The organism is Asanoa hainanensis (genome assembly GCF_900188485.1).
GTDB classification, from domain to species: Bacteria; Actinomycetota; Actinomycetes; order Mycobacteriales; family Micromonosporaceae; genus Asanoa; species Asanoa hainanensis.
Window position 1 is genome coordinate 1 of sequence record NZ_FZPH01000012.1, and the last position, 56,609, is coordinate 56,609.

At 72.9% G+C, this 56,609-nt stretch carries 53 protein-coding genes and 2 rRNA genes (1 of these 55 running past the window's edge); 37 read left to right on the plus strand and 18 right to left on the minus strand.

Annotation, left to right across the window (positions count from 1 at the left end):
- Positions 1–122: ribosomal RNA gene (locus CHC05_RS25980) — 23S ribosomal RNA — on the plus strand; the annotation flags it as partial.
- 86 nt (positions 123–208) lie between these two features.
- A 5S ribosomal RNA gene (rrf, locus tag CHC05_RS25985) occupies positions 209–325 on the plus strand.
- A 66-nt stretch (positions 326–391) separates the two neighbouring features.
- Here the strand turns inward: rrf and CHC05_RS40905 are convergent.
- Complete coding sequence (locus CHC05_RS40905; protein WP_144022774.1) at positions 392–1,939, minus strand: hypothetical protein; 1,548 nt, start codon at positions 1,937–1,939, stop codon at positions 392–394.
- On the opposite strand from CHC05_RS40905, the gene CHC05_RS25990 reads away from it, so the two are divergent.
- Together CHC05_RS25990 and CHC05_RS25995 are read left to right on the plus strand one after the other, a co-directional pair.
- The gene (locus CHC05_RS25990; protein ID WP_245871246.1) at positions 1,928–2,983 is read left to right on the plus strand and encodes a hypothetical protein; all 1,056 of its coding nucleotides are present in this window, start codon (positions 1,928–1,930) and stop codon (positions 2,981–2,983) included. The two genes, CHC05_RS40905 and CHC05_RS25990, sit on opposite strands and share 12 nt — an antisense overlap.
- Positions 2,980–3,981: an HAD-IIA family hydrolase gene (locus tag CHC05_RS25995; protein ID WP_089253201.1), complete on the plus strand. Its 1,002-nt coding sequence runs from the start codon at positions 2,980–2,982 to the stop codon at positions 3,979–3,981. The genes CHC05_RS25990 and CHC05_RS25995 overlap by 4 nt, the downstream gene beginning before the upstream one ends.
- Here the strand turns inward: CHC05_RS25995 and CHC05_RS26000 are convergent.
- Positions 3,978–4,313 (minus strand): alkyl sulfatase C-terminal domain-containing protein, encoded by a 336-nt coding sequence (locus CHC05_RS26000; RefSeq protein WP_089253202.1) that lies wholly within the window; start codon positions 4,311–4,313, stop codon positions 3,978–3,980. The genes CHC05_RS25995 and CHC05_RS26000 overlap by 4 nt on opposite strands.
- 136 nt (positions 4,314–4,449) lie before the next feature.
- Here CHC05_RS26000 and CHC05_RS26005 point away from each other — a divergent pair, with 136 nt between their 5' ends.
- From CHC05_RS26005 to CHC05_RS26020, 4 genes are read left to right on the plus strand one after another with little or no spacing between them, the layout of a single operon-like run.
- Complete coding sequence (locus CHC05_RS26005) at positions 4,450–5,106, plus strand: phasin family protein (RefSeq protein WP_144022775.1); 657 nt, start codon at positions 4,450–4,452, stop codon at positions 5,104–5,106.
- Positions 5,103–5,333, plus strand: coding sequence for a hypothetical protein (locus CHC05_RS26010; RefSeq protein WP_245871225.1), 231 nt, complete (start codon positions 5,103–5,105; stop codon positions 5,331–5,333). The genes CHC05_RS26005 and CHC05_RS26010 overlap by 4 nt, the downstream gene beginning before the upstream one ends.
- Before the next feature lie 12 nt (positions 5,334–5,345).
- Positions 5,346–6,167: a TlyA family RNA methyltransferase gene (locus tag CHC05_RS26015; protein ID WP_089253203.1), complete on the plus strand. Its 822-nt coding sequence runs from the start codon at positions 5,346–5,348 to the stop codon at positions 6,165–6,167.
- Positions 6,164–7,051 carry an NAD kinase gene (locus tag CHC05_RS26020; RefSeq protein WP_089253204.1) on the plus strand — a complete coding sequence of 296 codons (888 nt, stop codon included), beginning with the start codon at positions 6,164–6,166 and terminating at the stop codon, positions 7,049–7,051. Before CHC05_RS26015 ends, CHC05_RS26020 begins: the two co-directional genes overlap by 4 nt.
- On the opposite strand, the gene CHC05_RS26025 is transcribed toward CHC05_RS26020, so the two are convergent.
- Positions 7,048–8,478, minus strand: coding sequence for a hypothetical protein (locus CHC05_RS26025; protein WP_089253205.1), 1,431 nt, complete (start codon positions 8,476–8,478; stop codon positions 7,048–7,050). The two genes, CHC05_RS26020 and CHC05_RS26025, sit on opposite strands and share 4 nt — an antisense overlap.
- The gene (locus tag CHC05_RS26030; RefSeq protein ID WP_089253206.1) at positions 8,475–9,521 is read right to left on the minus strand and encodes a glycosyltransferase family 2 protein; all 1,047 of its coding nucleotides are present in this window, start codon (positions 9,519–9,521) and stop codon (positions 8,475–8,477) included. Before CHC05_RS26030 ends, CHC05_RS26025 begins: the two co-directional genes overlap by 4 nt.
- Before the next feature lie 165 nt (positions 9,522–9,686).
- Between CHC05_RS26030 and recN the strand changes: the two genes are divergently transcribed.
- The 22 genes from recN (at position 9,687) to CHC05_RS26140 (ending at position 35,617) form a co-directional block, all read left to right on the plus strand.
- Positions 9,687–11,393 carry a DNA repair protein RecN gene (gene recN, locus CHC05_RS26035; protein ID WP_089253207.1) on the plus strand — a complete coding sequence of 569 codons (1,707 nt, stop codon included), beginning with the start codon at positions 9,687–9,689 and terminating at the stop codon, positions 11,391–11,393.
- A 195-nt stretch (positions 11,394–11,588) separates the two neighbouring features.
- Positions 11,589–12,770, plus strand: coding sequence for a putative cytokinetic ring protein SteA (gene steA, locus CHC05_RS26040; protein WP_089253417.1), 1,182 nt, complete (start codon positions 11,589–11,591; stop codon positions 12,768–12,770).
- 38 nt (positions 12,771–12,808) lie between these two features.
- Entirely contained in the window at positions 12,809–13,756 is a 948-nt protein-coding gene (locus tag CHC05_RS26045; protein WP_089253208.1) for a copper transporter, read from the plus strand.
- The gene (locus tag CHC05_RS26050; protein ID WP_089253209.1) at positions 13,753–14,586 is read left to right on the plus strand and encodes a hypothetical protein; all 834 of its coding nucleotides are present in this window, start codon (positions 13,753–13,755) and stop codon (positions 14,584–14,586) included. Before CHC05_RS26045 ends, CHC05_RS26050 begins: the two co-directional genes overlap by 4 nt.
- Positions 14,587–14,590: 4 nt before the next feature.
- Positions 14,591–16,207, plus strand: a complete 1,617-nt coding sequence (gene murJ, locus CHC05_RS26055) for a murein biosynthesis integral membrane protein MurJ (protein ID WP_089253210.1) — start codon at positions 14,591–14,593, stop codon at positions 16,205–16,207.
- 278 nt (positions 16,208–16,485) lie between these two features.
- The gene (locus CHC05_RS26060) at positions 16,486–17,598 is read left to right on the plus strand and encodes a glycosyltransferase family 4 protein (protein WP_089253211.1); all 1,113 of its coding nucleotides are present in this window, start codon (positions 16,486–16,488) and stop codon (positions 17,596–17,598) included.
- On the plus strand, positions 17,595–19,739 hold the full coding sequence (locus CHC05_RS26065; RefSeq protein WP_089253212.1) for a hypothetical protein: 2,145 nt from the start codon (positions 17,595–17,597) through the stop codon (positions 19,737–19,739). The genes CHC05_RS26060 and CHC05_RS26065 overlap by 4 nt, the downstream gene beginning before the upstream one ends.
- Before the next feature lie 75 nt (positions 19,740–19,814).
- Positions 19,815–21,554, plus strand: a complete 1,740-nt coding sequence (locus CHC05_RS26070; RefSeq protein WP_089253213.1) for a CTP synthase — start codon at positions 19,815–19,817, stop codon at positions 21,552–21,554.
- The gene (locus tag CHC05_RS26075) at positions 21,551–22,153 is read left to right on the plus strand and encodes an NUDIX domain-containing protein (protein WP_089253214.1); all 603 of its coding nucleotides are present in this window, start codon (positions 21,551–21,553) and stop codon (positions 22,151–22,153) included. Before CHC05_RS26070 ends, CHC05_RS26075 begins: the two co-directional genes overlap by 4 nt.
- Before the next feature lie 201 nt (positions 22,154–22,354).
- Positions 22,355–23,470, plus strand: coding sequence for an alanine dehydrogenase (gene ald / locus CHC05_RS26080; protein ID WP_089253215.1), 1,116 nt, complete (start codon positions 22,355–22,357; stop codon positions 23,468–23,470).
- Entirely contained in the window at positions 23,467–24,459 is a 993-nt protein-coding gene (locus CHC05_RS26085; protein ID WP_089253418.1) for a site-specific tyrosine recombinase XerD, read from the plus strand. The genes ald and CHC05_RS26085 overlap by 4 nt, the downstream gene beginning before the upstream one ends.
- 115 nt (positions 24,460–24,574) lie before the next feature.
- Complete coding sequence (locus tag CHC05_RS26090) at positions 24,575–25,504, plus strand: ParA family protein (RefSeq protein WP_089253216.1); 930 nt, start codon at positions 24,575–24,577, stop codon at positions 25,502–25,504.
- 73 nt (positions 25,505–25,577) lie between these two features.
- On the plus strand, positions 25,578–26,498 hold the full coding sequence (locus CHC05_RS26095; RefSeq protein WP_089253217.1) for a segregation and condensation protein A: 921 nt from the start codon (positions 25,578–25,580) through the stop codon (positions 26,496–26,498).
- Positions 26,495–27,442, plus strand: a complete 948-nt coding sequence (gene scpB / locus CHC05_RS26100) for an SMC-Scp complex subunit ScpB (RefSeq protein WP_089253218.1) — start codon at positions 26,495–26,497, stop codon at positions 27,440–27,442. Before CHC05_RS26095 ends, scpB begins: the two co-directional genes overlap by 4 nt.
- Positions 27,429–28,154 (plus strand): pseudouridine synthase, encoded by a 726-nt coding sequence (locus tag CHC05_RS26105; protein WP_245871226.1) that lies wholly within the window; start codon positions 27,429–27,431, stop codon positions 28,152–28,154. Before scpB ends, CHC05_RS26105 begins: the two co-directional genes overlap by 14 nt.
- A gap of 45 nt (positions 28,155–28,199) precedes the next feature.
- Positions 28,200–28,868 (plus strand): (d)CMP kinase, encoded by a 669-nt coding sequence (cmk, locus tag CHC05_RS26110; protein WP_089253220.1) that lies wholly within the window; start codon positions 28,200–28,202, stop codon positions 28,866–28,868.
- A complete protein-coding gene (der, locus tag CHC05_RS26115; RefSeq protein WP_089253221.1) occupies positions 28,865–30,262 on the plus strand; it encodes a ribosome biogenesis GTPase Der in 1,398 nt (465 codons plus the stop codon). The genes cmk and der overlap by 4 nt, the downstream gene beginning before the upstream one ends.
- Positions 30,263–30,294: 32 nt before the next feature.
- A complete protein-coding gene (locus tag CHC05_RS26120) occupies positions 30,295–30,708 on the plus strand; it encodes an OsmC family protein (protein ID WP_089253222.1) in 414 nt (137 codons plus the stop codon).
- 25 nt (positions 30,709–30,733) lie between these two features.
- Positions 30,734–31,261, plus strand: coding sequence for an FUSC family protein (locus CHC05_RS26125; protein WP_089253223.1), 528 nt, complete (start codon positions 30,734–30,736; stop codon positions 31,259–31,261).
- Positions 31,262–31,331: 70 nt separating this feature from the next.
- Positions 31,332–32,912, plus strand: a complete 1,581-nt coding sequence (locus CHC05_RS26130) for a Na+/H+ antiporter (protein WP_245871227.1) — start codon at positions 31,332–31,334, stop codon at positions 32,910–32,912.
- A 25-nt stretch (positions 32,913–32,937) separates the two neighbouring features.
- Positions 32,938–34,290: an FAD-binding oxidoreductase gene (locus CHC05_RS26135; RefSeq protein ID WP_089253224.1), complete on the plus strand. Its 1,353-nt coding sequence runs from the start codon at positions 32,938–32,940 to the stop codon at positions 34,288–34,290.
- Between the two features lie 115 nt (positions 34,291–34,405).
- A complete protein-coding gene (locus CHC05_RS26140) occupies positions 34,406–35,617 on the plus strand; it encodes an alcohol dehydrogenase catalytic domain-containing protein (RefSeq protein ID WP_089253225.1) in 1,212 nt (403 codons plus the stop codon).
- Positions 35,618–35,678: 61 nt separating this feature from the next.
- On the opposite strand, the gene CHC05_RS26145 is transcribed toward CHC05_RS26140, so the two are convergent.
- Both CHC05_RS26145 and CHC05_RS41655 read right to left on the minus strand, forming a co-directional pair.
- A complete protein-coding gene (locus CHC05_RS26145; RefSeq protein ID WP_144022776.1) occupies positions 35,679–37,535 on the minus strand; it encodes a hypothetical protein in 1,857 nt (618 codons plus the stop codon).
- A 487-nt stretch (positions 37,536–38,022) separates the two neighbouring features.
- On the minus strand, positions 38,023–39,285 hold the full coding sequence (locus CHC05_RS41655; protein WP_179266380.1) for a DMT family transporter: 1,263 nt from the start codon (positions 39,283–39,285) through the stop codon (positions 38,023–38,025).
- Positions 39,286–39,399: 114 nt separating this feature from the next.
- Between CHC05_RS41655 and CHC05_RS26160 the strand changes: the two genes are divergently transcribed.
- Positions 39,400–39,972, plus strand: coding sequence for a hypothetical protein (locus CHC05_RS26160; RefSeq protein WP_144022777.1), 573 nt, complete (start codon positions 39,400–39,402; stop codon positions 39,970–39,972).
- Positions 39,973–39,974: 2 nt separating this feature from the next.
- On the opposite strand, the gene CHC05_RS26165 is transcribed toward CHC05_RS26160, so the two are convergent.
- Both CHC05_RS26165 and CHC05_RS26170 read right to left on the minus strand, forming a co-directional pair.
- Positions 39,975–40,346: a hypothetical protein gene (locus CHC05_RS26165; RefSeq protein ID WP_245871228.1), complete on the minus strand. Its 372-nt coding sequence runs from the start codon at positions 40,344–40,346 to the stop codon at positions 39,975–39,977.
- A 113-nt stretch (positions 40,347–40,459) separates the two neighbouring features.
- Positions 40,460–40,645 carry a hypothetical protein gene (locus CHC05_RS26170; RefSeq protein WP_089253229.1) on the minus strand — a complete coding sequence of 62 codons (186 nt, stop codon included), beginning with the start codon at positions 40,643–40,645 and terminating at the stop codon, positions 40,460–40,462.
- A 130-nt stretch (positions 40,646–40,775) separates the two neighbouring features.
- On the opposite strand from CHC05_RS26170, the gene CHC05_RS26175 reads away from it, so the two are divergent.
- From CHC05_RS26175 to CHC05_RS26185, 3 genes are read left to right on the plus strand one after another with little or no spacing between them, the layout of a single operon-like run.
- Positions 40,776–42,446, plus strand: coding sequence for an ABC transporter ATP-binding protein (locus CHC05_RS26175; protein WP_089253230.1), 1,671 nt, complete (start codon positions 40,776–40,778; stop codon positions 42,444–42,446).
- A complete protein-coding gene (locus CHC05_RS26180) occupies positions 42,443–44,188 on the plus strand; it encodes an ABC transporter ATP-binding protein (protein ID WP_089253231.1) in 1,746 nt (581 codons plus the stop codon). Before CHC05_RS26175 ends, CHC05_RS26180 begins: the two co-directional genes overlap by 4 nt.
- The gene (locus CHC05_RS26185; RefSeq protein WP_089253232.1) at positions 44,176–44,529 is read left to right on the plus strand and encodes a hypothetical protein; all 354 of its coding nucleotides are present in this window, start codon (positions 44,176–44,178) and stop codon (positions 44,527–44,529) included. Before CHC05_RS26180 ends, CHC05_RS26185 begins: the two co-directional genes overlap by 13 nt.
- Here CHC05_RS26185 and CHC05_RS26190 read toward each other — a convergent pair.
- The 5 genes from CHC05_RS26190 to CHC05_RS26210 form a co-directional block, all read right to left on the minus strand.
- Positions 44,471–45,244: an ABC transporter ATP-binding protein gene (locus tag CHC05_RS26190; RefSeq protein WP_089253233.1), complete on the minus strand. Its 774-nt coding sequence runs from the start codon at positions 45,242–45,244 to the stop codon at positions 44,471–44,473. The genes CHC05_RS26185 and CHC05_RS26190 overlap by 59 nt on opposite strands.
- Complete coding sequence (locus CHC05_RS26195; protein WP_245871229.1) at positions 45,241–46,311, minus strand: FecCD family ABC transporter permease; 1,071 nt, start codon at positions 46,309–46,311, stop codon at positions 45,241–45,243. Before CHC05_RS26195 ends, CHC05_RS26190 begins: the two co-directional genes overlap by 4 nt.
- Positions 46,312–47,355: a FecCD family ABC transporter permease gene (locus CHC05_RS26200; protein ID WP_089253234.1), complete on the minus strand. Its 1,044-nt coding sequence runs from the start codon at positions 47,353–47,355 to the stop codon at positions 46,312–46,314.
- A complete protein-coding gene (locus tag CHC05_RS26205) occupies positions 47,342–48,352 on the minus strand; it encodes an ABC transporter substrate-binding protein (protein ID WP_089253235.1) in 1,011 nt (336 codons plus the stop codon). The genes CHC05_RS26200 and CHC05_RS26205 overlap by 14 nt, the downstream gene beginning before the upstream one ends.
- Positions 48,353–48,478: 126 nt before the next feature.
- The gene (locus CHC05_RS26210; protein WP_089253236.1) at positions 48,479–49,789 is read right to left on the minus strand and encodes an FAD-binding oxidoreductase; all 1,311 of its coding nucleotides are present in this window, start codon (positions 49,787–49,789) and stop codon (positions 48,479–48,481) included.
- 92 nt (positions 49,790–49,881) lie between these two features.
- On the opposite strand from CHC05_RS26210, the gene CHC05_RS26215 reads away from it, so the two are divergent.
- Positions 49,882–50,709, plus strand: coding sequence for an alpha/beta fold hydrolase (locus CHC05_RS26215; RefSeq protein WP_089253423.1), 828 nt, complete (start codon positions 49,882–49,884; stop codon positions 50,707–50,709).
- Here CHC05_RS26215 and CHC05_RS26220 read toward each other — a convergent pair.
- Together CHC05_RS26220 and CHC05_RS26225 are read right to left on the minus strand one after the other, a co-directional pair.
- Positions 50,697–50,990, minus strand: coding sequence for a hypothetical protein (locus CHC05_RS26220; protein ID WP_089253237.1), 294 nt, complete (start codon positions 50,988–50,990; stop codon positions 50,697–50,699). The genes CHC05_RS26215 and CHC05_RS26220 overlap by 13 nt on opposite strands.
- Before the next feature lie 52 nt (positions 50,991–51,042).
- Entirely contained in the window at positions 51,043–52,047 is a 1,005-nt protein-coding gene (locus tag CHC05_RS26225; RefSeq protein WP_089253238.1) for a sensor histidine kinase, read from the minus strand.
- A 128-nt stretch (positions 52,048–52,175) separates the two neighbouring features.
- Between CHC05_RS26225 and CHC05_RS26230 the strand changes: the two genes are divergently transcribed.
- Positions 52,176–53,822: a Na+/H+ antiporter gene (locus tag CHC05_RS26230; RefSeq protein WP_089253239.1), complete on the plus strand. Its 1,647-nt coding sequence runs from the start codon at positions 52,176–52,178 to the stop codon at positions 53,820–53,822.
- Here the strand turns inward: CHC05_RS26230 and CHC05_RS26235 are convergent.
- Complete coding sequence (locus CHC05_RS26235) at positions 53,819–54,469, minus strand: response regulator (RefSeq protein ID WP_089253240.1); 651 nt, start codon at positions 54,467–54,469, stop codon at positions 53,819–53,821. The genes CHC05_RS26230 and CHC05_RS26235 overlap by 4 nt on opposite strands.
- Before the next feature lie 105 nt (positions 54,470–54,574).
- Here CHC05_RS26235 and CHC05_RS26240 point away from each other — a divergent pair, with 105 nt between their 5' ends.
- Positions 54,575–55,150, plus strand: a complete 576-nt coding sequence (locus CHC05_RS26240) for a dihydrofolate reductase family protein (protein ID WP_089253424.1) — start codon at positions 54,575–54,577, stop codon at positions 55,148–55,150.
- On the opposite strand, the gene CHC05_RS26245 is transcribed toward CHC05_RS26240, so the two are convergent.
- Both CHC05_RS26245 and CHC05_RS26250 read right to left on the minus strand, forming a co-directional pair.
- Positions 55,135–55,842 carry a helix-turn-helix domain-containing protein gene (locus tag CHC05_RS26245; RefSeq protein WP_089253241.1) on the minus strand — a complete coding sequence of 236 codons (708 nt, stop codon included), beginning with the start codon at positions 55,840–55,842 and terminating at the stop codon, positions 55,135–55,137. The genes CHC05_RS26240 and CHC05_RS26245 overlap by 16 nt on opposite strands.
- A 17-nt stretch (positions 55,843–55,859) precedes the next feature.
- A protein-coding gene (locus CHC05_RS26250; RefSeq protein ID WP_089253242.1) for an SMP-30/gluconolactonase/LRE family protein crosses the window boundary here: on the minus strand, positions 55,860–56,609 show its 3' portion. 96 nt of this gene lie beyond the right edge of the window; only the last 750 of its 846 coding nucleotides appear in the window; its start codon lies off the right edge, out of view; it ends in the stop codon at positions 55,860–55,862.

Genomic DNA, 56,609 nt, shown 5'->3' on the forward strand with positions numbered 1-56,609 from the left:
GTATCCCACCCACACTTGTGTGGGGTAAGGCCCCCAGCTAGACCACTGGGTTGATAGGCAGGAAATGTAAGCCCGGTAACGGGTTCAGTTGACCTGTACTAATAGGCCGAGGACTTGACCTACAAAGCTGCTACGCGTCCACTGTGCAACTCCCGGCAAACAAACACCCGAGACCGTTTCGGTCGGTTGTTTGATATGTCGATAGAGTTACGGCGGTCATGGCGGAGGGGAAACGCCCGGTCACATTCCGAACCCGGAAGCTAAGCCCTCCAGCGCCGATGGTACTGCACCCGGGAGGGTGTGGGAGAGTAGGACACCGCCGGACAATCATTCCAGTCAAGGGCCGACCCATAGGGGCGGCCCTTGACTGCATGTGCCGGCCAATCCGGCATCAGGAAGGATGTACCCCGTGAGTGCAGACCAGGGCGGCGACGCCCCTCGCGACCGCCGCGACGACGACCGCGGCGGCGAGGGCCGTTCCCGAGACCAAGGCGACCGGGGTAACCGCGGCGACGACCGCGGCTCGCGTCCACGCCGTGACGGTGGCGACCGGCCGCAGGGTGACCGTGGCGGCTACCGCTCCGGAGGGTCCGGCGGCGCCGGCCGCGGTGGCTACGGCGACCGCGGTGGCTACGGTGGCGGCGGTCGCAGCTACGGCAACCGCGACGACCGCGGTGGTGACCGTGGCGGCTACCGGTCCGGCCCCCGCGAGGATCGGCCCTACCGGCCGAGCTCGGGCGACCGGCCGGGCTTCGGTGACCGCCGTGGCTCTGGCGACCGCCCGTACCGCGATGACCGTGGCGGTGACCGCGGCGGCTTCCGGCCCCGCGACGATCGCGGCGGTGACCGTGGTGGCTACCGCTCGGGTCCGCCGCGTGACGGTGACCGCGGTGGCTTCCGCCCGCGCGACGATCGCGGCAGCGACCGGGGTGGCTTCCGCCCGCGGGACGACCGTGGTGGCGACCGTCCGTCGTACCGCGACCGCGACGACCGTGGCGGTGACCGCGGCGGGTTCCGCTCCGGCCCTCCGCGTGACGGTGACCGCGGCGGCTTCCGCCCGCGCGACGACCGTGGTGGCTTCCGGCCCCGCGACGATCGCGGTGGCGACCGTGGCGGCTTCCGCTCCGGCCCGCGTGACGACCGCGGCGGCGACCGTGGTGGCTACCGCTCGGGTCCGCCGCGTGACGGTGACCGCGGTGGCTTCCGCCCGCGGGACGACCGTGGTGGCGACCGTCCGTCGTACCGCGACCGCGACGACCGTGGCGGTGACCGCGGCGGGTTCCGTTCCGGCCCGCGCGAGGGCGACCGGGGCGGCTTCCGCTCGGGCCCGCCGCGCGAGGGCGACCGCGGTGGCCGCTCCTACGGCGACCGCGACAACCGAGGCTTCCGCCCGCGGGACGACCGTGGTGGCGACCGCCCGTCCTACCGCGACCGCGACGACCGTGGCGGCGACCGTGGTGGGTTCCGCGGCCGTGACGAGGGCTTCCGGCCCGGCCAGCGGGGCGACCGTCCGTCGTACCGCGACCGGGACGACCGCGGTGGCTTCCGCTCCGGCCCCGGCCAGCGCGGCGGCGACCGGCCCTCCTACCGCGACCGGGACGACCGTGGCTCGCGTCCGGACGACCGCGGCGGCTTCCGCTCGGGTCCGCCGCGCGACGGCGACCGGGGCGGCTTCCGCCCCCGGGACGATCGGGGTGGCGACCGTCCGTCGTACCGCGACCGCGACGACCGTGGTGGCGACCGGGGTGGGTTCCGCGGCCGCGACGACCGTGGGCCCAGGGACGACCGTGGCCCCCGCGACGACGCTCGTGACGATCGCCCGACGACCAGCGGCGGTCCGCTGATCCCCGAGGACATCACCTCGAACGACCTGGACAAGGACGTTCGGGCCGAGCTGCTCGGGCTCAACCGGCCGGTGGCCGAGATCGTGGCGCGGCACCTGGTGGCGACCGGACGCATGATCGACGAGGACCCGGAGGAGGCGCTGGCGCACGCGCTGGCCGCCCGCAAGCTCGCCTCGCGGATCGCCGCGGTGCGGGAGGCGGTCGGACTGGCCGCGTACCACGCCGGTGAGTGGCAGACCGCGATCGGCGAGCTGCGCACGTACCACCGGATGACCGGGCGTCAGGACCACCTGGCCGTGCTCGCGGACTGCGAGCGTGCGCTCGGTCGGCCGGAGCGGGCGATCGACCTCTACCGGGGCGCCGATCGGGCCACGCTCGACAAGGCCGACGCCGTCGAGCTGCTCATCGTGGCCGCCGGCGCGCGTGGCGACCTCGGCCAGAAGGACGCCGCCGTCGCGATGCTCCAGGTCCGTGAGCTGACCAGCGGTCCCGAGGAGCCGTGGGCGGGGCGCCTGCGGTACGCCTACGCGGACGCGCTGCTGGCCGCCGACCGGCGGGACGAGGCACGCGAGTGGTTCGCCCGCGCGGCCGAGGCCGACGAGGACAACGAGACCGACGCGGCCGAGCGCCTGCTGGAGCTCGACGGCGTCACCATCGAGGGCGACGAGCAGGACGACGACGAGGCGGACGAGGCCGACGCCGCCCTAGCGGACGACGACGCCGCCGACGAGGACGCGATCCTCGACGACGGCGATGTCGATGAGGACGACGAGGACGAGGACGAGGACGAAGAACTCGAGCTCGACTCCGAAGGCCTCGCCGACGACGACGCCGCAGTGGACTCCGAGATCGACGAGGACGACGACGAGGACGAGGAAGACGACGATCTTCCCGCCGCGGTCGCCGGCGACCACTCGGTCGGCTCAGTGACCGACGGTCTGCCGCAGGAGACCGCGGACGACGACGTGGAGCTCGACCCGGCCGACGACGAGGACGAGAGCGTCGAGGTCGACGCCGAGGGCCAGCCGGACGAAGAGGTCCCGGTCGACGCGGAGATCGACGCCGACCCGGATGCCGACCTCGACGCCGACGACCGCAAGGTCCTCCCCGAGATCGACGAGGCCGACGACAAGAAATGAGCACCTCGCCACCGGCGTCGGGCCGGCTCGCGGACGCGTACGACCTCGTGATCTTTGATCTCGACGGGGTCATCTACCTGTCCGACAAGGCCGTGCCCGGCGCGGTGGACGCGGTCCAACGGCTGCACGAGCAGGGCCGGTCGATCGCGTACGCGACGAACAACGCGAGCCGGCGCGCGGCCGAGGTCGCCGACCTGCTCCGTGGGCTCGGCGTCCCGGCCGAGGCCGAGGAGGTGCTGACCTCCGCGGCGGCCGCCGCCCGGCGGCTGGCCGACCGGCTCGAGCCCGGCGCCCGGGTGCTGGTCGTCGGGGCCGAGGCGCTCCGCCAGGAGGTCTTCGACTGCGGCCTCACCCCGGTCAGCAGCGCGGACGACCAGCCGGTGGCGGTCGTGCAGGGCTACGGGCGGGACGTCGGCTGGGTGATCCTGGCCGAGGCCGCCCTGGCCGTACGCGCGGGTGCGCTCTGGATCGCCACCAACACCGACCGCACGCTGCCCAGCCCGCGCGGCGCCTTGCCCGGCAACGGCTCGCTGGTGGCCGTGCTGCGCACCGCGCTGGACCGCGAGCCCGACGAGGTGATCGGCAAGCCCGAGGCGGTGCTCTTCGAGGAGGCCGTCAAGCGGGAGGCCGCCGGCCGGCCGGTGGTGGTCGGCGACCGGCTGGACACCGACATCGAGGGCGCGGTCCGGGCCGGGCTGGACAGCCTGCTCGTGCTCACCGGGGTCAGCCAGCCCCGCGACCTGGTCGCGGCGGAGCCGCACCGGCGACCGACCTACGTCGCCAAGGACCTGGCCGGGCTGTTCGACGACGTGGAGACGCTGGCGATCAGCGCCGAGGGCACCGGCTGGCACGTCACCGACGGCCGGCTCGACGGCCACGGCGACGCGATGGCCGCTTTGCGCACCATCTGCGCCGCAGCCTGGGCCGGCACGGACGTCAGCGACATCCGAGGCGCCACCGACGAGGCCACCACCGCCCTGCGTGAGCTGGGAATCTAGAGCAGCTTGCGCAGTTTGAGCAGGTCGAACGGGTTGGCCTTGATGCGCATCTGACCGCTCGCGAGGGCGCGGGCGAAGTCGAGGTCGCCCCGGACCAGCGCGAGGAAGTCGTCGCTCTTCAGCGTCAGCGCGATCTTGGCTTTCGGGTCGTCGCCGTCGGTGATGTCGACCAGTTGCCCGTTGTGCAGCCGGCCGTGGAAGGCGGCGCCCAGGTCGGTCAGTCGACAGGCCACGGTGCGCTCGAGATCGAGGCGGCTCTGCGCGTCGGCATTGCCGGCGAGCCTTGCCGCGAGCTCGTGCATCGCGTCCCGACACTCGTCAACGGTGGCCAAACCCCTGCTCCCCTCGCGCCACGTGATCTCCGGGCACGGTACCGCACAAGGCCGACATAGGCGCCCGGTAGCGTGGAGCCGAGGCCCGTGGATTTCCCCCGTCGGGCGCGGAGCTGAGCCGGAGAGGACGCAGACGATGCAGGACGCGTGGCGGGCATACCTGGAGCTGGCCCTCGGCGCGACGGAGACGTCGCGGAAGAAGGCCGAGAAGGTCGCCCGCAAGCTCGTCGGCAAGGGCGGCGCCACCGCGGCACAGCTGACCGCGATCGCCGAGGAGATGGTCACCACCAGCGCGGCCAACCGCGAGGCGCTGGTCAAGCTGATCCGCTTCGAGATCGACAAGACGCTCGGCCGGGTGGGCCTGGCCACTGCGGAGGAGGTCGCCGACCTCAACACGCGGGTACGCGACCTCGAGGTCGAGCTCCGCGCCGAGCGCGCGCGGGCCGACGCCGCCGAGGCGATCGCCGACGCGCCGGCCACCAGCGCCGCGCCCGCGACGACCGCGCCGGCGAAGAAGACGGTCGCGAAGAAGACCGCGGCCAAGAAGGCCGCCGCGTCGATCGCCGACGACCTCGCCGCCGCCGAGCCGGTCGCCACCCCGGCGCCCGCCCCGGCGAAGAAGGTCGCGGCGAAGAAGACGGCCACCAAGGCCACGGCGGCGAAGTCCGCGCCCACCAAGGCGACCGCGACCAAGGCGACCGCGACCAAGGCCACCGCCACCAAGACCGTCGCGAAGAAGACCGCGGCCAAGAAGGCCGCCGGGCCGGCCAAGAAGGCGGGTGGTACCGCATGACAGCTCCCGTTCCGAACCCCGGGATGTTCGCCCGGGTCGCTCCGGCCGCACCGCAGCCGGTCGAGCTCACGCCGCCGGCCGACGGCATGTCGGGCCACCCGGCCGTCGACGCCGCGATCCGGTCGATGACCAACGCGGCCGAGCTGTCGCCGGCCGACCAGATCGCCGAGTACGAGGCGGCCTACCGCACCCTGCGGGAGACGCTCGCCACCATCGACCAGGCCTGAGCCGCACTGGTCATGGCTCGTCGAAACCGACTCGACACCGAGCTGGTCCGGCGCAAGCTGGCCCGCTCCCGGGAGCAGGCCGCCGAGCTGGTCGAGGCCGGTCGGGTCAAGGTCCGTGGGGTGGTCGCACACAAGGCCGCCGCGATGGTCGACCCGGCCGACGCGGTGCTGGTCACCGGCGACGACCCGACCTGGGTATCCCGCGGCGCGCACAAGCTGCTCGGCGCGCTGGCCGGCTTCGGGCCGCGCGGGCTGACCGTCAGCGGCCGGCGCTGCCTCGACGCGGGCGCGTCCACCGGCGGCTTCACCGAGGTGCTGTTGCGCAACGGCGCCAGCGAGGTGGTCGCGGTCGACGTCGGCTACGGCCAGCTCGCCTGGTCGCTGCGCACCGACGAGCGCGTGCGGGTCGTCGAGCGCACGAACGTGCGTACCCTCGAACCGGACCAGATCGGTGGTCTTGTGTCGTTGACCGTCGCGGACCTCTCGTTCATCTCGTTGCGGCTGGTGTTGCCGGCCCTGGCGGCCTGCACGGAGCCCGGCGGTGACCTGGCGCTGATGGTCAAGCCGCAGTTCGAGGTCGGCAAGGAGCGCGTCGGAGCCGGGGGAGTGGTCCGGGAGCCGGAGCTGCGCGCCGAGGCCGTGCTCGACGTCGCCGCCACCGCCGCCGAGCTCGGCCTGGGCGTGGCCGGCGTGGTGGCCAGCCCGCTGCCCGGCCCGAGCGGCAACGTCGAGTTCTTCGTCTGGTTCCGGCGCGACGCGCCACCCGCCGACCCGGACGAGGTGCGCGCGATCGTCGCCGCCGGTCCGGCGGCAGTTCGCGAGGAGACAACATGAGCAGGGTCGCCCTGCTGGTCACCCACACCGGGCGGCGGCGGAGCACCGAGCACGCCCGTACCGTGGCCAATGACCTGATCCGGGCCGGCTTCGAGGTGCGCGTGGTCGCCGACGAGGCCGACGACCTCGAGGTGCCCGGCGTGGTGCCGCGCAGCGACATCGACGCTGCAGACGGCGCGGAGATCGTGTTCGCGCTCGGTGGTGACGGCACCTTCCTGCGTGCCGCCGAGCTCGCCCGCCCGGCGAAGGCCCCGCTGCTCGGCATCAACCTCGGCAAGGTCGGCTTCCTGGCCGAGGCCGAGATCGACGACATCGACCAGGCGGTCCGCGACGTGGTCAACCGTGACTACACCGTGGACGAACGGCTCACGCTGGACGTGCGGGCGGAGCTCACGCCCGGCGGCGAGGTGGTCGAGTCGTGGGCGCTCAACGAGATCAGCGTCGAGAAGGGCCAGCGGGCGCAGATGCTCGAGCTGCTGGTCGACGTCGACGGGCGACCGCTGTCCCGCTACGGCTGTGACGGCGTGGTCTGTGCGACACCCACCGGTTCGACCGCGTACGCGTTCTCCGCCGGCGGCCCCGTCGTCTGGCCGGAGGTCGAGGCGCTGCTGCTGGTGCCGATCAGCGCGCACGCCCTGTTCAGCAAGCCGTTGGTGACCGCGCCGACCTCGACGTTCACCATCACCGTCGACCCGTTCACCAACCTCGCGGTGCTCTGCTGCGACGGCCGCCGCGTCTACGACCTGCCGCCCGGCGCCCAGATCAGCGTCCAGCGGGGGACGCTGCCGGTGCGCATCGTCCGGCTGCGCCCGCGCCCGTTCACGGACCGCCTGGTGGCCAAGTTCGGCCTGCCGGTCGACGGCTGGCGCGGCGCCAAAATCTAGGCCAAGGCGTCCGGCGGGATCGACGGCCAGGTGGCCGACGAGTTGCGCAGGAAGTAGTCCTCGCCCGGGTCCCAGGTGTGTCCGGTGGCCCGCCGGTGGTAGACGTAGCCCAGCGGATGCGTGCGGTAGATCGTGCCGCCCGCCCGGTTGAGGCGCTGGATCAGCCCGAGGTCGACGGAGCGGGGCACCGGCCGCCAGCCGCCGACCGCCTCGAGGTCGCCCTTCGAGAGCAGCATCGTGCCGCCGGAGACCATCTCGCCGAACGCCTCCGGCACGCCCGAGCGGCGCCGCAGGACGGTGCCGCGGTCCTCCAGGAAGACGAGCTCGCTGCCCTTGCCGACCAGCGTCGCGCCGGAGTAGTGCCGGGCCAGCACCAGGTCCCAGACGTGCTCCGGGCCGTACGTGTCGTCGTCGTCCACCTTGGTCACCAGCGTGCCGCCGGCACGCGCGGTGGCCAGCCCGAGGACCGTGCCGAAGCTGGTGTCGGCCGGCACCTCGATGAGCTGGTGCGGCCGGCCGGCCGGCGCCACGGCCAGGTCCGGCGGCGCGGGCACGCCGTGCAGACAGATCACGATCTCCAGCCGCGGGTACGTCTGGGCGGCGAGCATCGCGAGCACCGGACCGAGCAGCTCGGGGCGGCGGGTGGCCAGGATGGCGGTGACCGCCGGCGGCTCGCCGAGCCCGGCCGCGTGGTGGCGCAGCGCTGCCCGGCGCTGCCGCACGCTGCGCGCCTCGACCGCGAGCGGGTCCGGTCCCGGCAAAGGTTCGTCGAGGACGGCCCGTAGGTCGGGTGCGAGCGCGGCCCGGGTTGTCACCGGGACGGCGGACGCGTCGACCAGCACGCCGGTCGCGCACAGCGCGGCGAGCGCGGCCGGCCCGACGCGTGCCCCCACGGTGGCCGTGGCGGCGCCGCGGAGCCGGGCCAGGGTCGCGGCGTCGAACGTGGGGGAGTCGAGCACGAGTCGGGGCGCGTCCGGGCGGTAGGCGGCCGGGCGGCGGCCGCGCGGGTTGACCCGGGTGGCGTCGAACCGCACCGGGTCGGCCACCACCGGCGCCGCCCGGGGCCACGGGTCGCTCGGGGCGAGCGCGGTCAGCGCGGTGCGGATCGCGTCACCGAGGGGCACCGGCTTGGCGTAGCGCAGCGAGACGACGGCCGAGCCGCGCCGCAGGTGCGGGCGGGCGACCCGGTGCCGGACCAGGTGCCGGGCCGGCGCGACCGGTGCCGACCACGGCGTGTGCCGCCAGTACGCGACCATCACCCGGACCCGGGTGGCGGGCTCGGCCGCGAAGGGGCCGGCCGCCACGTCGCGGAGCTGGTCGACGGAGCCGGCGACGACGAGGGCGGTGGTGCCCAGCCGGACCACCCGGGTGCCGACCGCTCCGGCCAGCCGTTCGGGCGCCGAGGCGCGCAGCGCCGCGGAGATCAACCGGAGACCGTCTCGCGCTGCGGTGGTGCGGACGTGGGCGCGACGGGGGCGGGCCGGCGGCCGCCGGAGAGCCGCTTGCGCACGTTCCAGGCGGCCATCAGGCCCTCGTAGAGGTTGTAGGCACCCGCGGCCACCAGACGCTGCTTGACGCCCTCGTTGCCACCCGGCATCGGGGCGCCGGCGGTCGGCTCGTGCCGACGGTACTGGGCGCTCACTCGTAGAAAATACGCCCGCCGGCGGCTGCGCGCGATTCTTTGCTCGTGTCCGAGGACCTGGAGGCAGTGCCAGATCATCCGACGGAAGACGGCCGGGCGGGCGGCGGCGTACCGGTCGGGATCGGCGTCCATGAACGCGAACACCCGGTCCCACTGGAGGAACACGTCGAAGTGCCGTTCGTCGACGGTACGGGTGATCTGCCGGTCGCGCTGGCGGTAGGCGTAGCAGTCCCGGTCCAGCAGCACGATCCGCTCGGCGGCCAGCAGGGCGGGCAATACGAACGCGACGTCCTCGTACCAGCCCGTCGGGAAGGCCACCGGCAGCGCCGAACGCCGGAAGATCTTGGTGCAGGCCAGCCAGAGGTGCTCGACGAGCCGGGGCGCGGTGGCCAGGGTGACCGGGCGGTCGGTCCGGACGTCGGCCTCCACCCCGGGCAGGTGGGTCTCCACCCGGCCGTCCGAGTAGACGCGCCCGTACCCGAGGACCAGCACGTCGGGATCGGTGGCGCGCAACCGCTCGGTGGCGGCCGCGATGCTGCCGGCCGGCAGCCAGTCGTCGCTGTCGACGAACCAGACGAACTCACCGGTCGCCGCCGCGAGGCCGGCGTTGCGGGCGGCGCCCAGACCCGAGTTGCGCGCGAGAGTGACCACCCGCAGGCGGTCGTCGCGGGCCGCGTAGTCGGCGAGGATCGCGGCGCATCCGTCGTCGGAGGCGTCGTCGACGGCGACCACCTCGAGGTCGCCGGGCTGCCCGAGCACCGAGTCCAGACAGTCCGCGAGGTAGGCCTCCACCCGGTAGACCGGGATGACGACGCTGATCAGAGCCATAACGCCAGAGCATCCGCAACCAGCCCGGCCCCGCCGTGAGCGCCAGACGAACGGCGGATGACGAACCGACTGCCAAACGGTTTACCGGCATAGTGGGGTACCACTTTCGGCGACCCGCGGGCGCGGCTGGTCAACTGTCGGACCCCGCTACTACTGTCGTGTCCTGTGCTGGAAGAGTTGCGGATAACCGGGCTCGGGGTCATCGACGACACGACGCTGCCTCTCGCGGGCGGCATGAACGTCATCACCGGCGAGACCGGCGCCGGCAAGACGATGGTGGTCACGGGTCTCGGGCTGCTCTTCGGCGGGCGCGCCGACGCCGGCCGGGTCCGTGCCGACCCGGGGCGGGCGCTGGTCGAGGGCCGACTACGGCTCAAGGGTCAGGTCGCGACGACCGTCCACACCCGCGTCAGTGACGCCGGTGCCGAGCCCGACGACGACGGTTCGTTGCTGCTCAGCCGCACCGTGACCGCCGAGGGCCGCTCGCGCGCCCACGTCGGTGGCCGGTCGATGCCCGTGGCGACGCTCTCCGAGATCGGTGAGCAGGTGGTCGCCGTGCACGGCCAGTCCGACCAGCTGCGGCTGCTCCGCCCGGCCGAGCAGCGCGCCGCGCTCGACCGGTTCGCCGGCGCCGACCACGAGAAGCTGCTCGGCCAGATGCGCGAGACCTACACCCGGTGGCGGGCGGTGGCCGATGACCTGGCCGACCGCCGGCGCAACGCGCGCGAGCGCAACCAGGAGGCCGACCTGCTGCGGCTCGGCCTCGACGAGATCACCCGGGTCGACCCCCAGCCCGGGGAAGACGACGACCTCAAGGCCGAGGCGCAGCGGCTCGAGCACGCCGAGGGGCTGCGGGTGGCGGCGATCGCCGCCTACCAGGCGGTGGCCGGCGACGGCGCCGACGAGGCGCCGCACGCCACCGGGCTGCTCGGCGCGGCCAAGCGGTCGCTCGAGGGGCAGTCCGGCGTCGACGCCAAGCTGGGCGACCTGGCGGCGCGGCTCGACGAGGCGGCCACGCTGATCGGTGACGTGACCGCCGAGCTCTCCGGTTATCTCGACAGCCTCGACGCCGACCCGGACCGCCTCCAGACGATCTACGAGCGGCGCGGCGAGCTGCGGGCGCTGACCCGCAAATACGCCGACGACGTCGACGGCGTGATCGCCTGGGCCGACCGGGCCCGGGGTCGGCTGGGCGAGCTCGACACGTCCGACGACCTGCTCGACGAGCTCGACCGCGAGCGGCAGCGCCTCGAAGACGAGGTGACCGCGCTGGCCGGCAAGGTCACCGCCGCCCGCAAGGAGGCCGCCGGCCGGTTCTCCGAGCAGGTCAGCGTCGAACTGGCCGGGCTCGCGATGCCGCACTCCCGGGTCGAGGTGGCGGTGCTCCAGGCCAGCGCCGTGACGGCCGAGGGCGCCGACGACGTCGAGCTCCGGCTGCTGGCCCACCCCGGCGCTCCCGCGCTGCCGCTGCAGAAGGGCGCCTCCGGCGGCGAGCTCTCCCGGGTGATGCTGGCGATCGAGGTGGTCTTCGCCGGTGCCGGCGGCCCGCCCACGCTGGTCTTCGACGAGGTCGACGCGGGCGTCGGCGGGCGGGCGGCGGTCGAGATCGGCCGTCGGCTGGCCCGGTTGGCGCGCACCCACCAGGTGCTGGTGGTGACCCACCTGCCCCAGGTCGCCGCGTTCGCCGACCGGCACCTGGTCGTCGCCAAGGACACCGGCGGCGCCGTGACCACCAGCGGCGTGCGGGTCGTGGAGGACACCGAGCGCGCCCGCGAGCTGGCCCGCATGCTCGCGGGTTTGCCGGACTCCGATCTGGGTATCGCGCACGCGGAAGAGCTGCTCGCGGTGGCTGCCCGGGAACGCCGGGGATAGGGGTCGCACACCGTGGGTGGGCGGACACGACCACAAAAGGGCAAGGTGTGACGGAGGCCACCGCCGCGGGTGGCATCCGCATGGTTCGCTGAGAGCCAGCACAAGCCTGGCAACACCCCGCGTGCCGTTGCTAGCACCCCTGCTCAGGCATGTCGTGACCGCTATTCGGTCGCCGGACATGCCAGGATGGTCACGATGCGTCTACCCACCTTGCGCCGGACCCGGAGCGCCGAACCGGGCACAATCACCGGCACCGCGCGCCTCGACCGCCGGACCAAGCGTCTGGTCGGGCGGCTGCGCCCAGGCGATGTCGCCGTGATCGACCACGTCGACCTCGACCGGGTGGCCGCCGACTCGCTGGTCGCGGTCGGTGTCACCGCCGTGCTCAACGCCAAGCCGTCGATCTCCGGTCGCTACCCCAACCTCGGGCCCGAGGTCCTGGTCAAGGCCGGCATACCGCTGGTCGACGACCTGGGTGAGGGCGTCTTCCAGTCGCTCCGCGAGGGCGAGACCGTGCGGATCGACGGCAACACGCTGCTGGTCAACGGCGAGCCGATCGCACACGGCACCCGCCAGGACACGGACACCGTTGCCAAGGCCATGGCCGACGCCCGCGAAGGGCTGTCCGTGCAGCTCGAGGCGTTCGCCGCCAACACGATGGAATACCTCAAGCAGGAGCGCGATCTCCTGCTCGACGGCGTCGGGGTCCCCGAGATCGAGACCACCATCGCCGGGCGTCATTGCCTGATCGTCGTGCGGGGCTACGAGTACAAGGACGACCTCGACGTGCTCCGGCCTTACATCAGGGAGTTCAAACCGGTTCTGATCGGTGTCGACGGCGGTGCCGACGCGCTGGTCGAGGCGGGCTACACCCCCGACATGATCATCGGCGACATGGACTCGGTCACCGACGACGTGCTGCGCTGCGGCGCCGAGGTGATCGTCCACGCCTACCCGGACGGGCGCGCTCCGGGCCTCGCCCGGGTGCACCAGCTCGGGCTCTCCGCGCTGACCTTCCCGGCCGCCGCGACCAGCGAAGACGTCGCGATGCTGCTGGCCGACGAGAAGGGCGCCACGCTCATCGTGGCGGTCGGCACCCACAACAACCTGGTCGAGTTCCTCGACAAGGGGCGCGGCGGGATGGCATCCACCTTCCTCACCCGCCTCAAGGTCGGTGGCAAGGTGGTCGACGCCAAGGGCGTCAGCCGCCTCTACCGGCAGAGCATCTCTGGCTCCTCGCTGCTGTTGTTGGTGCTCAGCGCCCTTTCCGCCATGGCCTCCGCGGTCGCCGTCTCGACGGTGGGCAAGGCCTATCTCGGCGTGCTTTCCGAGTGGTGGAACAATTTGGTCTTCCAACTGGGACAGCTCTTCAGCTAAGGGCGGGGCGTGCCCGACCGAATCAGAAGGCAAACAGCGTGATCAATTTCCGGTACCACGTGGTGTCACTCACCGCGGTGTTCCTGGCTCTGGCCATCGGCCTGGTCGTCGGCACCGCGGCGCTCAACGGCCCGGTGGCCGACTCGCTCAACGAGCGGGTCTCCGGGCTGCGCAAGGACAACACCCAGCTACGGGACCAGGTCTCCAGCCTTCAGGAAGAGCTCAAGAGCGAGGAGGACTTCGCGGCCGAGATGGCGCAGGTCGCCCTCCCGGGCCGGCTGACCGGCCGCAAGGTCCTGATGGTCACCCTCCCGAGCGGCCGCGACCAGGCCGACCAGGTCCGCACGATGCTGACCACGGCGGGCGCGACGATCACCGGCCGGATCGAGGTGCAGGACTCGTTCTTCGTCCCCGGCAACGCGGAGGAGCTGCTCTACCTGGCGTCGTCGGCGGCGCAGCCGAACATCTCGACGACCGGCCTGCCGAGCAACAGCGACGGGGTCGAGACCGCGAGCGCGCTGCTGGCCAGCGCCGTCCTCGACCGCACGCAGGGCACCCCGCCCGCCGCCGCCGAGATCACCGCGCTGCTAACCGCGTACGAGAAGGCCAAGTACATCTCCTACGCGGACGCCGGCAAGGACAAGGTGACCGAGCAGGCGCAGGCCGTGGTGATCGTGACCGGGCTGCCCTACGTCGACAAGGACTCGGTCCAGAAGGACCAGGCCGTCGTCACGATGGTCAGCCAGTTCGACAAGCAGGGCGCGGTGGTGGTGGCCGGCAACGGCGCCAGCGACGGCAACGTGATCGCGGCGATCCGCGGTGACGGCGCGCTGGTCAAGTCGATCAGCACGATCGACAACACCAACACCACGCAGGGCCAGGTCGTCGCGGCGCTCGCCACCGAAGAGATGATCAACAAGAACAAGGCCGGCCAGTACGGGCTGGGTGCCGGCGCCGCCTCGATGATGCCCCAGCAGCCACAGTGAGCGGCGGCCGTTCGCTGGCCCTGGCCACCGCCGGTTCGCTGATCGCGCGGGCGGCGCTCCGCGGCCTGCGCGGCGCCGAGGCGCTGCACCGCACCAACTTCCGCGGCCACACGGTCACCCTGGCGGCCGGCCCGGCGCTCGCGGTCGGTGCCGCGACCAGCGCCGCCGCCGGTGCCGGCAGTGCCCCGGCGGCCGGCGCGGCCCTGGTGGCGGGCCTCGGCTCGGGCGCGGTCGGCTTCTACGACGACCTCGTCGGCGGGCGGCCCGAGCACCAGGCCAAGGGCTTCAAGGGTCACCTGGGCGCCCTGCGCGACGGCCGGGTGACCAGCGGCCTCGTCAAGATCGCCGGAGTCGGCGCGGCGGCCCTCGCGGCCAGCGCGCTGCTCGCCGCCGACCGCCGCGGCGGTGGTCGCGGCCGGTTGGGCACGGCGGTCGACGTCGCGCTCGGCGCCGGCGTCATCGCCGGCACCGCCAACCTGTTCAACCTGCTCGACCTGCGCCCCGGCCGGGCGATCAAGGCCGGCGCCCTGGTCGCCGCGCCACTGGCCGCCGGCCCGGCGCGCGGCCTGGTCGCCGGCCCGCTCGGCGCGGCCGCCGGCATCCTCCCGGACGACCTCGGCGAAGAGGTCATGCTGGGCGACGCCGGCGCCAACGCGCTCGGCGCGCTGCTCGGCGTGGCGCTGGCCGCCCGCACCGGCCCCGTCGGCCGGGCCGCGCTGCTCGCCGGCCTGGCCGGGCTGACGGCCGCCAGCGAGCGGGTCAGCTTCACCCAGGTCATCGCCCGCACCCCGGTGCTGCGCGAGCTCGACGCGCTCGGACGGCGCCCCTGACGTCGTGAGCGCGTCCACCCCTCCCAGCACCGCCGTACCCCCTCCGGTACCCGGCCCGCGCGTCGCGCGGGCCGCCGGCCTGATCGGCGGGCTCACCGTGCTCAGCCGGGTCGCCGGCTTCGGGCGTACCGCCGTGCTCGGCTGGTTCGTCGGTTCGACCGTGCTCGGCACGGCCTACGTCACCGCGAACACGGTGCCCAACATCATCTTCGAGATCGTCGCGGGCGGCGCCCTCGCGGCGCTGGTGGTGCCGCTGCTGGCCGGCGCGGTCTCGGCCGGCGACCGGCGCACCGAGGCCGGCACCGTGGCGGCGCTGCTCACCTGGACGCTCACGGCGCTCGTGCCGCTCGCCGTCGCGGTGGTGCTGCTGGCCGGCCCCATCATCGACGGGCTCACCGGAGACATCTCGGCACCCGCCCGGGGCGCCGGCGTGCTGATGTTGCGGATCTTCGCGCCCCAGCTGCCGCTCTACGGGATCGGCGTCGTGCTCACCGGCGTGCTCCAGGCCCACCGCCGGTTCGCCTGGCCGGTGCTCGCCCCGCTGCTGTCCAGCGTGGTGGTCGCGGCGACCTACGGCCTGTTCGCCGCCGTCGAGGGCGTCCGGGCCGACGTGCCCCAGGTCGGTGTCGGCGGCCAGCTCATCCTGGCCGTGGGCACCACGCTGGGCGTCGTGGTGCTCTCGCTCTGCCTGCTGATCCCGGTCCGCGGGCTGGGCCTGTCCTGGCGCCCGATCTGGCGGTTTCCGGCCGGCGCCGGCGGGCACGCGCGCCGGCTCGCCGGTGCCGGGGTGCTGACCGTCGGCCTCCAGCAGGTCGCGGTCGTGGTCACGCTGCGCCTGGCCAACCAGGGGCCCGAGGGCGCCGCGGTGGTGTTCACCGTCGCGCAGGCCGTCTACCTGCTGCCCTGGGCGATCCTGGCGGTGCCCGTGGCGACCGCCGTCTACCCGGCGCTGGCCACCGCGCACAGCACCGGCGACCACCCGGGCTACCGGGACCGGCTCGCCCCGGCCGCCCGCGGCGTGCTGCTGTTGAGCTGCCTCGGCGCCGCCGCCCTGGCCGCCGTGGCCGAGCCGGTGGGCGGGTTCTTCGCGCTCGACGGCCTGCCGGGCGCGGTCGCGGGCTTCGCGCCGGGCCTGATCGGCTACGGCCTGTTCGCCATCTTCAGCCGAGCCCTCTACGCCCGCGGCCTGCCCAGGCCGGCCGCCATCGCCACCGCGATCGGCTGGGTCACGGTCTCGGTCGCCGCGTTCGCGCTGGCCGCCGGCCTCTCCGTCGAGCACCGGCTGCTCGCCCTGACCCTGGCCAACTCGGCCGGCATGCTCGTCCTCGGCGTGCTGCTCACGCTGGCGGTGCACCGGCGGGCCGGCGGCGCGGCGCTGGCGGGCTTCGACCGCGCCCTGCTGGTCGGGCTGACGGCGGGCGCGGCGGCGGCGGCCGCCGGCTGGGCGGTGGCCGACGCGCTGAGCGGCGGGCAGGCCACGGCCAAGCCGACCGCGCTCTGGCACGGCATCGTCGCCGGCATCGTGGTGGTGCTGGTGTTCGGTGCGGTCGCGTACCCGCTGGACCGGCACGACGTGCGCCCGGCCGTCGCGGCGGTCCGGCGCCGCCTGCGCCGCCGCTGACGCTCTGCTTCCATATGCGCATCTCCCTGAACGCTCGTTCAGGTGATGCGCATATGGGTGCAGAGCAAAGCGGGTCGGAGGGTCCACGTCGTACCCGGTCATCGGCATCACGGACAATGAACGGCGGGCGCACGACGAATGACCGAAGACCGACAGCGATCGGCTCGGACCGGCTGCATCGGCACCGACGGTGGCCACCGTCCCGATAGCATCGCCGCACGAGCCGGGACGGCCTTGCCGCGCCGGTTCGTGGCGCACATGGGGGAGGGAGTGGGGGCGTGACCGACGCCGAACGGGGGCACCGCTGGACCGGCGCCGTCTGCCTGGTGCTGGCCTCCAGCACCGGCGGCGTGGGCCAGCACGTCACCTCCGTCGTCCGCGGCCTGAGCGCCGCCGGCGCCACCGTGACCGTGGCCGGCCCGGCCGCCACCGAGGAGCAGTTCCGCTTCACCGCCGCCGGTGCCCGGTTCGTTCCCGTCGAGATCCCGCCCAACCCGACCATCAACGACCGCCGCGCGATCGGCGCTCTGCGCGCGGCGCTGGCCGGCGAGGTCGACGTTGTCCACGCGCACGGCCTGCGGGCCGGGCTGGTCTCCGTCCTCGCCAAGCCGCGCCAGCCGCTGGTGGTCACCTGGCACAACGCGGTCCTGGCCCGCCGGCTGCGCGGCTACGCGTCGCGGTTCGCCGAGCGGGTGGTGGCCCGCAACGCCGACGTCTGCCTCGGTGCCTCCGCGGACCTGGTCGACCGGGCCCTCGCGCTCGGCGCCCGGGACGCCCGGCTCGCCCCCGTCGCCGCGCCCGAGCTTCCCGAGCCCCGCCGTGGCCGGGCCGCCGTCCGCGCCGAGTTCGGCCTGCACCGCGACCAGGCGGTGGTGCTCTCGGTCGGCCGCCTGCACCCGCAGAAGCGCTACGACGTGCTGGTCGAGGCGGCCGCCGCCTGGCGCGACATCCGGCCCATCCCGGCCGTGCTGGTCGCGGGCTCCGGGCCCGCCTACCTGCCGCTGGCCGCGCTGATCTCGGCCACCCACGCCCCGGTCACCCTGCTGGGTCATCGCGGCGACATCGCCGACCTGCTGGAGGCCGCCGACGTGGCCGTGGTCACCAGCGACTGGGAGGCCCGCCAGCTCTTCGCCCAGGAGGCACTGCGGGCGGGCGTCCCGCTGGTCGCCACGGCCGTCGGCGGGCTGCCCGACCTGGTCGGCGACGCGGCGGTGCTGGTCCCACCGGGTAACGTCGCGGCCGTGTCGGAAGCGGTCCGGGATCTGCTGGGTGACGAGACCAAGCGCGCCGAATACCGGGCGCGCGGGTTCCAGCGCGCCAAGACCTGGCCGACCGAGGAAGCCACGATCACCCAGCTCGAGGGGATCTACGCAGAGCTCGTGCCGACATGATCCGGCGGATCGTTCCGTACGTCCTCGTGGTGCTGTCCCTGGCCGGTGGCCTGGCCGCGCTGTCGGTCCGCCCGGCCACCGCCGAGACCAAGCGCTCCGCCGACTACGTGGTGCTGGTCGGCATCCCCGGGCTGCGCTGGGAAGACGTCACCGAGCAGGGCACGCCCAACCTGTGGCGGCTGGCCGAGCACGGCTCGATCGGCTCGCTGTCGGTGCGCTCGGCGCTCAAGCCCACGTGCCCCGTCGACGGCTGGCTGACCCTGGGCGCGGGCAACTTCGCCGGGTGGCGGCGCAGCACGCCGGTCACCGCCGCCTGCCCGCCGCTCACCGTCGACGTGCAGCGCCCGGACGGAATCGGCGCGTTCCTGCCCGATCTCGACCGCCAGGCGGTGCAGTACAACCAGCGGTCGCAGACCTGGGGCGCCGTGCCGGGCGCGCTGCCCGAGTCGGTGCGCTGCACCGCCGCCGTCGGGCCGGGCGCCGCGGTCGCCGCCGCACGGCCGTACGGGCGCGTCGACACGTACGAGCCCCAACTGCCCGACGACCCGCGCAAGCTGCTGAGCGAGTGCACGCTCAGCATGGTCGACCTGGGCGCCGTCAGCGGCGAGGACCCGGTGGCGCGGCAGACCGCCGCCGCCCGGGCGGACGCCGTGCTGGCCCGGGTGCTCGCCGCCCGTCCCGACAACTCGCTCGTCATGGTGGCCGGGCTCGCCGACACCGACCAGACCAGCCGGCTGCACGTCGCGATCGCCGACGGCCCCGGCTGGGACGGCGGTTGGCTGACCTCGCCGAGCACCGGGCGCGACGGCTACATCCAGCTCGTCGACCTGGCACCGACCGCGCTGACCACCCTCAACCGGCCGCTGCCCGAACGGCGGTTCGTCGGCCAGCCCGCGACCTCGGTCGCCGGCCGGCCCGAGCGGCTGCCCGACGCGGTGAGCTTCCCGGCCGACGCCGACCGAGAGGCGGGAGCCCAGCGCTCGGTCGCGACCTGGTTCTTCGGCGTGCTGGCCGCGGTGCAACTGGTGCTGGCGATCGTCGTGGTGCCGCTGTTGCGGCGGGCCAGGCGGCACGTCGGCGACGAGCGGTCGATCCCCAAGCCGATCAGCGACGCCGTCGAGCTCCTGCTGCTCGCGTCCGCCCTGGCGATCCCGGCCGCCCTCGTCGCAGACCTGGTGCCCTGGTGGCGGGGCGGGCAGCCGGGCTGGCTGTTCGCCGCCGTGCTGGTGTTCGTGCTGGCCGCCGGCACCGCCGCCGTCCGGCTCGTGCCGGCCTTCCGGCGCACCCTGGGGCCCCTCGCGATGGTGGTGACGGTCGCCGGCGCGGTGGTCGGCCTCGACCTGCTCACCGGCGCCCGGCTGCAGCTCAACGGGGTGGCGGGCTACTCGGTGCTCGACGGCAACCGCTACGCCGGCGTCGGCACGGTCGGTCTGGGGGTCTTCCTCACCGGCGTCCTGTTGGGCGGCGGCGTGCTCGCCCAGCGCTTCGCCAAGTCCTGGCGCCCGCTCGTGATGGCCGTGCTCGGTGGCGTGGGCGTGTTCCTGGTCGGCAGCCCCTACCTGGGCTCGGACCCGATCGGTGCGGTGGCCCTGACGGCCGGTGTGTGCATCGCCACGGCGCTGTCCACGGGCGGCTGGCTCACCCTGGGCCGGCTGGCCGCGGCCTCGGTGGCCGGCGTCGCCGTGACCTCGGTGTTCGCCTGGATCGAGGTGCGCCACCCGGCCGCCGAGCGGGGCAGCCTGGGCCGGTTCGTGGAGGCCCTCGGCGACGGCACCGGCGGCACCACGCTGCAACGGGCCAGCAAGGCCAACCTCGACGCGCTGGTCGGCAGCCCGCTGACGTTCCTGGCCGTGGTGGGCGCCGCGCTGCTGTGGCTGGCGCTGTTGCGCGACTGGGGCGGGCTGCGCCGGGCGTACGGGCTCTACCCGTCGGTCCGGGCCGGCGCGGTCGGCATCGGCGTCGCCGTGGTGCTCGGCGGCCTGCTCGGCGGGACCGCCCTGGACCTGGCCGGCGCGGCCGCGGCAGTGGTGGCCCCCATGGCGGCATTGACCGCCCTACGTGTGCTCGATCACGCGAGCGACTTCACGAGGCCGGCGCAGCCGGCCCCGCAGGTCGACGCGGAGGGTGTCGGCGCGGCATGACCGCGACGACGTGTTACCGTGGAATCCCGTGGATCGCATGATCTCGACCTTGACAAACGACCACGGGAGCAGGCCTTGGCCCCATCAGGACGGCTGACCAAACACATCTTCGTCACCGGGGGTGTCGCCTCCTCGCTCGGCAAGGGCCTCACCGCCTCCAGCCTCGGCAATCTGCTGAGCGCGCGCGGCCTCCGGGTCGTGATGCAGAAGCTGGACCCCTACCTCAACGTCGACCCGGGCACGATGAACCCGTTCCAGCACGGTGAGGTCTTCGTCACCGAGGACGGCGCGGAGACGGACCTCGACGTCGGCCACTACGAGCGTTTCCTCGACCGCGACCTGTCCGGGAAGGCGAACGTCACCACCGGCCAGGTCTACTCGGACGTGATCGCCAAGGAGCGCCGCGGCGAGTACCTCGGCGACACCGTGCAGGTGATTCCGCACATCACCAACGAGATCAAAGCCCGGATCCGGGCGATGGGCGACCCCGACGACGAGGGCCGCACCCCGGACGTGGTGATCACCGAGGTGGGCGGCACGGTCGGCGACATCGAGTCGCTGCCCTTCCTCGAGGCGATCCGGCAGGTCCGCCACGAGGTGGGCCGGGACAACTGCTTCTACCTGCACGTCTCGCTGGTGCCCTACCTGGCGCCGTCGGGCGAGCTCAAGACGAAGCCGACCCAGCACTCGGTCGCGGCGCTGCGCAACATCGGTATCCAGCCCGACGCGCTCGTCTGCCGCTCCGACCGGGAGATCCCGGAGAAGCTCAAGCACAAGCTGTCGCTGTACTGCGACGTCGACCGGGAGGCGGTCATCGCCGCCCCGGACGCGCCGAGCATCTACGACATTCCGAAGGTGCTGCACCGCGAGGGTCTCGACGCGTACGTCGTGCGCCGGCTCGGCCTGTCCTTCCGTGACGTCGACTGGGCCGCGTGGGACGAGCTCCTGGAGCGCGTGCACCACCCGAAGCACACGGTGACCGTGGCGCTGGTCGGCAAATACGTGGACCTGCCGGACGCCTACCTGTCGGTGACCGAGGCGATCCGCGCGGCCGGCTTCCACCACACCGCCCGCGTGCAGATCCGGTGGGTGCCCAGTGACGACTGCAAGACCCCGCAGAGCGCGGCCGCCGCACTCGCCGGTGTCGACGGCATCGTGATCCCCGGCGGCTTCGGCGTCCGCGGCATCGAGGGCAAGATCGGCGCGGCGCACTTCGCCCGCGAGAACGGCATCCCGACCCTGGGCCTGTGCCTCGGGCTCCAGTGCATGACGATCGACGTGGCCCGCAACCTGTCCGGGCTCGCCGACGCCAACTCGCTGGAGTTCGACGAGACCGCCGGCCACCCGGTGATCGCGACGATGGCCGACCAGGAGCAGATCGTCGCCGGCAAGGGCGACCTGGGCGGCACGATGCGGCTGGGCGCCTACCCGGCCAAGCTGACGCCGGGCTCGCTGGTCGCCGAGGCCTACGGCACCACCGAGGTGTCCGAGCGGCACCGGCACCGCTACGAGGTCAACAACGCCTACCGGGACGCGCTGACCAAGGCCGGCCTGTCGATCAGCGGCACCTCGCCGGACGGCCGGCTCGTCGAGTTCGTCGAGCTCGACCGGGAGCTGCACCCGTTCTTCGTGGCCACCCAGGCGCACCCGGAGCTGAAGAGCCGACCGACCCGGCCGCACCCGCTGTTCGCGGCGTTCGTGAAGGCGGCGGTCACGTACTCGCTGGCCGACCAGCTGCCGGTCGACCAGCTCACGGCCGACGCCGAGCCGGAGCTGGCCAGCAACGGGCGGGCCAGCGCGACGGCGTCGTCATGACCTCGCTGCACGCGTACGCGGTGCTCGACCGGGTCGAGCGGTTCCACGGCAAGATCTTCAGCGTGGTCACCGACCGGGTCACCATGCCCGGCGGTGGCCAGGCAGACCGCGACTACGTGCGGCACGTCGGCGCGGTGGGCGTGGTGCCGCTCGACGACGAGGGGCGGGTGCTGCTGGTCCGGCAGTACCGCCACCCGGTCGGCAAGACGATGTGGGAGCTGCCGGCCGGCCTGGTCGACGTGGCCGGCGAGGCGCCGACCAGCACCGCGGACCGCGAGTTGGCCGAGGAGGCCGACCTGCGGTGCGAGCGGCTCGACCTGCTGGTCGACCTGCACACGTCGCCAGGCTTCTCGGACGAGCTGATCCGGGTCTTCCTGGCGCGTGGCCTGTCGTCGATCCCCGAGGCGGAGCGGTTCCAGCGCTCCGACGAGGAGGCCGAGATCACGGTCGAATGGGTGCCGCTGGACGAGGCGGTGGCGATGGCGCTGCGCAGTGAGATCACCAACGCGGCGGCGGTCGCCGGCCTGCTCGCCACGGCCCGGGCCCGCGACGAGGACTGGCGCCCGTTGCGCGACCCGGACACTCCGCTGGTGCGCTGAGTTTCGGCAAGGGCCTCCTGTGTCACAGGGGGCCCTTGTTTCGGCCCTCGTGTGGTGATCACGAACGGCGGGCAATACTGAATGCGCGTCCGCTGGTGAGCGGGTGTGTCCCCGCGATCCGGGGCACCCTAGACTCGCCGCCGACGCGGGAGACGACCCGGTCAACGGTGACTGGGCGTACGCGGGAGAGAAGGTGTCGATGTGAAGGTCGGAATCCCACGCGAGGTGAAGAACCACGAGTACCGCGTGGCGATCACGCCGGCAGGCGTCCACGAGTTCGCCCGCGCGGGTCACGAGGTCTTCGTCGAGTCCGGTGCCGGGCTCGGCTCGTCCATCACGGACGACGAGTTCGCCGCGGCCGGTGCGACGATCCTGCCCGGGCCGGACGAGGTCTGGGGCACCGCCGACCTGGTGCTCAAGGTCAAGGAGCCGATCGCCGAGGAACACCACCGGATGCGCCCGGGCCAGGTGCTCTTCACCTACCTGCACCTCGCCGCGTCCAAGGAGTGCACCGACGCGCTGATCGACCGCAAGGTCACCGGCATCGCGTACGAGACCGTCGAGACCGCCGACCGCGCGCTCCCGCTGCTCGCCCCGATGTCCGAGGTCGCGGGCCGGCTCGCGCCCCAGGTCGGCGCGTACACGCTGATGCGCCAGGGCGGCGGCCGAGGCATCCTGATGGGCGGCGTCTCCGGCGTGTACGCGGCCAAGGTCGTCGTGATCGGCGCCGGCGTCTCCGGCATGAACGCGGCCGCGATAGCGCTCGGCATGCAGGCCGAGGTGTTGCTCCTCGACCGCAACATCAACAAGCTGCGCCAGGCGGACGCGATCTACCAGGGCCACCTGCAGACCGTCGCTTCCAACGCGTACGAGGTCGAGCGCGCTGTGCTCGACGCAGACATGGTGATCGGCGCGGTGCTGGTGCCGGGCGCCAAGGCCCCGACGCTCATCTCGAACGAGCTGGTCAGCCGGATGAAGCCGGGCTCGGTGCTCGTCGACATCTCGATCGACCAGGGCGGCTGCTTCGAGGACTCGCGCCCGACGACGCACGCGGATCCGACCTACAAGGTCCACGAGTCGATGTTCTACTGCGTGGCCAACATGCCCGGCGCGGTGCCGCACACCAGCACCTACGCGCTGACCAACGTCACGCTGCCGTACGCCCTGGAGCTCGCCAACCGCGGCTGGCGCGACGCGCTGCGCCGCGACCCGGCGCTGGCCCTGGGCCTGAACACCTACGACGGCCAGGTCACCTACGGCCCGGTCGCGGAGGCGCACGGCATGAAGCACCTGCCGCTCGCGGAGGCGCTGGCCTGACCGCGACGCACGCGACGCCCGGCGCCGGTGACGCCCAACCGTCACCGGCGCCGCCGCCTGAGCCCGCACCGGCCCTGCGGCGGGCGGTGCGGGTCTATCTCGACCACCTGACCGTCGAGCGTGGGCTGTCCGGGAACACGCTGGCTTCGTACCGGCGTGATCTCGATCGCTATCTTTCGACCTTGGCCGGGCGTGGGGTGACCGACCTCGCGTCGGCCACGCCGGCCGAGATCGCCGGGCACGTCGCCGCCTTGCGCGACGGCGATGGCGAGCATCCGCCGCTGTCCGCCGCGTCCGCGGCGCGGGCCACCTCCGCCGTGCGGGGGCTGCACAAGTTCGCCGTGCGCGAGGGGCTGGCAGCCGACGACGTCAGCCGGGACGTGAAGCCGCCCAGCCTGCCGCGGCGGCTGCCCAAGGCGCTCGAAGTCGACGAGGTGCTGCGGCTGCTCGAGTCCGTCAGCGGTGACGGGCCGTTGGAGCTGCGCGACCGGGCCCTGCTCGAGTTTCTCTACGGCACCGGGGCGCGGATCTCCGAGGCCGTCGGCGCTGCGGTCGACGACCTCGACCTCGAAAGTGGCTCGGCCACTTTGCACGGCAAGGGCGGGCGGACGCGGATCGTTCCGGTCGGTGGGTATGCCCGGGCCGCGTTGGACGCCTATCTGGTGCGGGCTCGTCCGGGGCTCGCCGCGCGCGGGCCGGCGGTGTTTCTCAACGCGCGCGGTGGGCCGTTGTCGCGGCAGAGTGCGTGGGCGATTCTGCGCAAGGCCGCGGCCGCCGCCGGGCTGCCGGTTGAAGGCGCGCGGGCCGTGTCGCCGCACACGTTGCGGCATTCCTATGCCACGCATCTGCTCGACGGTGGGGCCGACGTTCGGGTGGTGCAGGAACTGCTCGGGCACGCGTCCGTGACCACGACGCAGGTATACACGTTGGTCACGGTGGAGCGGTTGCGCGAGGTTTACGCCACCGCACACCCGCGGGCACATAGCTGACACCCGCTTCTTGGCGTGTCGACACGCCGATATGGTGCACCCGGGGCCGGTGGGACGTGGCGTACAGTCGGGGCTCCGGCGTGGGGACGCTCGTCGGGAGGGGGTAGGCAGGGACATGGCTGGCAACGGTGACCGTGCCGAGGCATGGACCTCGCAGCTCCGTGAGCAGCAGTCCGCTCTGGACCTCGGTGCTGAGCTCGGCCCGGCCGACCCGGCCGCCTACACGATGCGCAAGCCGATCCCCGAGCCGATGCCGACCGATCGGCACGGCCCGGCGCGGATCATCGCGCTGGCCAACCAGAAGGGTGGCGTGGGCAAGACCACGTCGACCATCAACCTCGGCGCCGCGCTGGCCGAATACGGCCGCAAGGTGCTGCTCGTCGACTTCGACCCGCAGGGCGCGCTCTCCGTCGGCCTCGGCGTCAACCCGCACAACCTCGACCTGTCGGTCTACAACCTGCTGATGCAGGACGACGTCATGGCCGAAGACGTGCTGATCAAGACCGACGTCGCGGGGCTGCACCTGCTGCCGGCCAACATCGACCTGTCGGCCGCCGAGATCCAGCTCGTCAACGAGGTCGCGCGCGAGATGGCGCTGGCCCGGGTGCTGCGCTCGGTCCGCAAGGAATACGACTACATCCTGATCGACTGCCAGCCGTCGCTCGGCCTGCTCGCGATCAACGCGCTGACCGTGGCACACGGCGTGCTGATCCCGCTGGAGTGCGAGTTCTTCAGCCTGCGGGGTGTGGCCCTGCTGCTCGACACCATCGACAAGGTGCGCGAGCGGCTCAACTTCGACCTCGAGCTCGAAGGCATTCTGGCCACCATGTACGACAGCCGCACCACCCACTGCCGTCAGGTGCTCCAGCGGGTGGTCGAGGCGTTCGGCGACAAGGTCTACCAGACCGTGATCACCAAGACGGTCAAGTTCCCCGAGTCGACCGTGGCCGGTGCGCCGATCACCACGCTCGACCCGGCGTCGTCCGGTGCCCGCAACTACCGCCAGCTCGCCCGAGAGGTCATCGCCGCGCAAGCTGAGCGCTGATCTTCAGTCCCGCCGGCGCTCTGCCGGTGCCGATGGTGCGTGAGGTGTGGGCGTGAACAGCGCCGTTACAGCGGTGGACTACGGTCGAACGGTGAGTGAACCCGATGCGGCCCCCGTTGTTGTCGAGGGGACGGTCCCGGCTGACGCGTTGACGCCCGACGCGGCGCCCGCGACCGGGTTCACCGTGCGGCTGGCCAACTTCACCGGCCCGTTCGACCTGCTGCTCCAGCTCATCGGCAAGCACAAGCTCGACGTCACCGAGGTGGCGCTGAGCACGGTGACCGACGAGTTCATCGCCTACATCCGCGCGATGGGCGACGACTGGCCGCTCGACGAGGCCAGCGAGTTCCTGGTCGTCGCGGCCACCCTGCTCGACCTCAAGGCGGCCCGGCTGCTGCCCGCGGCCCAGGTCGAGAACGAAGAGGACCTGGCCCTGCTGGAGGCCCGCGACCTGCTGTTCGCCCGACTTTTGCAATACAAGGCGTTCAAAGAGGCGGCCGCCCACATCCAGCTGCTCGAGCAGGAGGGCGCCCGCCGCTACCCGCGGGCGGTCTCCCTGGAGCCGCGGTACGCGGAGGCGCTGCCGGAGCTCGTCCTCGGGATCGGTGCCGACCGGCTGCTGAAACTCGCGATCAGGGCGATGACCCCCAAAGCGGCTCCGCCCACGGTGTCGATCGCGCACATCCACGACGTCAAGGTCAGCGTTCGCGAGCACGCGGTGCTGTTGCGCGACCGGATCCGGCGCTCGGGCACGGCGACCTTCCAGGTGCTGACGATCGACTGCGAGAGCACGCTCGAGGTGGTCGCCCGGTTCCTGGCGCTGCTGGAGCTCTACCGGGAGAACCTGATCGGCTTCGAGCAGGTGCAGGCCCTGGGCGAGCTGACGGTCCGCTGGATCGGCGGCGACGCGGTGGGCGAGCTGAAGGTCGACGAGTACGCCGGCACACCGGAAAAGCCGGCCGCCGAAGAAGAGGCTAAGGAGCAGGACCAGTGACGGAGCGCGGCGGCGCCGACCCGGGCCGCGAGGCATCCCTCGCCGAACAGGCAGCGGCCTGGGTACCCCCATGGGAACGCCCCCGCCCGCAGCCCGAAGGGGTGACGGAGTCGGAAGGGGCGCCGGAGCCGGAGCCCGCGGAGGAGCCCGAGCTCGCCGCCGAGGCCGACACGATCGAGGCTGCCGAGGCCATCGGGGACGCCGAGGAGGTGACCGCGCCCGAGGAGCAGGATCCGGTGGTCGCGGCCGAGCTGCCCGAGGCGCCGCCCGACGCCGCCGATCTGGTCGACCTGGCCGAGGAGGCCGACCCCGGCACCACCACGGACCGCAGTGCGGCCGAGGTCGCCACTCCCGCACCGTCGCGCGTATCCGATGCCGATGTTGTTGTTCCGGCCATCGACGAGGACGAGCTGCGTGGCGCCCTGGAGGCGATCATGCTTGTCGTCGACGAGCCCGTGCAGGAGATCGTGCTGGCTCAGGTGCTCGAACTGCCTACCGAGCGGGTGCAGGCGGCGTTGGAGTCGATCTCGGCCGGCTACACCTCGGCTGGGCACGGGTTCGAGCTGCGGCGCGCCGCTGGTGGGTGGCGGCTCTACACCCGGCCGCAGTACGCCGCCTATGTCGAGAAGTTCGTCCTCGACGGGCAGTCGGTGCGGCTCACCCAGGCTGCCCTGGAGACGCTCGCGGTGATCGCTTACAAGCAGCCCGTCACCCGTGGCCGGATTTCCGCCATCCGGGGTGTGAACTGCGACGGCGTCGTGCGTACCCTCACCGCGCGCGGTCTGGTGGAGGAGGCCGGCACGGAGCCGGAGACGGGCGCGTACCTTTACCGGACGACGACGCTGTTCCTGGAGAAGCTCGGACTCGACACGGTCGACCAGCTCCCGGACCTGGCGCCGTTCCTTCCGGACGATGTCGACGAGGTGGCAGATGGCGAACGCTGAGCGCCTGCAGAAGGTGCTGGCCAGCGCCGGTGTGGGGTCCCGCAGGGCCTGTGAGGACCTGATCTTCCGTGGCCGGGTGACGGTCGACGGCAAGGTCGCCCAGCTCGGTGACAAGGTCGACGCGGACACCGCGGAGATCTACGTCGACGGGCAGCGGTTGATCGTCGACCAGAACCTCGTCTACCTGGCGTTCAACAAGCCCCGCGGCGTGGTCTCGACCATGGCCGACGAGAAGGGGCGCACCGCGCTCGACGAGTTCCTCAACCGGGTCGACCAGCGGGTCTACCACGTGGGGCGGCTCGACACCGACAGCGAGGGCCTGCTGCTGCTGACCAACGACGGCTCGCTGGCGCACAAGCTGATGCATCCCTCGTTCGGGGTGCCGAAGACCTACGTGCTGGAGGTGCCGGGCCCGCTGCCCCGGGCCGTCGGCCGGACGCTGCTCAGCGGCGTCGAGCTCGAGGACGGCCCGGCCAAGGTCGACAAGTTCCGGCTGGTCGACGCGTTCGCCCGGTCGGCGCAGATCGAGATCGTGATCCACGAGGGCCGCAACCGGATCGTCCGGCGGATGATGGACGCCGTCGGCCACCCGGTCAACCGGCTGGTCCGCACCGCGATCGGCCCGATCCGCCTCGGCGACCTCAAACCGGGTCGCACCAGGCGCCTCACGAACGCCGAGGTCGGGGCACTGTTCAAGGCCGTCGGCGAGTGATTCTGCCCGACCAGGCAGAATAGGTGCTGACGGCGAGGAGGAACGGTGGCAGACGAGTTGGCTAACGGTCGGTGTGTGGTGGCCGTGGACGGCCCGTCGGGTTCCGGCAAATCCACTGTTTCCCGGCGGCTGGCGTCCGCGCTCGGGGCGCAATACCTCGACACGGGCGCGATGTACCGGGCGGTGACCTGGGCGGTGCTGCGCTACGGCGTCGACCTGGCCGACCTGGAAGGGATCACGAAGGTGGCCGGCGAGCTCGACCTGGCGATCGGCACCGACCCGGTGGCTCCGCACGTGCGGGCCGACGGGGTCGACGTCGACGCCGACATCCGGGGCCCGGAGGTGACCGCCGCGGTGTCCGCGGTGGCGGCCGTGCCCGCGGTGCGGCAGCTACTGGTGGGGCAGCAGCGTGCGTTGATCGAGGCGGCCGGCCGGATCGTGGTCGAGGGCCGCGACATCGGCGCGGTCGTGGCGCCCGACGCCGACCTCAAGGTCTACCTGACCGCCTCCGCCGACGCGCGCGCCAAGCGCCGCTCGCTGGAGACCGCCGCGTCCGTCGACGACACCCACGCCGACCTGCTGCGCCGCGACACGCTCGACTCCACCCGGGCGGCCGACCCGCTGCAGCAGGCGGCCGACGCGGTGGTGCTCGACACCACGGCGATGGGCATCGACGAGGCGGTCGCGCGGCTGCGTGCCATGGTGACGGCATGACGTCGCCCTATCCTGAGGTGTCCGATGTGGACATCACCGGGACCGACACCGGCCCCGTTCCGGTCGTCGCCGTCGTCGGCCGGCCCAACGTGGGCAAGTCCACATTGGTCAACCGGATCATCGGTCGCCGGCAGGCCGTGGTGGAGGACACCCCGGGCGTGACCCGCGACCGGGTGCCCTACGACGCCCAGTGGAACGGCCGGCAGTTCACGGTCGTCGACACCGGCGGCTGGGAGCCCGACGCCCGCGACCGGGCCAAGGCCATCGCCATGCAGGCCGAGATCGCCGTGCAGACCGCCGACGTGGTGCTGTTCGTGGTCGACGCCACGGTCGGCTCGACCGACGTCGACGAGGCCGCGGTGCGGATGCTCCGCCGCAGCAACAAGCCGGTGATCCTGGTCGCCAACAAGGCCGACAACAACGCGATCGAGATGGAGGCCGTCTCGCTCTGGGGGCTCGGCCTCGGTGAGCCGCAGGTGGTCTCGGCGCTGCACGGCCGGGGCTCCGGCGACCTGCTCGACCTGATCCTCGCGGCGATGCCGGAGCCCGCGCCGCCGATCGACGACGACGCCCCGCAGGGCCCGCGCCGGGTGGCGCTGGTCGGCCGGCCCAACGTCGGCAAGTCCTCGCTGCTCAACAAGTTGGCCAAGGAGGAGCGCGCGGTCGTCGACTCGGTCGCGGGCACCACTGTCGACCCGGTCGACTCGCTGGTCGCCATCGGCGGTGAGACCTGGCAGCTGGTCGACACGGCCGGGCTGCGCAAGCGGGTCAGCACCGCGAGCGGCACCGAATATTACGCGTCGCTGCGCACCGCGGGCGCGATCGAGGCCGCCGAGGTGGCCGTCGTGCTGCTCGACGCGGCCGAGCCGATCAGCGAGCAGGACCAGCGGATCCTGACGATGGTGGTCGAGGCCGGCCGGGCGCTGGTCATCGCCTTCAACAAGTGGGACCTAGTCGACGACGACCGGCGCTACCAGCTCGAGAAGGAGATCGACCGCGAGCTCAAGCGGATCCCGTGGGCGATCCGGGTCAACATCTCGGCCAAGACCGGCCGGGCGGTCGACAAGCTGGCCCCCGCGCTGCGCAAGGCGCTGGCGTCCTGGGAGACCCGGGTGCCGACCGGCCAGCTCAACCAGTGGCTGGCCGCGCTGGTGCAGGAGACCCCGCACCCGGTCCGCGGCGGGCGGGCACCCCGCGTGCTCTTCGCCACCCAGGCGGGCAGCCGGCCGCCGCGGTTCGTGCTGTTCACCACGGGCCTGCTCGACCCGGGCTACCAGCGGTTCGTCGAGCGGAAGCTGCGCGAGGAGTTCGGCTTCGAGGGCAGCCCGATCTCGGTGACGGTCAAGCCCCGGAAGAAGACCGGTCCGGGCGGGCGGGGCAAGGCCCACGGCTGACCCGGCCCGCTCGGCAGTGGCATGATCAAGAGATGGGTTACAACGTAGAGGTCGAGCGCACCGACGACGGTGGTTACGTCGCCCGCAACGGACGCGGCGCCGAGATCCGCTTCGGGCTGTCGGACGGCACCGACTTCACCCCCGTCGAGTTGCTGTTGGCGGCGCTCGGCGGGTGCAACATCGTCACCGTCGAGCCCCTGACCGCGCAGCGCGGCCACCGGCTGACCCGGCTCGCCGCGACGCTGGACGCCGAACGGGTCAAGCCCAACAAGCTCGGGTCGATCACCATGACGTACGACGTGACGCTGCCGAAGGACGACGCCGAGGCGGAGGCCGTGTTCCGGTCGGTCGCCGAGCGGGTGCACGAGAAGCACTGCACGGTCAGCACCGCCCTGCGCGAGCAGACCACAGTAGACGTCGAGATCCCGGAAACCCCGACCTCGTAGGGGTTCGCGGCGGTAGCCTGCGAAAATGGCGCGGCCACCGGTGCGGGTGGCGCTCGTCGAGAGCGCGGTGCTGGGGCTGTCCTGCGTGCTGGCCTTCTGGCTGGCCAGCGAGGCGTTCACCCGCGTCTACATCGACAGTCGCGACAGCGACCTGCTCGGCGGGATGTGGGCGGCGCTCTCGACGATCTTCGTGAACCGGGCGACGTTCCAGGAGAGCCTCGCGGCCGGCGTCTCGCGGATGTCCGCCACCCTCGTCAGCTTCGTCATCTGCCTCGTCTATCTCGTCTTCCTTCCTTTCCATCTCTGGGCCTTCGGGCTACTGATCGGCGTCTCGTCGTTGGTCGGGCTGCTGACCGGCCGGCGCGGCGACGCGACCACGGCGGCGATCACCACGGCCGTGGTGCTGGTGGTGGCCGCGATCAGCCCGGTGGACCCGTGGCAGCAGCCCATCCTGCGCCTCGTCGACACCGTGATCGGCGTGATCATCGGGGTGGCCACCGCCTGGCTGTCCCTGAAGCTCGTCCACCCCCACCTGCGCAGGGACACGACCTAGATCACACCTGCTGACCGGGGTGTTCGCGGCATGCTGGTGGTGGTCCAGCCGCGAACACGGGGGTGAAGCGGTGCTGGAAGGGTTGCTGGTGGTCGTCGCCCTGGGCGCGACGGTCATCGTCGGCACCACCATCGGTCGGCGCTACAGCGTCGCGCCGCCCGTCCTGCTGCTCGTCATGGGCGGCCTGCTGGCGCTCATCCCGCAACTCTCCGACGTGCGGCTGCCCGCCGCCGCGGTCCTGGTGATCTTCCTGCCCGGCATCCTCTACTGGGAGAGCCTCAACACCAGCCTGCGGGAGATCCGGGCCAACATCCGGGTGATCCTGCTGTCCGCGATCGGGCTGGTCATCGCAACCATGGTCGTCCTGTCTTACTCCCTGCAGGCGATCGGTGTCGCGTCGGCCTCCGCCTGGATCCTGGGCGCGGTCCTGGCGCCGACGGACGCCGCCGCGGTCGCCGGCCTGGCCAAGCGGATGCCCCGGCGGAACCTCACCACCCTGCGCGCGGAGAGCCTGATCAACGACGGCACCGCGCTGGTGCTGTTCGCGGTCGCCGTCAGCATGCTGGTCGACGACACCTCGCCCTCGCTGCTGGCGATCACCGGCGACCTGATCTGGTCGATCGTCGGTGGGGTGATCGCCGGACTGGTCACCGGCGCCCTGTTCATCTGGATCCGGCGGCGGATCGACGACCCGCTGCGCGAGGGCGGCCTGTCGATCCTCACCCCGTTCGCGGCGTTCTTCGTGGGCGAGCAGATCCACGCCAGCGGGGTGGTCGCCGTCGTGGTGGTCGGGCTCGTCCACTCGTACGCCGGCCCGCGGGTCATCCGCGCCCGGTCGAGGGTGCAGGCCTTCGCCTTCTGGAGCCTCTCGACGTTCATCGTCAACGGCAGCCTCTTCGTGCTGGTCGGCCTCCAGATCCCGGCCGCCGCCCGGCGGATCGACAACGACCAGATGGGCAAGGCGGTGGGCATCGCGTTCGCGGCGGCGGCCGTCGTGATCGTGACCCGGATCGTCTGGATCCACGCGGCAGCCGGGCTCATCCGGCTGTTCGACCGCCGCTCGATCCAGCGCACCCGCCGGCTCAACTGGAAGGTACGCACGGCGTACGGCTGGGCCGGCTTCCGCGGCGCGGTCTCGCTGGCCGCCGCGCTGGCCGTCCCGTCGATGCTCTCCGACGGCACGCCGTACCCGGATCGGGACCTGATCGTCTTCGTCACCTCGGTGGTGATCCTGACGACGATCCTCGTGCAGGGGCTCACCTTGCCGATGGTGGTGCGGTGGGCCGGGTTGTCCGGCGACAACGCCCGGCGCGACGAGGCCCGGCACGCCCGGATCCGGGCGGCCGAGGCGGGGCTGGCCGCGCTGCCCGCGGTGGCGCGCTCGCTGTCCGCACCGGCCTACATGACCGAACGGGTCCGGGGCGACTACGAGCTGGCCGTCAGCGAGGCCCGCAGCGGCGACGGGCATTCGGAGCTGACCAGCGCCGAGCAGCTCGAGCGGCGGCTGCGGCTCGGCGTGCTCGAGCACGAGCGGCTGGCCGTCACCGCCATGCGGGACCGCCGCGAGATCGACGACATCGTGATGCGCGAGCTGCAGGCCTCGCTCGACGTCACGGAGATCGGACTGCTCGGCCCACCCAGGGCCGACTGAAACACACGGGGAAAGGATCCACACGATGACTTCCACACTCGCCGGCAAGGTCGGCGGACCGGTTCTCGAGCGCGGTGACGAGGGCTTCGCCGCGGCCGTGGCGGGCTTCAACCTCGCCTTCGACCCGCGGCCGGAACTGGTCGCGACGGCCACGTCGGTCGCGGACGTGGTGGCGGCGGTGCGGTACGCCCGCGAGGCAGGCATGCGGATCTCGGTGCAGGGCACCGGGCACGGCGCCGAGCTGGAGATCGAGTCGGGGCTGCTGCTCAACACGTCCCGCTTCGACCACCTGCACGTGGACCCGGAGACCAGGACCGCGGCGATCGGCGCCAGCGTGCGCTGGAAGGCGGTGGTCGACGCGGCGGCCGCGTACGGGCTGGCCCCGATCACCGGTTCCTCCCCGCTCGTCGGCGCGGTCGGCTACCTGCTCGGCGGCGGCATGGGTCCGCTGGCCCGCAGCCACGGCTTCAGCTCCGACTACGTGGTGGGTTTCACGGTCGTCACCGGCGAGGGCGAGGTCGTCGAAGCCGACGAGCACACCAACCCGGACCTGTTCTGGGCGCTGCGCGGCGGCAAGTTCGGGCTCGGCGTCGTGACCGAGGTGCGGGTCAGGCTGGTCGAGCTGACGTCTGTCTATGGTGGATCGTTCTTCGTGGACACTCCCGACATCGACCGCATGCTGCGGGCCTGGGTCGACTGGACCGACGGCGCCGACGACCGGGTGACCACCAGCGTGCAGGCCGTCGCGTTCCCGCCGCTGCCGAACGTGCCCGAGCCGATGCGGGGCCGGAAGCTGCTGGGCGTGCGGTTCGCGTTCCCCGGCGACCCGGCCGAGGGGGAGCGGCTGGTGGCGCCGCTGCGGGCCGCCGCGCCGGTCTACCTCGACATGCTCGGGGAGCTGCCGACCACCGAAATGGGCCGGATCCATAACGACCCCACCGACCCGATCCCGGCGTACGTGCACGGCACGATGATCGATCGGGCCGACCAGGGCCTGGCGACCGCGTTCCTGGACCTCGCCGGCCCGGACGCGGTGGACTCGCCGTTCTTCGCGGCCGAGTGGCGGCACCTCGGGGGCGCCACCAGCCGGGACGTGCCCGGCGGCTCGGCCGTCGGTGGCCGCGGGTCGGACTACGTGGTCGCGCTGGTGTCGGCGCAGCCGGAGCTCTTCGCCACCGCCGTGCCGGCCGCGGCCGCCCGCTGGGACACCGTCGCCGCTCCGTGGATCTCCGCGGTGAACAACCCCAACGTCCTGGCCCAGCCGATCACGCCGGAACGGGTCGCCGCGTGCTGGCCCGACGACATCCGCGAGCGGCTCGCCCAGGTCCGCCGCCGCTACGACCCGGACGGCGTCACCCTCGGCTGGTGGGTGCCGTAATCCGCCGCGGCCGCGCGCGGGCCGTGCGATGGTGGAGGGGACGGGTCCGCGCGCATCGCCCGTCGACGTGATGCCGCCGGCCCGCCCCGATCCTCGAATCGAGAGGCGGTCGACGATGAGAGCCGTCGTCTTCCACGGTGTGGGCGACCTGCGCCTGGACAACGTGGCCGAACCCAAGCTCGATACGCCGACCGACGCGGTCGTACGGGTCACCACCGCCGCCATCTGCGGCACCGACCTGCACTTCGTCCGTGGCACGGTGCCCGGCATGCGGCCGGGGACGATCCTCGGGCACGAAGGTGTCGGTGTGGTCGAAGAGGTCGGCCGGGGCGTCCGCAACCACGTGGCCGGCGAGCGGGTGCTGCTCTCCGCCGTGCTCGGCTGCGGCAGTTGCGTTTACTGTCGCGCCGGATACTTCGCCCAGTGCGACGAGATCAACCCCGCCGGCCGGCGGTCCGGGACGGCGTCCTACGGCTCGCCCGCCTCGACCGGCTCGTTCGACGGGACCCAGGCCGAGTACGTCCGGGTGCCGTGCGCGCACACCAACATGTTCACGCTGCCGGACGCGGTCTCCGACGACCAGGCGATCGCGCTGTCCGACATCTACCCGACGGGTTACTTCGGCGCCGTGATCGCCAACGTCTCGGACGGCGACGTGGTGGCCGTCTTCGGCTGCGGGCCGGTGGGCCAGTTCGCGATCCTGTCGGCGTTCCAGCGGGGTGCCGGCCGGGTGATCGCCGTCGACCACCACCCGGACCGCCTGGAACGCGCGCGTGCCCTCGGCGCCGAGATCGTCGACTTCGACCGGGAGGACCCCGTCGAGGCGCTGCTGGAGCTGACGCTCGGCGCGGGTCCGGACCGGGCGATCGACGCGGTCGGCGTCGACGCGGAGAGCGCGAGGTCCGGTCCGGCCGCGGCCGACGCCCGGGCGCACGCCGAGGAGCACCGCGCCGAGCTGCGGGCCATCGCGCCGGTGACCAACGCGCACGACGGCCAGTGGGAGCCGGGTGACGCGCCCGCCCAGGCGGGGGAGTGGGCGGTGGAGAGCCTGGCCAAGGCCGGCACGCTCGGCATCGTCGGGGTGTATCCGCGTACCGACCGGTTCTTCCCGCTCGGCACGGCGATGAACCGGAACCTGAAGGTCAACATGGGCAACGGGAACCATCCGCGGTACATCCCGCGGCTGCTGTCCATGGTGGAGCAGGGCGCGGTCGACACCCGGCGGATGCTCACCCAGCACGAGCCGTTGACCGACGTGCTGACCGGCTACCGCGAGTTCGACCGGCGCAGCCCGGGCTGGCTCAAGGTGGCGGTCACCGCCTCCTGACCCTGGACGCACCGCGCCGCCCGCAGCGCCGGACGTGGCTGCGGGCGGCGGGTGGACGGGACTAGCCCGCCGTCTTCGGCTTCGCCGTCTTGGCCTTGGCCGCCTTGGTGGTCTTGGAGGTCTTCTTCGCCGGCTTGGCGTCCTTCGTCTCGGCGCCCGCGTCGCCCGGCATCCAGCTCGTGGTCGCCGGCCCGTTGCCCGGGTCGTCGGTGGTCGGCTTCGCCACGGTGATGCCCGCGGCTCCCGGACCCCACGGCCCGGCGTCGACCTTCGCCGGCTCCTGCGCGGCGGCCGGCTCTTGAGCGGGCGGCTCCTGAGCGCCGGGGCCCTGGCCGCCGGGCCGTTGTCCGCCGGGCTCCTGGCCGCCGGGGCCCTGGCCGCCAGGTCGCTGGCCCCCGGGCTCCTGAGCGGTGGGCTCGTGTGTCCAGGGCTCGTGTCCGCCCATGGGCCCGGTCGGGTCCTGCACTACCGGCCCCGGGTCGATCGGCGCCGGCGGCACCGGGTCGACCGCGACAGGCGGCCGTTGCGGTGCCGGGGCGTCCGGCACGCGCTGCGGTGCCGGCGCGTCGGGCACGTCCTGATAGGACTGCTGCGGCTCGTGCCACTGCGGCGCGGGCTCCGCGTGGTGCTGCTGCTCCGGAGCGGTGTACTCCTCCTGGTGGTACTCGGGCTCCTCCGACCACTGCTCGTCCAGCAGCCCATGATCGGCCAGCGCCTGCTCATAGCCGTCGGCGTAGCCCTCGTCGTAGCCCTCGCTGTACGGGTCGGCGGCCGGCGCCTCGTCGGCGGGCGCGCACGAGTCTGCCGTCTCGGCCGGCGGGACTTCCTCGATCCAGGTGCTCTCGCCGTTGTGCACCGAGCCGTCGTGGCTCCACGCGTCGTCCTGCGGCAGGCCGGACCAGTCCTCGGCGGTGCCGCTCCAACCGTTCGGCGGCGCGACCTCACCGGTCACCGTGGACGGATCGGCCGGCTGCGCCAGCGCGTACGGGTCGAACGGCGCGGTGCTCGGGGTGACGCCCGGCAGGACTCCGGACGGGGCGGCCGACGGCTCGGCCAGGACGGCACCCGGCTCAGGCGCCATCCCGGTCGCGTCCCCGTCGGGCAGGGCGGGAGCCCCGCTCGGCATCGGGCCAGGGAGGCCCGCCGGGTCGGTCGCCTCGGGGGTCACCTCGGCCAGCGGTTCCGGGGTGAGGGTCGGCGTGGGAACGACCGGCTCGGCGGCGCCGCCACCGATGCCGCCCGGCAGCACGCTCGGGTCCGTCGTCGCTTCGGGCTCCACCACCAGACCCGGCAGGGCACCGGGGGCGGCGGTCGCGGTCGGCGCGACAAGGGGATCCACCGGGGCGTTGGGGTCGGCCAGCGCAGTGGGGTCGGCCGGCGTCGTGGGGTCGACGAGCAGGTTCGGGTCCGGGGTGGCGGCGGTGCCCGGTACGACCGCGGCGGGCTCCGACGGCGGAGCGGTCGGCGGCACCGCGGCCGGGCCCGGTGCCGACGGCTCGACGCTCGGTGCCGGTCCGGCGACGGCCGGGGGCTCGACCACGCCGGACACCGCCGGGGCCGGCGTGAGCTCGGGTGCGGGCAGGCCCGTCGGTGCGGCGAGTCCGGCGGTATCGGCCGGCGCTGGCGTCGCGGTCGGCGGTGCGACCGCGGCCGGTGCCGACGGGTCCGGGCTCGGGGCGACCCCGTGCGGCGCGGCGGTCAGCGGCGGCAACGGCACGTCGGTCGGCGCCGGGTCGAGGTAGACCTCGCCGTCATACGGCTCTGCCCAGTCGTCCGCCGGCGCGTCGGTGGTCGCGCACCGGTCGGTGCCCGGGGGGCCCGTCACTTCCGACTGCACCCGGGCGAACGCGGGTACCTGCGCCAGCAGGCCCATCGCGCTCATCACTGCCACGGCACCGAGCCGCGCTCGTTTCTTCATCCTGATCCCCCGTCACTCCGGTCACGAGCCGGACATGCGGCACGCTCACGCCCGTACGGCCGATCGTGCCCGACCTAAGCCACAAAAGGTGAGGATCCGGAGAATCTGTCTCACATCTCCCGCGCGTCCCACTCGTACCGTCTCTTTGCCGGGTGCTCAACCCCCGGTCGCCCGGGCATCGGCGTTTGGGCATTCGTCGACCGCTACCCTGCCGCTCATGAGCCTGCTATCCGTCGCACACCGGGCCGGCAACACCCTGCCTGACCTGCGCGCCGCCCTCGCGGCGGGTGTCGACCTCGTCGAGGCCGACGTGCACCTCTACCGCGGCGTGCTGGAGGTCCGGCACCGCAAGGCGATCGGGCGGCACCTCTACTGGGAGAAGTGGCTCGAGGTGCACCGGCGGCGCGACCTGGTCGTGCCGACGCTGCCCGAGGTGCTGGCCACCGCGGCCGGTGACCCGCGGTTGATGCTCGACCTCAAGGGCCCGTCACTCGCGGTCGCACCGCTGGTCGCCGAGGCGTTGCGGGGGCACGCGCCGGGCGTACCGGTGGCGGTGTGCACCAAGCAGTGGGCGATGCTCGACGCGTTCGCCGGTCAGCCGCACGTGCGGCGGATCCTGTCCGCGAGCGACCCGCTGCAGCTGGCCCGCCTGCGCGCCCGGCTGCGCCGCGGCCGGGTGGACGGCGTGTCGATCCGGCTGCGGCTGCTGACCGAGCCGGTCGTCGAGGAACTGCGCCGGGCCACCGACACCGTGCTGGCCTGGCCGGTGGACTCGCCGGACGCGCTGGCGCGGGCCCGGCGGATCGGCGTGACCGGCGTGATCAGCAAGGACCTGCCCATGCTGGCCACCATCCGCCCGCCGCGGCGGCCCGACGTCGAGCTGGCCGCCTGAGCCCGTGAGCGGCGACCGGCTCAGCACCCAGGCGCCGGAGACCAGCAGGACGGCCGCGCCGGCCAGGGCGGCCCGCGGCCCGGCACCGTGCGGCAGCGCGGCGTGGAAGGCCAGCACGCCGAGCAGGTAGCTGGCCACCGGGTTGGTGACTGACCCCGCGGTCACGGCGGCGGCCAGCGAGCCGGACGCGAACGCCTGCTGGCCGAGCACCAACGCGCCGACGATCGCGCCGACCAGCGCGTACAAAGGCCAATAACGGATCGTCGCCACGACGCCGTGCTCGGCGACGCTCTCCGAGGTCACCTTGAGCAGGACGGCGGCCAGCGCCGAGCAGAGGGCGCCGCCGATGGCGAGCAGCGTCGCGTAGCCGGCCCTCCAGCGAGCGGCCACGGTGACGAGCAGGCCGGCCAACGCCGCCGTCAGGACCACCGCGAGCAGCACCCGGTCGGGATCCGAGTGCCCACCCGCCGGCACCGCGCCACGGACCGACAGGAACAGCGTGAGCGCGCCGACGATGGCGGCCGCGGCCAGCCAGTCACCGGCGCGCGGCCGGCGCCGGGTGCGCCGCGCGCCGAGCGGCAGCGCGAACAGCAGTTGGGCGGCCAGCAACGGTTGCACGAGCGCGACCGAGCCGAGGTGCAACGCGGCGCCCTGCACGCCCGCGCCGAGCGCGCCGGCGACCTGGCCGCACAGCCACATCGGCGAGCGGAGCAGCCGGTGGGCCACGCCGAGCAGCGGCAGCGGCCCGCGCCGCGCCGGTCTCGCGTGCGCCACCCGCTGGGCCGCGTGTTGCTGCAGCGCCGCCGCGACCGAGAGGAGGACGGCGGCCGACAGGCCGAGCAGCACGACGAGAAGCATCCGCACCTCCCGCCGCGAACGATCTCACAGCCCGGGCGACAGCCGGCCGCGCTGCGCCGATCGGTCATCCGAAGTTCATCCACGCCCGCGTGACGCCGTCGGGCCGACCAACGCTTGATCAACAGAGCGTCCGGGGTACGCCCGGCGCCCGCACCGGCAGCGCTCGCCGGCTGCGGCGCGGAGGCCGCGAGCGGCGGTTCGTGGGTGTCGGCCCCGCCGTCGGACGCACCACCCGAGCCGACCGCGCCGACGCGACTGGCGAAGATCAGCTCCGCGTGCAAGATCCTGCCGGCCAGCGCGGTGGTGCAGGTCCTCGGCTCGTCCTCCGGCACGAAGTTGAAGGCGCGCGAACTTCCGGTCGACAAGTCGGACGGCGAGGTCGCCTACACATGCGCGTACGGGAAGGACGGGCAGGAGCCGTTCGCGTTGACCGTCTCGACCCGCCCGGACAAGGCCGCCGCGGCGCGCACGACGATCGACAACATCGCCGCGGCCAGTGGCGCCGAGACAACTCCCGTCGACGGCGTCGGCGAGGCGGGCGTCGGCTACGTCTCGGACTCCATCCGGATCGTGGTGGTCACGCTCCCGTACGAGGACGACCTGCGCCTGGTCCTGTTCGCCGCCCCGGAGATCGTGCCGCAGGACAAGCTGGTCGAGGTGGTCGAACAGGTCGTGGAAAAGGTCTGAGCTCAGCCCACCGCGTCGGCGTAGTCGCCGTGCAGGCCGGTCGCCTCGTCACCCTGCGGGTCGTAGACGACGAGGCCGTGCTTCTCGGCGAGCTGGAGCACGAGGTCCACGGCGTCGTCGCCGACGGGGGAGTGGACGATCGACATCGCCACGTGGTCGACGCCGACCACCAGTGGGGTGGTCACCCAGGGCGAGTCACCGTCGTACGCCGGATCGTCGCTGAAACCCTCCCGCAGATCCTCGTAGAAGGCCGCGACCCGGGGGTCGGGGTCGCCTTCGACGCGCGGCCGGCCGACGGACCGATCCGCCATCGCCCGCACGTCGTCCAGGTTCGCCGCGGTCCCAGCTGCCAGCACTACCAGATCGAAGCTCACAGCCACATGATCCCTTAGTCCCCGGACGAGCGGACCAGTGGGATCGGTGCGGTCTGCCGACCGGGGTCGGCTGAACGGACGACGGGACCGCGGCGCGATCGGGACGCCAGGTGTCAAAAGAACCGGCGACGGCGCTTGCGTCCGCTGCCGAGCAGGTCGGCGACCTGCCGCATGCTCCTGGTCAGGCCACTGGACCCACGGCGGGCCTCGACGACCTGGGTGACCTTGCGAATCCCGGCGGCGGCCAGCGGCAACGCGACCGCCAGGACGGCCCAGCGCCGGACTGCGGTGGCGAGCATGTGTGATTCCTCTCCTCGACGAACGACCCCTCCTGAATACCCCGGGTACGGGCGATCACGCGCGGATTCGGCTTGACGGTGGACCCGGCTCGCGAGTTAGCCTCTCCTAACTTGTCGTAGGTGGGGTGGGATGGCAGAGGCGGAGCCGACCCGCCGGCTGATTGGTGAGATGTTTCGGCGCCAGCGCCGCGGTGTCGCGCTGACGGCCGGCTTCTGGTCGTTGCATCAGGTGTGTGAGGCGCTCGTACCCGTGGCCATCGGTCTGGTCATCGACCAGGCGGTCGGCACCGGCTCGACGTGGGCGATGGTCTGGTCGGTCCTCGGTGTCTTCGCGTTGTTCACCGCGCTCACCATGGGCTGGCGCACCGGGCTCTGGTTCCTCTCGAAGGCCGAGCTCGAAGAGGCGCACCTCCTGCGCCTGCAGGTGGTCCGGCGGGTGGTCACCGGGCGCGGGATCAGCACCGACCGGCAGACCGGCGAGCTGTTGTCGATCGCGACCTCCGACACCCAGAACGCCGCCGAGCTGCTGGAGATCGGCAGCCGGGTGGTGTCCGCGTCGCTCGGGCTCGTGGTCTCGACCGTCGTGCTGTTGCGGATCGACCGGTCGCTCGGCATCGGGTTGGTCGTCGGCATCCCGATCCTGGTGCTCGCCCTCAACGCGCTCGGGCCGGTGGTCGAACGGCACACCTCCGCGCAGCAGGAGTCGCTCGGCCAGGCCGCCGGCACCGCCTCGGACCTGCTCACCGGGCTGCGCCCGCTGCGCGGGTTCGGCGGCGTCGACGAGGCCGCGCGCCGCTACCGCACCGCGAGCCGCACCTCGTTGCGGGCCAACGTCGGTGCGATCAAGGCGGGCTCCGCGTTCGTCAGCGTCTCCACCTTCACCACCGGCCTGCTGATCGCCGTGGTCTCGGCGCTGTCCGGCTGGTTCGCGCTGCGCGGCCGGATCACCATCGGCGAGCTCATCACCATCGTCGGGCTGGCCGCGTTCCTCACCGACCCGGTGCTCAACCTCGCGCACTGCGTCTTCCAGCTGGCCACTTCCAGGGCCAGCGCCGCCCGGGTCGCCGAGGTCCTCGCGGCACCCGAGCGGGCCGCGTCCGGCGACGCACAAGCCCAAGCCGGCGCGGTGGTGCTGGACCAGGTGCACACCCCGGGCCTCGACGGCCTCACCCTGACAGTCGAGCCGGGCGAGCTGGTCGGGGTCGTCACCACCGAGATAGCCGCCGCGGACGCCGTCACCGACCTGCTCGCCGGCGCGCGGGTGCCCGAGCAGGGGACCGTGACGCTGGCCGGCACCCCGCTGGCCGAGATCGACATCGCCGACCTGCGCCGGGCCATGTTGGTCGAGCCGCACGCGGTCGACCTGTTCGGCGAGACCCTGCGCGAGGCGCTGCGCACCGACGACGGCCAGGTCGACGACGCCGCCATGACCGGGGCGATGACGGCGGCGGCCATGACCGACCTGGGCCAGGAGCTCGACCATGCGTTGCTCGACCACGGTGCCAACCTCTCGGGCGGCCAGCGGCAGCGGGTCGCGGTCGCCCGGGCGCTGCTCGCGGACCGGCCGGTGACCGTGTTCCGCGACCCGACCACCGCGGTCGACGCGGTCACCGAGCACGCGATCGCCGACGGCCTGCGGCGGCAGCGGGTCGGACGGTCCACTGTGCTCGTCACCACCAGCGCGCCGCTGCTCGACCGCTGCGACCGCGTCGTCTTCGTCGACGGCGGCCGGGTCGCCGCCACGGGAGGCCATCGAACCCTGCTCGACCTGCCCGCGTACGCGGACGTGGTGCTCCGATGACCGCCGCCATCCTGCCCGTCGCGACCGGGCGCGCCACGGCCGCCGCGTTCTGGCGCAAGCTGCGCCGCTATCCGCTGCTCGGGCTGGCCTCCGTGCTGGTGTCGGCGGCGGCCAGCGGATCCGCGGTCATGGTGCCGATCTTGCTCGGCCGGCTTGTCGACCTCGTCGCCGACCGGGGCAGCACCGGTGACCTGCTGGGCATCGCCGCCTGGACGCTGGCCGCCGGCCTGTCCGCCGCCGTGCTCACCGGCACCGCCCGCTGGCTCGTCGCCGAGTGGGGCGTACGCGCCTGCGCCGACCTCCGCGAGGAGGTGCTCGACCACGCGCTGCGGATGGACGCGGCCCGGCTGGAGGCCGCCGGCTCGGGCGACGTCGCCTCCCGGGTCACCGACGACGTGGAGCAGGTCACCGACGCGACCCAGCTCGCCGCGGACGTGTTCGGCGCCATGGTCACGGTCGCCATCACGTTCGCCGGGTTCGCCACCCTGGACTGGCGGATCGCGCTGGCGTTCCTGGTCGTCTTCCCCGTGTACGCGGTCAGCCTGCGCCGCTTCCTGCCCCAGGCCGAGGCCCGCTACGCCGCCGAACGCCGGGCGGTCGCGGTGCGCACCCAGAGCCTGCTGTCCACATTCCACGGTGCCCGCACGGTGCACGCGTACGGGATGGAGGACCGCCAGGGCGCCCGCGTCGAGCAGGCCTCCCGGGGTGCGGTCGTCGCGCGGCTGAAGGCCGTACGCGGGTTCCTCTGGTTCGCCAACGTGATGAACTACGCCGAGGCGATCGGCCTGACCGCGGTGCTGCTCGCCGGGTTCCTGCTGGTGCGCGCCGACGCCAGCACGGTCGGCGAGGTGACCGCCGCGGCCCTGCTGTTCCACCGGCTGTTCGGGCCGCTCGGCATGCTGCTGGTCACCTTCAACGACGTCCAGTCTGCGGGCGCCGCGCTGGCCCGGCTGGTCGGCGTCGCCGACCTCGAACCGCCCGCCCGGCGCGGCGGCGACCGACCCACGACGCGGCCGGCCACCAGCGTGGTCGCGACGGCGGTCCGGCACCACTACCTCGACGGCCCGACCGTGCTGCACGACGTGTCGGTCGAGATCCCGGCCGGGCAGTCGCTGGCCGTGGTCGGCGAGAGTGGGGCCGGCAAGACCACCCTGGCGGCGATCCTCGGCGGGGTCTTCCCGGCCACCGGCGGCGAGGTGCTGCTCGGCGGCCGGTCCGTCAAGGACCTCGCGCCCGACGAGCTCCGCCGGGTCGTCGGCGTGGTCACCCAGGAGGTGCACGTGTTCGCCGGCACCCTCGCCGACGACCTGCGCCTGGCCGTGCCGGACGCGACCGACCAGGACCTGCACGCCGCGCTGAAGCTGGCCGGCGCCGACGAGTGGGTGGCCGCGCTGCCCGACGGCCTGGCCACCCGCGTCGGCGACGGCGAGCATCCGCTGACCGCCAGCCAGGCGCAGCAGCTCGCGCTGGCCCGGATCGCGCTGGTCGACCCGCCGGTGGTCATCCTCGACGAGGCCAGCGCCGAGGCCGGCAGCGCCGGTGCCCGGCAGCTCGACCAGGCCAGCGCGGCCCTGCTGGCCGACCGCACCGCGATCGTCGTGGCGCACCGGCTCACCCAGGCCCAGACCTGCGACCGGATCGCCGTCATGGCGCACGGCCGCATCGTGGAGCTCGGCACGCCGGCGGACCTGATCGCGGCCGGTGGCGCGTACGCCACCCTCTGGGCGGCGTGGAGCCGCTGAGCCTCATGTCGACCTGGGACGTCATCTGGCGCGTCGTGGTGCCGATCGTGTTGGTGGCCGCGATGGCCGGCACCGTGTGGTTCGTCTTCACCGAGCCACCGGACCAGTTCTCCCGGCCGCGCGGCTGGCAATGGGCCTGGGTGGCGATCTGGCTCGTCACCGCAGGCGATGCGGCGTTCGGTGACAGCCGCTGGTGGTTCGAGCGCACCTGGAAGGCGTGTGTCGCCGTCCTGGTGGCGGTGGCCGTCGTGGTGGCGGTCTGGCGCCACCTCCGCTGGCGAGCTACGCGGGCACGATCATCGGTGTCCCCGCCACCGGATCCGGCACGACCAGACAGCTGAGGCCGAAGACCTTCTCGACCAGGTCGGCCGTGACCACCTCGGTCGGCGGGCCTTCGGCCACGATCCGGCCGTCGGACATGGCGATCAGGTGGTCGACGAAGCGGCAGGCCAGGTTGAGGTCGTGCAGCACCACCACGATGGTCTTGCCCGACTCGGCGTTGAGCTGGCGCAGCAGGCGCAGCAGCTCGACCTGGTGGTTGATGTCCAGGAACGTGGTCGGCTCGTCGAGCAGCAGCAGGTCCGTCTCCTGGGCCAGCGCCATCGCGACCCAGACCCGCTGCCGCTGCCCGCCGGACAGCGACCTGATCGGCCGGTCGAGCAGGTCGGCCGTGCCGGTGGCGGCCAGCGCCCGGCTGACCGCGTCGTGGTCGTTGTCGTTCCACCGCCGGAACCAGCCCTGGTGCGGATAGCGGCCGCGGGACACCAGGTCGGCGACCGTGATGCCGTCGGGCGCGACCGGCGACTGCGGCAACAGGCCCAACACCTTGGCGACATCCTGGGTACGCAGCTCGGCCAGCGCCTTCCCGTCCAGGTAGACGGCGCCGCCGCGCGGGGTGAGCAGCCGGGCCAGCCCACGGAGCAAGGTGGACTTGCCGCAGGCGTTGGCGCCGACGATCGCGGTGACGCGGCCGTCGGGGATGGTCACGTCGAGGCCGCTCACCACGTCGCGGTCGTCGTACCCGAGGGTCAGCTCTTTGGTGTGCAGTCGGCTCAACCGCCCGCTCCTTGCCGGTTCGTGGTGGCCAGCAGCCACAGCAGATAGGGTGCGCCGACGGCGCCGGTCACGACGCCGGTCGGCAGGGCGACGGGCAGCACGTGCACGGCGATCAGGTCGGCCGCCAGCAGGGTGGCCGCGCCGACCAGCGCGGCGGCGACGATGCCGCCGGTGGCCGGGCCGAGCAGCCGGTTGGCGATCGGCCCCGCGACCAGGGCGACGAAGACGATCGGGCCGGCCACCGATACCGCCAGGGCGACCAGCACCAGCGCGGTGCCGAGCAGGGCGGCCCGGCTGAGCTCGGCCCGGGTGCCCAGGGTGCGGGCGGCGTCGTCGCCGAGGTCCAGCGCCCGCAGCGGGCGTTGCAGCAGCACGGCGACCGGCAGCAGCACCAGCAGGCCCACGAAGAGCAGGCGTAGCTCGGTGTCGCTGGCCTGCCCGACCGATCCGGTCAGCCAGTGCATCGCCTGCCGGGCCTCGAAAAGCTGGGCGTGGGAGAGCACGAAGCCGATCAGGCCGTCGAAGAAGGCCGCGATGCCGACGCCGATCAGGATGAACCGGTAGCCGGTGACGCCGTCCTTCCAGGCCAGCACGTACATCAGCGAGGCCGCGAGGACGGCGCCGCCGAGCGCCAGGCCGCTGACGACGAGGCCGCCGGTGCCCAGCAGCACGATGGCCACGACCGCGGCGAGCCCGGCGCCGGAGGTGACGCCGACGAAGTCCGGTGAGGCGAGCGGGTTGCGCAGCACCTGCTGGAAGATGGTGCCCGAGGCGCCCAGCGCGAGCCCGACTCCGAGCCCGGACATGGCGGTCGGCAGCCGGAGCTCGCGGACCACGAAGTCGACGCCGGCGTTGTCGGACAGGTGCAGCACCGAGGCGATCACGTCGAACGGACCGATCCGGAAGCTGCCGATCATCATGGTGACGACGAAGAGGGCGAACACCAGCACGGCGAGGGCGGTGAGCACGGTGGTCGCCCGCACGGTCCGGCGCCTTCGGTTGCGCCGGAGGGCGGCGGCCACGTCGACGGTCGGCCTTATGTCCACTTTGGACGCGGTTGTGGTCACTCAGACCTCCGACAGCCGGGCGTAGCGCACGATCGCGACGAACGCCGGTGCGCAGACGACGCCGAGGACCACGCCGACCTGCACCTCGTCCGGTTGGGCGACGATCCGGCCGAGCACGTCGGCCAGCAGCAGCATGATCGGGGCGAGCAGCATCGAGTACGGCAGGATCCAGCGGTAGTCCGGACCGCAGATGAACCGGGCGACGTGCGGCACGACGAGCCCGACGAAGACGATCGGCCCGCAGGCGGCGGTGGCGGCGCCGGCGAGCACCGCGACGACGGCGAACGCCGCGACCCGGGTGCGCCCGACATTCTGGCCGAGGCCCCGGGCCAGGTCCTCCCCGAGCGCCAGCCCGTTGAGCGCCCGGCCGAAGCCGAGCGCGGCGACCAGGCCGACGAGCAGGAACGGTGCGACACCGGTCAGGATCGGCGCGTACCGGCCGGCCAGTGACCCGACCTGCCAGAACCGCAGCTCGTTGAGAGCATCCACATTGGTCATGATGATGCCGCTGGTGACCGAGGCCAGCCCGGCGGTGACGGCGGCGCCGGCCAGGGCCAGCTTGACCGGGGTGGCGCCCTCGCGGCCCAGCGAGGCGATCGCGTAGACCAGGAACAGCGCGGCGATCGCGCCGGCGAAGGCGAACCAGACGTAGGCGCCGACGCCGCGCACGCCGAGCACGGTGATCGCGAAGACCACGAAGGCGGCGGCGCCGGAGTTGATGCCCATGATGCCGGTGTCCGCGAGCGGGTTGCGGGTCACGCCCTGCAGGATCGCCCCGGCCACGCCGAGCGCGGCGCCGACCAGGATGCCCAGCAGGGTGCGGGGCACCCGCAGCTCCAGGGTGATGGTGCTGGCGATCGAGCCGTCGTCGCCCAGGTTGCCCAGCGAGCGCAGCACGTCGGCCAGGCCGATGTCGCGCGAGCCCTGCGTGACGCTCAGGAACGCGACGGCGGCGAGCACCGCGCACAGCGCGACGAGCCCCGGCCCGAGGGCGGAGGCTCGTCGCGCGACGCGCGTGGTCGCCGGTCGGCTAACCACCGACATTCGGATCCGCGGCCTTGACTGCCTCGGTCAGCTTGTCGAGCTCGGTGGCGAAGTCGCCGTACGTGTGCAGCCAGAACGCCGGCCAGGCAACGGTCGAGCCGGCCTTGGCCGCCTTGATCTTGAACCAGGTCGGCTGCTTCTTGCCCCATTCCGCGTTGGCGGTCGCGGTGTACGAGCGGCCGTCCCACAGGATCAGGTCCGGCTGGTACTTGTCGGCGTTCTCCCAGCTCAGGTTCTCCCAGTACGGGAAGCCCGGGTCGGGGCTGGCCGGGTTGAGCACGTCCAGGCCGAAGCTCTGTAGGTCGAGCAGCTCGGGCGCGTACTCCGGGTTCGCGACGTAGAGCTTGTCGTCGGCCGGCGACATGGCCGCGACGCTCAGGCCGGGCTTGGCCTTCACCGCGTCCTTGAACTTGGTGACCGACTCCTCGAAGCGCTTCTTGTTGGCCGCGATCTCCGGCTTGTCGACGTCGGCGCCGAGGCTCTTGGCCAGGGCCTCGTAGCCCTCGGCCAGCTCCACGATGGACTTGCCCTGTGACACGCCGGTGACGGGGGCGAGCTCGGCGAGCTTCTTGCTCTTCTCCTCGACGCCCTCCTCCATGCCGCTGTGCGCCTTCTCGGCCGGCCACCAGTCGCCGACGATCAGGTCGGGCGCGAGCGAAGCGGCCTTCTCCACATCGATCTTGCCCCACTCCTCGCCGAGGATGGTGATGCCGGAGAGGTCCAGGTTCTTCAGGTTGGGATCGGTCTTGACCGACTCGTCCGAGTAGATGCCGACCGGCTTGATGCCGAACGACATCAGCGCCGCGGCCTCACCGGCGTGGGCGATGATCCGGGTCGGAGCCTTGTCCGCCTTGACTTCCTGGCCGTTGCCACCCGTGAAAGACCACGGGCCCGTGGCGGCGGCGGGTGCGGTGCCGCCACTGTCCGTGTTGTTGCCGCAACCCGCGAGGGCGGCGCTGAGCACCGCCACCGCGAGGATCGGACGCCACGCGCGCATGAGGGGGTCTTCCGTTCTCTGGATCCGACCAGACTCCAGCGGCCTGACGGTTAGGTTAGGCTAACCATTGCGGCACTGGTTGGCTAGTCGGCGAGATCGAATCGATGCCCTCTGATCAGCGCTTTTCTATGGACGGACGTTCTCGTTGCGGGCGAACAGGTTCGCCGGGTCATACCGCCGCTTGACCGCCGCGAGCCGCTGGTAGGTCTCGGCCGGATAGATGCCGGCGACGTCCGCGTCGGTGGCGGTCGACAGGAAGTTTCCGTAGAGGCCCGAGACGTGTGGCGCGAGCCTGGCCCAGATCGCCTCCAACGCCGGCCGGGCGGCGTCGACCACCGGCGCCGGGCCGCCGGTCGTCGTCACGAACATGAGCTCCGCCCGGCGGTGCGCGTACGCGGTCGCGTCGGTCGGAACCCGGCTGATCGCACCACCGACGTGGCGCACGGCGATGAACGGGGAGCGCTCCGCCGCGCCCACCTCGGTGAGGATCCGCAGGACCTCGGGCACCGAGTCCGGGTCGACGAAAGCGCCCCGGGTCACCAGCTTCATGCCCGGCGGCGGGACCATGCCGTCCACCAAGACGTCCGCGTACGCCTTTCGCGTGACCTCTTCGGCGACCACCGTGCCGAGCGCTCGGATCGGGTCGAGTGCGGCCGCCGCCTCCCGCTCGTCATCGCCGTCGAAGACGAAGTGAACCTCGACGGGCGCGTTGGGGCCGCCGGCCATCGGGTTGGCGAGGTTCACCACGGAGGTGAGCTCCTCGGGCGCGGCGCGCATGTAGTCGGCCCATCCTTTGAGGACGGACGCCGCCTCGTTGGCCGGGAAGGTGATTCGGCCGTGGAAGACGTCGGTGGTCGGGTGGGCCACGAAGTCGAACGCGGTCACGATCCCGAAGTTGCCGCCACCGCCTCGGATCGCCCAGAACAGGTCGGGGTGCTCCGCCGTGGACGCGTAGACGAGCTCGCCGTCGGCGGTGACCACCTCGGCCCCGACGACGCTGTCCAGGGCCAGCCCGTACTTCCGGACCTTCCAGCCGATGCCGCCCGTCAGCGTCAGCCCGCCGACACCGACGCTCCGGGTGTCGCCGGCCGAGATCGCCAGCCGGTGCGGCGCCAGCGCGCCCGTGACCTGGCCCCACGTCGCACCGCCCCCGATCCGCACGACGTGGCGCTCACTGTCGACGACCTCGACATCGGCGAGGCCGCTCAGGTCGATCACGACACCGCCGTCGTTGGTGCCGAAACCCGGAAAGGCATGCCCGCCACCGCGTACGGACAGATCCTTGCCCTTCGCGTACCTGACCGCGGCTTGCACGTCGCTGACGGTCTTCGGTCGCAGCACCCGCGCGGGACTGCCCTCCGCCAACACGGTGCGGCTCGCGGACTCGTACTCCTTGGTGCCGGGCTCGATGACGTCGCCACCGAAGTTCTCGATCATGATTCTGGTCCTCCCACAGCCGGTTACACCCCTTCCGACGATGTGGGCCGGCGACTTGTCAGGTGGCGGCCTACCCTTCCGGCGTGATCGAGATGGACGACGGGGTGCTGCTGCGCACGTGGACCACGGGGCAGGGCGCTACTCCCGTGGTCATGCTGCACGGTGGTCCCGGAGTCCCCGACTATCTCGCGCCGGTGGCGGACCTGGTCGACGACCTGTGCGTGGTCCACCGCTACGACCAGCGCGGCACCGGCGGGTCCGGTCGGGTTGGTGAGCGCTTACTCTCCCGCCACCTCCGCGACCTGGCGGCGCTGCTTGACGCGTGGGGACACGACCGGGTGGTGCTGGTCGGGCATTCGTACGGCACGAACCTGGCCGGGTATTTCCTGCTCGCGCACCCGGAGCGCGTGGCCGGCCTGGTGCTGCTCGCCGGACCGTTTCTGGAGCCGTGGCGGGACGCGCACCGAGCGGCCCAACGCGCGCGCCGCACCGCCGATCAGCAGGCCCGGCTCGAGGAGCTCGACGCGACCGCCGCGCGCACGGAGGCGCAGGAGATCGAATACCTCGCGCTGTCGTGGTGCACGGACCACGCCGACCGCGCGCGGGCCTGGGAGTGGGCACTCGCCGCGGCCCGCGCCCTGCGGCCGATCAACTACGCGATGAACGCCCACCTCAACGCGGCGATGCGCGCCGAGCCTCTCGAAGCGCGCGTGCCGGAGCTGAAGGAGCTCCTGCCGAGCGGCGCGATGATCATCGGGGGAGCCGGCGACAGCCGCCCCGCGGGCGCCCTGCGCCGGCTCGGAGCCCGCCTCGACTGCGACGTCGACATCATCGCGGACGCCGGGCACTTTCCGTGGCTGGAGGAGCCCGACCGGTTCGCCGCCTCGTTCCGGGCCGCGGTGGCGCGTCAGCTCAGGTAGTGGTCGCGTACCTGCGCGGCGTGCCCTTCGGAGAGGGTGTCGCCGACCAGCGGGGTGAAGTGCGGCGCGCTGGTGATGGTCTGCTTGGCGTGCGGCACGCGGACGGAGTCGGGCTCGATGTCGGCGTCCTTCAGGTCGACCAGGTGCATCGAACGCAGCAGCCGCCCACTGACCACGGCGGCCACGCCCCACGGCATGTCGAGCTCGGCCGGATAGCGGTAGACGGCCCGAATCTTCCCCGTCGGACGGTTGTCGCGGTCTCTGAGGTCACGGCCGATCATGGGTTCCACAGAAACGGGCATCGAGGCCTCCCAACGCAGGGATGGAGTCCCCTCAGCCTCGCGGCTCGGGCGGCGGCTTCGCATCGGTGCTGACACCCATCCGGGCGGGAGGGACCAGGGTCCGGGCCGGCAGTCGCAGCCGCACCTCGGTGCCGCCGCCCGGGCTTGCGCCCACCGCCACCTCGGCGCCCGCGAGCAAGGCTCGCTCGCGCATGCCACGGATCCCCGCTCCCTCGGGTGCGCCGCGCAGGCCGCGGCCGTCGTCGCGGACCAGTAGTTCCACCCCGCCGTCGGTGCGGCGCAGGGTGAGGTCCACCTGCTCCGCTCGCGCGTGCCGGGCGACGTTGGTCAGGCCCTCCTGCGCCACGCGGTAGAGGACGAGCTCCGCCTCCTCGTCCAGGTCCGGCAGGTCCGGGCCGATCCGGGCGCGGACGTTCAGGCCGCGGGTCGAGTACTCGGTCGCCAGCGCTCGCAGGGCGCTGGTCAGGCCCAGCTCGTGCAGGACTCCCGGGCGCAGGCGGCGGGCGATGCGGCGGATCTCGTCGAGGCTGTTGCGGGTCGTCTCCTGGACCTCGACGAGGTCCGCGCGCAGCTCGGGTGGTGCCTGGTCACCTACCCGCTTGAGCTCCAGCAGCACCGCGGTCAGGCTCTGGCCCACCTCGTCGTGCAGTTCCTGTGCGATCCGCCGCCGCTCCGCCTCCTGGGCCGACAGCGCCCGGCCCGCCGTGGTGGCGCGCTCGGCCTCCAGGCGTTCGAGCATCGTGTTGAACGTACGGATCAGGGTGGCGATGCCCGAATTGCCCGACACGGCCAGCCGCCGGCCCGGGCGCAGCAGGTCGACCGTCGCCATCGTGCGGGTCAGCCGGGACAGCGGGGCCAGGCCGAGCCGCAGCAGGGCGGCGTTCGTCACCAGCATGGCCGCGAGCGCGGTGAAGACGCCCGCGATCTCGCCGGACCGCGCCGGTGTGGAGACCGTGGCCGGGGTGAACAGCAGCAACGCGGTCGCGAGCGACAGCACGGCCGCGTTCAGCAGGAAGATCCGCCAGAACAGGGACACCCGACGAGCTTGCGGGTACGGGCGCCACCCAGTCCAACTCCGCGCCGGGAAATGGGTGCTGCCACCCATAGCCGCACAGCTGTTGATCATCTTTCCTGGTTACGGCAACTCGTGCACCCAGCTGGAGAATGGAACCGGTGAGCGTCGAAACGATCTTGATTTTCGTCCTTGCCGCGGTCGCGGTGGTCGTGCTGGTCCGGTGGGTCGCCGAGCGCACCGGCCTGCCGGCGGCCGCGCTGCTGCCGCTCATCGGCATCGCGTACTCCGTGCTGCCAGGGCCGAACATCAGCCTCGACCCGCAGATCATCCTGACCTTCGTGATCCCCCCGCTGCTCTACGGCGCGGCGCTGGACTCGTCGCTGATGGCGATCCGCCGCAACCTGCGGATCGTGGTCAGCCTCTCGGTGCTGCTGGTGCTGGCCACGGCCCTGGTGATCGGCGTCGGGTTCGCCTGGCTCGTCGCCGGCGCGACCCTGGCGGCCGGCATCGCGGTCGGCGCCGCGATCGCCCCGCCCGACCCGGTGGCCGCGCTCGGCGTCGGACGCAAGGTCGGGCTGCCGCCCCGGGTGCTCACGATCATCCAGGGCGAGGGCCTGCTCAACGACGCGACCGCGCTGACGATCCTGTCCGTCGCGGTGGCGGCGGCCGTCGGCGACGGGTTCTCCTGGGGCTCGGCGGTCGGTCAGTTCGTGTTCGCCGCGGCCGGGGGCGTCCTGGTCGGCGTCGCCGTCGCGTACCTGGTCCGGCTGCTCCGCAAGCTGCGGGACGACCCGCTGACCGCCAACGCGATCTCGCTGGCCACGCCGTTCGGCGCGTACCCGCTCGCCGAGGAGATCCACGTCTCGGGCGTACTCGCGGTGGTCGTCGCTGGTTTGATCATCGGTCACCACGCGCCGCGCTCCTCGGGTGCGAGCCGGCTGCAGACCACCGCGGTCTGGCGGCTGGTCGAGTTCCTGCTGGAGGGCTTCGTCTTCCTGTTGATCGGCCAGCAGCTGCCCCGGGTCGTCCGCGGCCTCGAGCAGTACGCGCTGTCGACGATCCTGATCGCGGTCGCGATCAGCGTCGGCGTGGTGCTGCTGCTGCGGCCGCTGTGGCTGTTGCTCACCCAGTCGCTGCCCCGCTCGCTGCACACCCGACTGATCAGCGACGAGGGCGACGAGCCGGACCGCGAGCCGCGCCGTGGCCTGGCCGGTCGCGAGGTGGTCGCGCTGAGCTGGGCCGGCACCCGCGGCGTGATCAGCCTGGCCGCCATCTTCGCGCTGCCGCTGACCACCGACTCCGGTGCGCCGTTCCCGGACCGGGACCTGCTGCTGTTCTGCACCTTCATCGTGGTGCTGGTGACGCTGGTCGGCCAGGGTCTGACCTTCGCGCCGCTGGTGCGGATGCTCGGCCTGCGGGCGAACCAGGCCGACCAGGCCCGGCTGCGCAACGAGGCCCGTTCCGCGTCGGTCGCGGCGGCCCTGGAACGGCTCGACGAGCTGGCCGAGGAGGGCGACGAGGACGAGGCACGCGCGATCGACGCCACCCGGGCCCAACTGCGCGCCCGGCTGACCCGCTACCAGGGCCGGCTCGACCTGCTCCGGGACGCGGACTCGGCCGAGGTGCCGGTGTCGGCCCGCTACGAGGCGGCGCTGCGGGTCCGCCGCGCGGCGATCGACGCGCAGCGCGAGGAGGTGGTCCGTTGGCGGGACGCCGGCCAGCTCCCCGACGAGGGCCTGCGCGTCCTGCAACGAGAGCTCGACCACGAAGAGGGCCTGCTGCCGGATCGCCGTTAGGGCTCGATGAGACCGACCCGGATGGCGTAGCGGGTCAGCTCCAGGCGGTCCCGCAGGCCGAGCTTCTGCAGCAGGTTGGCCCGGTGCCGCTCGACGGTCTTGACGCTGATGTAGAGCAGGTCGGCGATCTGCCGTGACGAGTGCCCCTCGGCGACCAGCTTGAGCACCTCCTCCTCGCGGCCGGTGATCGCCCGGGCCGGCACGCCCTCGCCGTCCCTGACCCGGTCGAGGTAATGCCGGACCAGCGCGTTGACTGCGCCCGGGTAGAGGAACGGCTCGCCCCGCATCGCGGCCCGGCAGGCGGCCACCAGGTCGCGGTCGGCGACCGACTTCAGCACGTACCCCGACGCGCCCACCTTGAGGGCCTCGAAGAAGTACTGCTCGTTGTCGTACATCGTCAGGATCAGGATCCGCAGGTCCGGCGTCGAGCGCGACAGCTCCCGGGCCGCCTGCAACCCGGTCAGCCGCGGCATCGCGATGTCGAGGACGGCGAGGTCGGGCCGGTGTTCCTGGGCCAAGCCGATCGCCTCGGCACCGTCGGCGGCCTCGGCCACCACGGTCAGGTCGGGCTCGGCGTCGAGGATCAGCCGCACGCCGCGGCGTACCAGTGCGTGGTCGTCGGCCAGCAGGATCCTGGTCTCGGCCATTGTCGGCGACCTCCAGCCGCGCGTGTCGTTTCCGTACAAGACGGGTGGTCGGGATGTTCCTAGCATGGTCCGGGTACGCCGCCCGACTCAATGGGGGAGACCCACATGCGTGATCTTGTCTACACCGGGTTCATGTCGCTCGACGGTGTCGTCGACTCGCCGGGCGGTGGGCCCGGGGAGGAGCACCGCAGCGGTGGCTGGGTTTTCAAGGACCTCGAGTTCGTACCCGAGGCCTGGTCGATCAAGGGTGAGGAGCTCGCGGACACGACGGCGCTGATGTTCGGCCGGCGCAGCTACGAGGCGTTCGCCCAGACCTGGCCGCAGTCGGACGACCACGCTTCCTACAAGGAGCTGCCCAAGTACGTCGTCTCGAGCACGCTGTCCGACGACGCGCTCGTCGACGGCTGGGGTCCGACGACGATCCTGCGCTCGACCGAGGACGTCGCGGCGCTCAAGCGGACCGAGGGTGGGGCGATCTTCATCCACGGCAGCGCGGACCTGGCGCGGCGGCTGTCGGACGCGGGTCTGGTCGACCGCTACCACCTGTTGGTGTTCCCGGTGCTGCTGGGCGCCGGCACGAGCGTGTTCAGCAGGACCGACAAGGACAAGCAGATGCTGAAGCTGCGCGACACGCACGCCTACTCGAACGGCATCCTCAAGCTGATCTACGACGTCGGCTGATCCAGCGCCAGGGCGATCGCGCCGCCGGTGCCCGCGTGCAGCTGTCCGGGCGCGCGGCCGACGAAGCGCCGCAACGCCCGGCTCAGGTGCGGCTCGTCGAAGTAGTCGAGCTTCGTGACGACGTCGGCCACCGTGGCGCCGGCGGCCAGCAGGAACGAGGCTTCCCGGGCACGCTCGATCTGCCGCACCGCGCCCTGGGTGAGCCCGGTCGCGGTGCGGAACCGACGTTCGACCGTGCGCGTCGAGACGTCCGGGTCGTGGCCATGGCGGACGTCGGTGACGAGCGGGTCGCGCACCACGGCACCGGCGCGGACGAGGCGGGCGACCAGGGCCTCGGCGTCGTCGGGGCCAGGAGTCTCCCACCGCGTGCCGTCGAGCCAGAAGGCCCGGTGGGTCGCGTCGGGAAGCTGAGCGCCACCGTCGACGAGGTGTGGGGTGGGCACGATCCGCAACGACGTGCCCACCGCGAACTCGATGCCGACAAAGCTGGCGCCCTCGGGCACCGGCGCCGTGCCGGTCCTGGTCTCGGGGCCGGTGACCGTCGCGTACGCCCGGCCCTCCTGCTCCCAGAACACCAGACCCCAGCACGCGGTGGCGACCGACGTCATCTCCGTGACCCGGCCGCTCGTGCAGGTCCACACGGAGTCGATCCACGACGAGTCGGACCCGCGCGTCTCGAACCGCAGTGCCACCCGAGCAGGATAGATAGTCAGCCGGCGAAGCGGGGGGCCGGCAGACCGCGGACGCCCGGGTCGAGCAGCAGCACCTGGCCGGCCAGCGGCGCCGGGTCGCCGCCGACGCGCGCCGAGGTCACCGCCAGCACGTCCAGGCCCGGGCCGACGAACGCGCAGCGGGTCGGCTTGGCCACCGGGACCGGCACGACGCGGTCGACGCTGCCGTCCGGGGCGTAGCGGACGATGCGGGAGCCACCGAACTTGCAGTTCCAGACGAAGCCCTCGGCGTCGACCGTCACCCCGTCGGGGAACCATGGGTGGTCCACATCGGACACGAAGGGCTGCGCCTCGCCGACGCCGCCGTTCGGGCTTACCAGATATTTCCGGATTTGTCGGATGGTGGAGTCGACGTGGTACATCGTCGTGCCGTCGGGGCTCCACGCCGGCCCGTTGGAGCAGGTGATGCCGCCGAACGCGCGGGTCAGCCCCAACGACGGGTCCAGGCGGTAGAACGAGCCGAGGGGCTCCTGCTCGTCCATGTGCATCGCGCCGACCCAGAACGCGCCCGACGGGTCGACCGCGCCGTCGTTGAGGCGGGTGCCGGCCGGGGTGTCGACCGTGCGCACGACCTCGACCGTGCCCGCGTCGACGTCGCAGAACGCGATCGTGTCCCGCAACGCCGCGACCAGCCCGCCGCCGACCCGCAACGCGACGCTGCCGACCAGGTCCGGCACCGGCAGCGTCAGCACCGGCCCGGACGGCCAGGCCTTGGCGTAGATCCGGCG

What these genes read in the sequence shown, in the direction of transcription:
- CHC05_RS25995 (WP_089253201.1), top strand. Translation starts at nt 2,980, where the DNA reads ATGAGCACCTCGCCACCGGCGTCGGGCCGGCTCGCGGACGCGTACGAC.
- CHC05_RS26005 (WP_144022775.1), top strand. Translation starts at nt 4,450, where the DNA reads ATGCAGGACGCGTGGCGGGCATACCTGGAGCTGGCCCTCGGCGCGACG.
- CHC05_RS26010 (WP_245871225.1), top strand. Translation starts at nt 5,103, where the DNA reads ATGACAGCTCCCGTTCCGAACCCCGGGATGTTCGCCCGGGTCGCTCCG.
- CHC05_RS26015 (WP_089253203.1), top strand. Translation starts at nt 5,346, where the DNA reads ATGGCTCGTCGAAACCGACTCGACACCGAGCTGGTCCGGCGCAAGCTG.
- CHC05_RS26020 (WP_089253204.1), top strand. Translation starts at nt 6,164, where the DNA reads ATGAGCAGGGTCGCCCTGCTGGTCACCCACACCGGGCGGCGGCGGAGC.
- CHC05_RS26030 (WP_089253206.1), bottom strand. Translation starts at nt 9,521, where the DNA reads ATGGCTCTGATCAGCGTCGTCATCCCGGTCTACCGGGTGGAGGCCTAC.
- steA (WP_089253417.1), top strand. Translation starts at nt 11,589, where the DNA reads ATGCGTCTACCCACCTTGCGCCGGACCCGGAGCGCCGAACCGGGCACA.
- CHC05_RS26065 (WP_089253212.1), top strand. Translation starts at nt 17,595, where the DNA reads ATGATCCGGCGGATCGTTCCGTACGTCCTCGTGGTGCTGTCCCTGGCC.
- CHC05_RS26075 (WP_089253214.1), top strand. Translation starts at nt 21,551, where the DNA reads ATGACCTCGCTGCACGCGTACGCGGTGCTCGACCGGGTCGAGCGGTTC.
- CHC05_RS26090 (WP_089253216.1), top strand. Translation starts at nt 24,575, where the DNA reads ATGGCTGGCAACGGTGACCGTGCCGAGGCATGGACCTCGCAGCTCCGT.
- CHC05_RS26105 (WP_245871226.1), top strand. Translation starts at nt 27,429, where the DNA reads ATGGCGAACGCTGAGCGCCTGCAGAAGGTGCTGGCCAGCGCCGGTGTG.
- der (WP_089253221.1), top strand. Translation starts at nt 28,865, where the DNA reads ATGACGTCGCCCTATCCTGAGGTGTCCGATGTGGACATCACCGGGACC.
- CHC05_RS26120 (WP_089253222.1), top strand. Translation starts at nt 30,295, where the DNA reads ATGGGTTACAACGTAGAGGTCGAGCGCACCGACGACGGTGGTTACGTC.
- CHC05_RS26125 (WP_089253223.1), top strand. Translation starts at nt 30,734, where the DNA reads ATGGCGCGGCCACCGGTGCGGGTGGCGCTCGTCGAGAGCGCGGTGCTG.
- CHC05_RS26135 (WP_089253224.1), top strand. Translation starts at nt 32,938, where the DNA reads ATGACTTCCACACTCGCCGGCAAGGTCGGCGGACCGGTTCTCGAGCGC.
- CHC05_RS26140 (WP_089253225.1), top strand. Translation starts at nt 34,406, where the DNA reads ATGAGAGCCGTCGTCTTCCACGGTGTGGGCGACCTGCGCCTGGACAAC.
- CHC05_RS26145 (WP_144022776.1), bottom strand. Translation starts at nt 37,535, where the DNA reads ATGAAGAAACGAGCGCGGCTCGGTGCCGTGGCAGTGATGAGCGCGATG.
- CHC05_RS41655 (WP_179266380.1), bottom strand. Translation starts at nt 39,285, where the DNA reads ATGCTTCTCGTCGTGCTGCTCGGCCTGTCGGCCGCCGTCCTCCTCTCG.
- CHC05_RS26170 (WP_089253229.1), bottom strand. Translation starts at nt 40,645, where the DNA reads ATGCTCGCCACCGCAGTCCGGCGCTGGGCCGTCCTGGCGGTCGCGTTG.
- CHC05_RS26175 (WP_089253230.1), top strand. Translation starts at nt 40,776, where the DNA reads ATGGCAGAGGCGGAGCCGACCCGCCGGCTGATTGGTGAGATGTTTCGG.
- CHC05_RS26180 (WP_089253231.1), top strand. Translation starts at nt 42,443, where the DNA reads ATGACCGCCGCCATCCTGCCCGTCGCGACCGGGCGCGCCACGGCCGCC.
- CHC05_RS26200 (WP_089253234.1), bottom strand. Translation starts at nt 47,355, where the DNA reads ATGTCGGTGGTTAGCCGACCGGCGACCACGCGCGTCGCGCGACGAGCC.
- CHC05_RS26205 (WP_089253235.1), bottom strand. Translation starts at nt 48,352, where the DNA reads ATGCGCGCGTGGCGTCCGATCCTCGCGGTGGCGGTGCTCAGCGCCGCC.
- CHC05_RS26210 (WP_089253236.1), bottom strand. Translation starts at nt 49,789, where the DNA reads ATGATCGAGAACTTCGGTGGCGACGTCATCGAGCCCGGCACCAAGGAG.
- CHC05_RS26215 (WP_089253423.1), top strand. Translation starts at nt 49,882, where the DNA reads ATGGACGACGGGGTGCTGCTGCGCACGTGGACCACGGGGCAGGGCGCT.
- CHC05_RS26220 (WP_089253237.1), bottom strand. Translation starts at nt 50,990, where the DNA reads ATGATCGGCCGTGACCTCAGAGACCGCGACAACCGTCCGACGGGGAAG.
- CHC05_RS26230 (WP_089253239.1), top strand. Translation starts at nt 52,176, where the DNA reads ATGGAACCGGTGAGCGTCGAAACGATCTTGATTTTCGTCCTTGCCGCG.
- CHC05_RS26235 (WP_089253240.1), bottom strand. Translation starts at nt 54,469, where the DNA reads ATGGCCGAGACCAGGATCCTGCTGGCCGACGACCACGCACTGGTACGC.
- CHC05_RS26240 (WP_089253424.1), top strand. Translation starts at nt 54,575, where the DNA reads ATGCGTGATCTTGTCTACACCGGGTTCATGTCGCTCGACGGTGTCGTC.